This is a genomic window from Paenibacillus sp. FSL K6-1318 (genome assembly GCF_037976905.1).
Lineage (GTDB): Bacteria > Bacillota > Bacilli > Paenibacillales > Paenibacillaceae > Paenibacillus > Paenibacillus amylolyticus_A.
In genome coordinates, this window is the sequence record NZ_CP150270.1 from 2391615 (window position 1) to 2449285 (window position 57671).

The 57671-nt window shown below is 45.8% G+C and carries 60 protein-coding genes (2 of these 60 cut by a window edge); 58 read left to right on the forward strand and 2 right to left on the reverse strand.

What is annotated here, in order from left to right; all coding sequences use genetic code 11:
• The 15 genes from fabG to NYE45_RS10725 all read left to right on the forward strand — a co-directional run.
• Window positions 1–273, forward strand: the 3' portion of a protein-coding gene (gene fabG, locus NYE45_RS10655; RefSeq protein ID WP_017689228.1) for a 3-oxoacyl-[acyl-carrier-protein] reductase. 477 nt of this gene lie to the left of the window's left edge; only the last 273 of its 750 coding nucleotides appear in the window; the start codon falls outside the window, past its left edge; its stop codon occupies window positions 271–273.
• 152 nt (window positions 274–425) lie between these two features.
• Complete coding sequence (gene acpP / locus NYE45_RS10660; RefSeq protein ID WP_024630176.1) at window positions 426–659, forward strand: acyl carrier protein; 234 nt, start codon at window positions 426–428, stop codon at window positions 657–659.
• A gap of 180 nt (window positions 660–839) precedes the next feature.
• On the forward strand, window positions 840–2078 hold the full coding sequence (gene fabF / locus NYE45_RS10665; protein ID WP_062833763.1) for a beta-ketoacyl-ACP synthase II: 1239 nt from the start codon (window positions 840–842) through the stop codon (window positions 2076–2078).
• Between the two features lie 13 nt (window positions 2079–2091).
• Window positions 2092–2796 carry a ribonuclease III gene (rnc, locus tag NYE45_RS10670; RefSeq protein ID WP_036670338.1) on the forward strand — a complete coding sequence of 235 codons (705 nt, stop codon included), beginning with the start codon at window positions 2092–2094 and terminating at the stop codon, window positions 2794–2796.
• 219 nt (window positions 2797–3015) lie between these two features.
• Complete coding sequence (gene smc, locus NYE45_RS10675) at window positions 3016–6585, forward strand: chromosome segregation protein SMC (RefSeq protein WP_340016630.1); 3570 nt, start codon at window positions 3016–3018, stop codon at window positions 6583–6585.
• A gap of 108 nt (window positions 6586–6693) precedes the next feature.
• Window positions 6694–7707 carry a signal recognition particle-docking protein FtsY gene (gene ftsY, locus NYE45_RS10680; RefSeq protein WP_340016631.1) on the forward strand — a complete coding sequence of 338 codons (1014 nt, stop codon included), beginning with the start codon at window positions 6694–6696 and terminating at the stop codon, window positions 7705–7707.
• Window positions 7708–7849: 142 nt separating this feature from the next.
• Window positions 7850–8497, forward strand: a complete 648-nt coding sequence (locus tag NYE45_RS10685; protein ID WP_062833766.1) for a hemolysin III family protein — start codon at window positions 7850–7852, stop codon at window positions 8495–8497.
• Window positions 8498–8758: 261 nt separating this feature from the next.
• Complete coding sequence (gene ylxM / locus NYE45_RS10690) at window positions 8759–9109, forward strand: YlxM family DNA-binding protein (RefSeq protein ID WP_017689221.1); 351 nt, start codon at window positions 8759–8761, stop codon at window positions 9107–9109.
• A gap of 63 nt (window positions 9110–9172) precedes the next feature.
• Complete coding sequence (gene ffh / locus NYE45_RS10695) at window positions 9173–10549, forward strand: signal recognition particle protein (protein ID WP_062833767.1); 1377 nt, start codon at window positions 9173–9175, stop codon at window positions 10547–10549.
• A 52-nt stretch (window positions 10550–10601) separates the two neighbouring features.
• Window positions 10602–10874, forward strand: a complete 273-nt coding sequence (gene rpsP, locus NYE45_RS10700) for a 30S ribosomal protein S16 (protein WP_017689219.1) — start codon at window positions 10602–10604, stop codon at window positions 10872–10874.
• Window positions 10875–10897: 23 nt separating this feature from the next.
• Complete coding sequence (locus tag NYE45_RS10705; RefSeq protein ID WP_017689218.1) at window positions 10898–11128, forward strand: KH domain-containing protein; 231 nt, start codon at window positions 10898–10900, stop codon at window positions 11126–11128.
• Window positions 11129–11467: 339 nt separating this feature from the next.
• Window positions 11468–11980 (forward strand): ribosome maturation factor RimM, encoded by a 513-nt coding sequence (gene rimM, locus NYE45_RS10710; RefSeq protein WP_062833768.1) that lies wholly within the window; start codon window positions 11468–11470, stop codon window positions 11978–11980.
• 1 nt (window position 11981) lies between these two features.
• A complete protein-coding gene (gene trmD, locus NYE45_RS10715; RefSeq protein WP_340016632.1) occupies window positions 11982–12749 on the forward strand; it encodes a tRNA (guanosine(37)-N1)-methyltransferase TrmD in 768 nt (255 codons plus the stop codon).
• A gap of 185 nt (window positions 12750–12934) precedes the next feature.
• Window positions 12935–13309, forward strand: a complete 375-nt coding sequence (locus tag NYE45_RS10720) for a VOC family protein (RefSeq protein ID WP_340016633.1) — start codon at window positions 12935–12937, stop codon at window positions 13307–13309.
• A gap of 156 nt (window positions 13310–13465) precedes the next feature.
• Entirely contained in the window at window positions 13466–14707 is a 1242-nt protein-coding gene (locus NYE45_RS10725; protein ID WP_340016634.1) for a hypothetical protein, read from the forward strand.
• Between the two features lie 9 nt (window positions 14708–14716).
• On the opposite strand, the gene NYE45_RS10730 is transcribed toward NYE45_RS10725, so the two are convergent.
• On the reverse strand, window positions 14717–15682 hold the full coding sequence (locus tag NYE45_RS10730; RefSeq protein ID WP_340016635.1) for a polysaccharide deacetylase family protein: 966 nt from the start codon (window positions 15680–15682) through the stop codon (window positions 14717–14719).
• Window positions 15683–16029: 347 nt separating this feature from the next.
• Here NYE45_RS10730 and rplS point away from each other — a divergent pair, with 347 nt between their 5' ends.
• From rplS to NYE45_RS10785, 11 genes are all read left to right on the forward strand, one after another.
• Window positions 16030–16371, forward strand: a complete 342-nt coding sequence (gene rplS / locus NYE45_RS10735; RefSeq protein WP_024630190.1) for a 50S ribosomal protein L19 — start codon at window positions 16030–16032, stop codon at window positions 16369–16371.
• 357 nt (window positions 16372–16728) lie between these two features.
• Window positions 16729–17349, forward strand: coding sequence for a signal peptidase I (gene lepB / locus NYE45_RS10740; protein ID WP_062833773.1), 621 nt, complete (start codon window positions 16729–16731; stop codon window positions 17347–17349).
• Between the two features lie 30 nt (window positions 17350–17379).
• Complete coding sequence (gene ylqF, locus NYE45_RS10745; protein ID WP_062833774.1) at window positions 17380–18243, forward strand: ribosome biogenesis GTPase YlqF; 864 nt, start codon at window positions 17380–17382, stop codon at window positions 18241–18243.
• A gap of 462 nt (window positions 18244–18705) precedes the next feature.
• Entirely contained in the window at window positions 18706–19407 is a 702-nt protein-coding gene (locus NYE45_RS10750; protein ID WP_340016636.1) for a ribonuclease HII, read from the forward strand.
• Between the two features lie 45 nt (window positions 19408–19452).
• Window positions 19453–20766, forward strand: coding sequence for a hypothetical protein (locus NYE45_RS10755; RefSeq protein WP_340016637.1), 1314 nt, complete (start codon window positions 19453–19455; stop codon window positions 20764–20766).
• Window positions 20750–21493 (forward strand): hypothetical protein, encoded by a 744-nt coding sequence (locus NYE45_RS10760; protein ID WP_340016638.1) that lies wholly within the window; start codon window positions 20750–20752, stop codon window positions 21491–21493. The genes NYE45_RS10755 and NYE45_RS10760 overlap by 17 nt, the downstream gene beginning before the upstream one ends.
• Window positions 21490–21801, forward strand: a complete 312-nt coding sequence (locus NYE45_RS10765) for an EscU/YscU/HrcU family type III secretion system export apparatus switch protein (RefSeq protein WP_315936340.1) — start codon at window positions 21490–21492, stop codon at window positions 21799–21801. Before NYE45_RS10760 ends, NYE45_RS10765 begins: the two co-directional genes overlap by 4 nt.
• Window positions 21795–22193, forward strand: a complete 399-nt coding sequence (locus NYE45_RS10770; protein ID WP_340016639.1) for a YraN family protein — start codon at window positions 21795–21797, stop codon at window positions 22191–22193. Before NYE45_RS10765 ends, NYE45_RS10770 begins: the two co-directional genes overlap by 7 nt.
• A gap of 321 nt (window positions 22194–22514) precedes the next feature.
• Complete coding sequence (locus tag NYE45_RS10775; RefSeq protein WP_340016640.1) at window positions 22515–22676, forward strand: paeninodin family lasso peptide; 162 nt, start codon at window positions 22515–22517, stop codon at window positions 22674–22676.
• A gap of 60 nt (window positions 22677–22736) precedes the next feature.
• Window positions 22737–23933, forward strand: a complete 1197-nt coding sequence (locus NYE45_RS10780) for a carboxypeptidase-like regulatory domain-containing protein (RefSeq protein WP_340016641.1) — start codon at window positions 22737–22739, stop codon at window positions 23931–23933.
• Window positions 23934–24215: 282 nt separating this feature from the next.
• Window positions 24216–24767, forward strand: coding sequence for a nitroreductase (locus tag NYE45_RS10785; protein WP_062833779.1), 552 nt, complete (start codon window positions 24216–24218; stop codon window positions 24765–24767).
• A 234-nt stretch (window positions 24768–25001) separates the two neighbouring features.
• Here NYE45_RS10785 and NYE45_RS10790 read toward each other — a convergent pair whose 3' ends face one another.
• Entirely contained in the window at window positions 25002–26612 is a 1611-nt protein-coding gene (locus NYE45_RS10790; RefSeq protein ID WP_340016642.1) for a YifB family Mg chelatase-like AAA ATPase, read from the reverse strand.
• Between the two features lie 479 nt (window positions 26613–27091).
• On the opposite strand from NYE45_RS10790, the gene NYE45_RS10795 reads away from it, so the two are divergent.
• The 32 genes from NYE45_RS10795 to flhA form a co-directional block, all read left to right on the forward strand.
• Window positions 27092–27547, forward strand: coding sequence for a MarR family transcriptional regulator (locus NYE45_RS10795; RefSeq protein WP_340016643.1), 456 nt, complete (start codon window positions 27092–27094; stop codon window positions 27545–27547).
• Between the two features lie 244 nt (window positions 27548–27791).
• Window positions 27792–28952, forward strand: coding sequence for an ADP-forming succinate--CoA ligase subunit beta (gene sucC / locus NYE45_RS10800; RefSeq protein ID WP_062833782.1), 1161 nt, complete (start codon window positions 27792–27794; stop codon window positions 28950–28952).
• 63 nt (window positions 28953–29015) lie between these two features.
• Window positions 29016–29945, forward strand: coding sequence for a succinate--CoA ligase subunit alpha (sucD, locus tag NYE45_RS10805; protein ID WP_340016644.1), 930 nt, complete (start codon window positions 29016–29018; stop codon window positions 29943–29945).
• Window positions 29946–30189: 244 nt separating this feature from the next.
• Window positions 30190–31320, forward strand: a complete 1131-nt coding sequence (gene dprA, locus NYE45_RS10810) for a DNA-processing protein DprA (RefSeq protein WP_340016645.1) — start codon at window positions 30190–30192, stop codon at window positions 31318–31320.
• A 117-nt stretch (window positions 31321–31437) separates the two neighbouring features.
• Window positions 31438–33537, forward strand: a complete 2100-nt coding sequence (gene topA / locus NYE45_RS10815) for a type I DNA topoisomerase (protein WP_062833784.1) — start codon at window positions 31438–31440, stop codon at window positions 33535–33537.
• A 21-nt stretch (window positions 33538–33558) separates the two neighbouring features.
• Window positions 33559–34896, forward strand: a complete 1338-nt coding sequence (trmFO, locus tag NYE45_RS10820) for an FADH(2)-oxidizing methylenetetrahydrofolate--tRNA-(uracil(54)-C(5))-methyltransferase TrmFO (protein ID WP_340016646.1) — start codon at window positions 33559–33561, stop codon at window positions 34894–34896.
• A 26-nt stretch (window positions 34897–34922) separates the two neighbouring features.
• Entirely contained in the window at window positions 34923–35465 is a 543-nt protein-coding gene (hslV, locus tag NYE45_RS10825; protein WP_062833786.1) for an ATP-dependent protease subunit HslV, read from the forward strand.
• Window positions 35466–35581: 116 nt separating this feature from the next.
• Window positions 35582–36982 (forward strand): ATP-dependent protease ATPase subunit HslU, encoded by a 1401-nt coding sequence (hslU, locus tag NYE45_RS10830; protein ID WP_062833787.1) that lies wholly within the window; start codon window positions 35582–35584, stop codon window positions 36980–36982.
• Between the two features lie 976 nt (window positions 36983–37958).
• Window positions 37959–38366, forward strand: coding sequence for a flagellar basal body rod protein FlgB (gene flgB / locus NYE45_RS10835; protein WP_036670359.1), 408 nt, complete (start codon window positions 37959–37961; stop codon window positions 38364–38366).
• 6 nt (window positions 38367–38372) lie between these two features.
• Window positions 38373–38822 (forward strand): flagellar basal body rod protein FlgC, encoded by a 450-nt coding sequence (flgC, locus tag NYE45_RS10840; protein WP_062833788.1) that lies wholly within the window; start codon window positions 38373–38375, stop codon window positions 38820–38822.
• A gap of 59 nt (window positions 38823–38881) precedes the next feature.
• Window positions 38882–39193: a flagellar hook-basal body complex protein FliE gene (gene fliE, locus NYE45_RS10845; RefSeq protein ID WP_340016647.1), complete on the forward strand. Its 312-nt coding sequence runs from the start codon at window positions 38882–38884 to the stop codon at window positions 39191–39193.
• A 136-nt stretch (window positions 39194–39329) separates the two neighbouring features.
• On the forward strand, window positions 39330–40913 hold the full coding sequence (gene fliF, locus NYE45_RS10850; RefSeq protein WP_340016648.1) for a flagellar basal-body MS-ring/collar protein FliF: 1584 nt from the start codon (window positions 39330–39332) through the stop codon (window positions 40911–40913).
• A gap of 11 nt (window positions 40914–40924) precedes the next feature.
• Window positions 40925–41941 (forward strand): flagellar motor switch protein FliG, encoded by a 1017-nt coding sequence (gene fliG / locus NYE45_RS10855; RefSeq protein WP_047842476.1) that lies wholly within the window; start codon window positions 40925–40927, stop codon window positions 41939–41941.
• On the forward strand, window positions 41934–42797 hold the full coding sequence (locus tag NYE45_RS10860; RefSeq protein WP_340016649.1) for a FliH/SctL family protein: 864 nt from the start codon (window positions 41934–41936) through the stop codon (window positions 42795–42797). Before fliG ends, NYE45_RS10860 begins: the two co-directional genes overlap by 8 nt.
• Window positions 42784–44103, forward strand: coding sequence for a flagellar protein export ATPase FliI (gene fliI / locus NYE45_RS10865; RefSeq protein WP_036609365.1), 1320 nt, complete (start codon window positions 42784–42786; stop codon window positions 44101–44103). The genes NYE45_RS10860 and fliI overlap by 14 nt, the downstream gene beginning before the upstream one ends.
• An 11-nt stretch (window positions 44104–44114) precedes the next feature.
• Window positions 44115–44567, forward strand: coding sequence for a flagellar export protein FliJ (fliJ, locus tag NYE45_RS10870; protein WP_062833792.1), 453 nt, complete (start codon window positions 44115–44117; stop codon window positions 44565–44567).
• A 43-nt stretch (window positions 44568–44610) separates the two neighbouring features.
• Window positions 44611–45552 (forward strand): DUF4088 family protein, encoded by a 942-nt coding sequence (locus NYE45_RS10875; RefSeq protein ID WP_062833793.1) that lies wholly within the window; start codon window positions 44611–44613, stop codon window positions 45550–45552.
• A 40-nt stretch (window positions 45553–45592) separates the two neighbouring features.
• Entirely contained in the window at window positions 45593–46984 is a 1392-nt protein-coding gene (locus NYE45_RS10880) for a flagellar hook-length control protein FliK (RefSeq protein WP_340016651.1), read from the forward strand.
• 19 nt (window positions 46985–47003) lie between these two features.
• On the forward strand, window positions 47004–47561 hold the full coding sequence (locus NYE45_RS10885; RefSeq protein WP_340016652.1) for a flagellar hook capping FlgD N-terminal domain-containing protein: 558 nt from the start codon (window positions 47004–47006) through the stop codon (window positions 47559–47561).
• The gene (locus NYE45_RS10890; RefSeq protein ID WP_145146928.1) at window positions 47558–47941 is read left to right on the forward strand and encodes a TIGR02530 family flagellar biosynthesis protein; all 384 of its coding nucleotides are present in this window, start codon (window positions 47558–47560) and stop codon (window positions 47939–47941) included. Before NYE45_RS10885 ends, NYE45_RS10890 begins: the two co-directional genes overlap by 4 nt.
• Before the next feature lie 82 nt (window positions 47942–48023).
• Window positions 48024–48839 carry a flagellar basal body rod protein FlgG gene (gene flgG, locus NYE45_RS10895; RefSeq protein ID WP_340016653.1) on the forward strand — a complete coding sequence of 272 codons (816 nt, stop codon included), beginning with the start codon at window positions 48024–48026 and terminating at the stop codon, window positions 48837–48839.
• A gap of 66 nt (window positions 48840–48905) precedes the next feature.
• A complete protein-coding gene (locus tag NYE45_RS10900; protein ID WP_024630220.1) occupies window positions 48906–49127 on the forward strand; it encodes a flagellar FlbD family protein in 222 nt (73 codons plus the stop codon).
• Window positions 49127–49588, forward strand: coding sequence for a flagellar basal body-associated FliL family protein (locus NYE45_RS10905; RefSeq protein WP_340016654.1), 462 nt, complete (start codon window positions 49127–49129; stop codon window positions 49586–49588). Before NYE45_RS10900 ends, NYE45_RS10905 begins: the two co-directional genes overlap by 1 nt.
• Window positions 49589–49628: 40 nt before the next feature.
• Window positions 49629–50627 (forward strand): flagellar motor switch protein FliM, encoded by a 999-nt coding sequence (fliM, locus tag NYE45_RS10910; protein WP_076330671.1) that lies wholly within the window; start codon window positions 49629–49631, stop codon window positions 50625–50627.
• Entirely contained in the window at window positions 50617–51882 is a 1266-nt protein-coding gene (gene fliY, locus NYE45_RS10915; RefSeq protein ID WP_340016655.1) for a flagellar motor switch phosphatase FliY, read from the forward strand. The genes fliM and fliY overlap by 11 nt, the downstream gene beginning before the upstream one ends.
• Window positions 51883–51910: 28 nt before the next feature.
• Complete coding sequence (locus NYE45_RS10920) at window positions 51911–52276, forward strand: response regulator (protein WP_017689175.1); 366 nt, start codon at window positions 51911–51913, stop codon at window positions 52274–52276.
• Between the two features lie 11 nt (window positions 52277–52287).
• Window positions 52288–52824, forward strand: coding sequence for a flagellar biosynthetic protein FliO (locus tag NYE45_RS10925; protein WP_340017352.1), 537 nt, complete (start codon window positions 52288–52290; stop codon window positions 52822–52824).
• Window positions 52821–53576, forward strand: a complete 756-nt coding sequence (fliP, locus tag NYE45_RS10930) for a flagellar type III secretion system pore protein FliP (RefSeq protein WP_076330674.1) — start codon at window positions 52821–52823, stop codon at window positions 53574–53576. The genes NYE45_RS10925 and fliP overlap by 4 nt, the downstream gene beginning before the upstream one ends.
• Before the next feature lie 25 nt (window positions 53577–53601).
• On the forward strand, window positions 53602–53871 hold the full coding sequence (gene fliQ, locus NYE45_RS10935; protein WP_076330675.1) for a flagellar biosynthesis protein FliQ: 270 nt from the start codon (window positions 53602–53604) through the stop codon (window positions 53869–53871).
• Window positions 53872–53881: 10 nt separating this feature from the next.
• Entirely contained in the window at window positions 53882–54670 is a 789-nt protein-coding gene (gene fliR, locus NYE45_RS10940) for a flagellar biosynthetic protein FliR (RefSeq protein ID WP_076330676.1), read from the forward strand.
• A complete protein-coding gene (gene flhB, locus NYE45_RS10945; protein ID WP_076330677.1) occupies window positions 54667–55776 on the forward strand; it encodes a flagellar biosynthesis protein FlhB in 1110 nt (369 codons plus the stop codon). Before fliR ends, flhB begins: the two co-directional genes overlap by 4 nt.
• A 25-nt stretch (window positions 55777–55801) precedes the next feature.
• A protein-coding gene (flhA, locus tag NYE45_RS10950) for a flagellar biosynthesis protein FlhA (protein ID WP_340016656.1) crosses the window boundary here: on the forward strand, window positions 55802–57671 show its 5' portion. Its footprint extends 164 nt past the window's final position; 1870 of the gene's 2034 nt are visible here — the first part of the coding sequence; it begins with the start codon at window positions 55802–55804; its stop codon lies off the right edge, out of view.

Here is a 57671-nt window from a genome sequence, read left to right on the forward strand (position 1 = left end):
GCCAAAGCAGGAGTCATTGGTTTGACGAAGGCATCCGCTCGTGAACTGGCTTCTCGCGGAATCACAGTCAACTGTGTTGCGCCAGGTTTCATTGAGACGGATATGACAAAAGAGTTGTCTCAGGAACTGGTGGACGGTATGCTGAGTGGTATTCCGTTGTCCCGTTTGGGTCAGCCGGATGAAATCGCCGGTGTAGTCACGTTCCTGGCTTCACAGGCTTCATCTTATATGACAGGGCAGACGCTGCATGTTGATGGTGGCATGTACATGTAATTCTTCCCGGACTTGAACAATAGTCGGGGAACAGGCGCTGGACGATCCGAAATGCCGGAAAAAGGCCGGGTTCCCCGGCCGGGAGCCGCATATGTCTTCTATGGCATTTTGCCTGCGATTCTCGTATAATACCAAAGAAGGAGGTGAACCGGATGTCCGATGTATTGGAGCGTGTAAAACGCATCGTCGTCGACCGCTTGGGCGCAGACGAAGCTGAAGTTACACTTGAAGCATCTTTCAAAGAAGATTTGGGTGCTGATTCTTTGGATGTAGTGGAATTGGTCATGGAATTGGAAGATGAATTTGATTTGGAAATCTCTGATGAAGATGCAGAAAAAATCACGACCGTAGGTGAAGTTGTAAACTACATACAATCTCATACCTAAAGTCATTTTAGTCCCGCACATGTTTTCGAACAGGCGGGACTTCTCATCATTCATTGGTTTTTCTCATTCCACAAGCAGCTCTACTCAAGCAGATCTTCCGATCTTGGTTGAATAGATGCCTGTTTGCGGATATTCCCACAAAATACTTGCGTAATGCAGTCGATATAGAGGTGAGTCGGTTTGAAACAAAGAGTAGTAATTACCGGAATGGGCGTAATGACATCGCTCGGAAAAGATTTGGAAACGTTCTGGGGCAGTTTAATGGCAGGAAAGTCCGGAATCTCTCAGATTGAGGCGTTCGATGTGAGTGAATATACGACACAGATTGCAGCCGAGATCAAGGATTTCAACCCGGAAGAATACATGGATCGCAAAGATGCTCGCAAAATGGACCGTTTTGTTCAGTTCGCTGTGGCAGCCGGCTTCAAAGCCGTTGAAGACAGTGGTCTGAAAATTAACGAGAATATTGATGCAGAGCGTTTCGGTGTATCCATCGGATCAGGTATTGGTGGATTGGGTACTTGGGAGGACCAACATAATGCATTGCTGCAAAAAGGTCCAAAACGCGTAAGCCCATTCTTCATTCCCATGATGATCTCCAACATGGCTTCAGGTCAGATGTCGATTTCTCTTGGTGCCAAAGGTCCGAACATTAACGTTGTTACCGCTTGTGCAACAGGTACACACTCCATCGGAGATTCCTTCAAGCTGATTGCCAATGGTGATGCAGATGCCATGATCTGTGGTGGTGCGGAAGCAACAATCAGACCAACAGGTCTTGCAGGGTTCTGTGCGATGCGCGCAATGTCTACACGTAATGATGATCCTGCGAAATCAAGCCGTCCTTTTGATACAGAACGTGATGGTTTTGTTATGGGCGAAGGCGCGGGCGTTCTGATTCTGGAATCCCTGGAACATGCTCAAAAACGTGGTGCACGTATTTATGGTGAAGTGATTGGTTATGGTCTGACTGGCGATGCACATCACATGACAGAACCAGATCCGGATGGAGCAGCACGTTGCATGAAGATGGCACTTCGCAATGCGGGCATTGAGCCTGAAGAAGTGGATTACATCAATGCACACGGAACTTCGACGCCTGTAGGCGACAGATCCGAAACGCTTGCGATCAAAAAGGCGTTTGGTGACCATGCGTACAAGCTCGCAGTGAGTTCTACTAAATCCATGACGGGCCACATGCTTGGCGCGGCTGGTGGAGTAGAAGCGGTTATCTGTGGATTGTCACTGACACATCAGACACTGGCTCCAACGATCAACCTGGAAAATCAGGACCCAGAATGTGATCTGGATTATGTACCAAATGTTCCACGTCAAACTAAAGTCAATATTGCCATGTCCAATTCATTTGGATTCGGCGGTCACAATGCCACCATTATTCTCAAAAAATTTGAAGCATAAGGGGCTAGTTCGTTTGAGTGAAGATCTGAAGCAGTTACAACACAAACTTCAAATCAAATTTGACAACAGGCAGCTTTTAAAACAAGCGTTTACCCATGCTTCTTATGTAAACGAACACCGGTTCAGTCAGCATCAGGACAACGAGCGTCTGGAGTTTCTGGGCGATGCCGTGCTGGAACTGACTGTATCGGAATACTTGTATCATTTGTATCCTAACCGTCCGGAAGGTGAATTAACTAAGCTGCGGGCATCCATTGTCTGTGAGCCTTCCCTCGTCAAATTTGCTGAAGCGTTGGGTTTTGGGCAGTATGTACTTCTTGGTAAAGGTGAGGAACTAACTGGAGGACGGACACGGCCGGCTCTGCTGGCAGATGTGTTTGAATCTTTCATTGGTGCATTGTATCTGGATCAGGGGCTTGCGCCTGTTCGGACATTTCTCGACCAGCATGTCTTCCCATTAATCGTTCTGGGCAGCAAGCTGCAAATGAGTGACTACAAAACGGAACTGCAGGAACTTACTCAGCATCACAATATGGGAGCTTTGGAATACCGTATCGTTGAGGAACGGGGACCTGCCCATGAACGTGAGTTTGTCTCGGAGGTCCATATGGGTCAAGAACGGCTTGGCAGAGGTACAGGGCGTTCCAAAAAGGAAGCGGAACAACAGGCTGCATCTGCAGCACTTGATCGTTTGAAGCTTCCGGAAGCCGGAGCTTAACCGATAGCGCATAGACAAACGAAGAGCAAAGAGCAGCCCGCGGGTCCGCCCCGGCGGAAGTAATCGGCCGGACTGCTTTTTGCTCTTTTTTTTGTAAAGAGGTTCAGGAGAAGGTTACCTGATCGTTAACTAAATAAGTTGAATCTTATTTTATTTCAATTTAATTAGGCGCTGGAATGCAATACTTGAAATTTGCAAGAGGAGGTGACGAGAAACCCTATGTTTTTAAAACGGATTGAATTGGGTGGATTCAAGTCATTCGCCGACAAAACGGAGATGGAATTCGTTCGTGGCATTACGGCTGTTGTAGGTCCGAACGGAAGTGGCAAGAGTAATATATCGGACGGAATCCGCTGGGTTCTGGGGGAACAAAGTGCCAAGTCGCTGCGTGGTGGCAAGATGGAAGATATCATTTTTGCAGGCAGTGACGCACGGAAGGCCGTTAATTTCGGCGAAGTTTCGCTAACGCTCGATAACGAGGATCACGCACTTGCATTGGATTTCGGTGAAGTGACGGTGACTCGTCGTGTACATCGCAGTGGAGATAGTGAGTATTTTATCAACAAACAATCTTGTCGTTTGAAGGATATCACGGAGTTGTTTATGGATACCGGCATTGGTAAAGAAGCCTACTCGATTATTGGACAGGGGCGAATCGAAGAGATTCTGAGTACCCGTTCAGAGGATCGCAGGGGCATTTTTGAAGAGGCTTCAGGTATCGTTAAATATAAATCCCGCAAGCGGGATGCTACGCGCAAACTGGATGAGACAGAGCAGAATTTGCTGCGGATTCATGATCTCGTGACCGAGTTGGAAGATCAGATTGGACCGCTTAAGGAACAATCGGAGAAAGCGATCCACTATAAGGAACTTCGTTCACAGCTCAAATCGCAGGAGATCTCGATGTATGTGTACCAGATCGAACAGATTCATGCTTCCTGGAGTAAGGCGAACGAAAGGCTGCAATCGCTAAAACAGGAAGAGGTTGGACTGGCGGCCATTGTCTCTACGCATGATGCCAAGCTGGAAAATGATCGGAATGCGCTGCGTATCCTGGAAACAGAGACAGAGCAACTGCAATCCGCATTATTGCAATTCAGTGAAGCAACGGAGAAAAGTGAAGGGCTTGGTGAACTGCTCAAAGAACGCTCGCACCATCTTCAAACGAATCAGGAGCAGCTCAAAGTAACACTTGCCGCCAGTGAAGAGAGACATTCCGAACGGGAAACCGAGCTCCTTGCACTGCGTGAGAAGTTTGGCAAGCTTGAGCATGAACTGAATGATGTGAGAAATCAGCTGTCGCAGGAAGAGGCCAAACTCATCGGTGTCACAGGTGGCATTAGCCAGCAGCAAGAGGAAAGCCTCAAAGGAAACTTGCTGGAGCTGATGAATCAGATGGCCCAGACACGAAATGAAATTCGTTACGTGGACCAGCAGAAAGAAACGCTGGAGCGCAGAATGAATCGCGCGGCTGAGGAATCGGGCAAATGGGAAGATCAGAAGGAAACACTGGAAAGTCGTAAAGCGGACATTGAGAAAAAGGTTGTTCGTTTGGGCAAAGAAATCAGTGATCTACGTGGTGGTTATATTACGGAAAGTGAACGACTTCAGTCGCTGCAGAAGCTGCTCGAAGAAAGTCGGGGCACAGTCCGTAAATGGGAACAGAAACGTGAAGCTCAGGTCTCCCGCCGCGATACGATGAAAGAGATGCAGGATGATTTTGACGGATTCATGCTCGGTGTCAAGGAGGTTCTCAAGGCTTCACGCAAAGGCACACTAAACGGTGTTCATGGAGCTGTGGCTGAACTCGTTAAAGTTCCCGAGAAGATTGAACTTGCAGTAGAGACAGCGATGGGCGCATCCTTGCAGCATGTGGTCATGGAAAATGAATCAGTTTCCAGACAAGCGATCGCTTTTCTGAAGCAACGTCAATTAGGCCGTGCAACGTTCTTGCCTCTGGATGTCATTCGTCCTCGTGCCATTGGAGCGGCTGAACGTTCCATGATTGAAGGCATGGATGGTTTTGTCGGGATCGGTGCTGATCTCGTACAATTCGAATCCAAGTATGCTTCGATCATTGGCAGCCTACTGGGTAATGTTATCATTGCCGAAACGCTGGAGGTCGCGAATAAAATTGCGGCTCGCTGCCAGTATCGTTTCCGGGTCGTGACGCTTGAAGGCGACGTGGTTAATGCGGGTGGTTCCATGACAGGTGGTAGCCAGCACAAGAAAAATGTGAGTCTGCTCAGTCGGAAACGGCAGCTGGACCAGCTCGACCAGGATATTTTGGATACGGAAAATCAGATCGTGAAGCTGCATCGCAGTGTGGATGATGTAAAAGTTCAACTGGAGCAGTGTCAGGACAAACTGGACGAACTTCGTCAGTCCGGTGACGATACCCGAAATGCAGAACAGCAGGCTTCGATGGAAATGAAGCAGGTAGAGCATGAGCTTCGCCACGTGCTTGAACAGGTTGCTGTTGCCGGGCAGGAGAAGAGCGGATTCACCGAAGAGATCAAAGAGCTGGATACGGCTCGCATCGTCGCTGTGAAGAAGCTGGAGCAGCTTGAAGAGGAAGAAAAAGCGACTCATCGTGCCATTCATGCAGCCGAGTTTGCTCGGAAAGCCAATGAATCCGCGAAGGAAGAATTGCAGAGTCAACTCACCGAATTGAAAGTGCGCGAAGGTAAGCTCGATCAGGAGCGGTTCTCCAATGGGGAACAATTGCGGCGTCTGGAGCGTGAAGTGGAGTCGCTGGTGAAAGATCTTCGTCAGAATCGCACGTTGCTGGCTTCAATGGAAGCAGATCTCAAAAAAACACAGACTGAGAGTGTCAAGCAGATTGAAGATCTGAACCAGTACAAGCTGAAAAAAGCGGAAGCATCCCAAGAGCTGGACTTCAAACGTGCTGCCCGAAGTGAGTTGTCGAAAAAGCTTGAGCTTGCTGAAAGCGAAACGAAGGAACAGCGCACGCAGTTGAAAGCGGTGGAAGAGCAGATGCGACAGACGGAAATCTCCGTCAACCGCTTGGATGTTGAGCTGGAAAATATACTGCGGAAGCTGACGGATGAATACGAACTGGGCTATGAGCTCGCCAAAGAGCGTTATCCTGTGCCGGAAGATGTGGAGCATACACAGGCTGAGGTACAGAAGCTCAAGCGCAGCATATCCGCTCTGGGTGAGGTTAACCTGGGAGCGATTGAGGAGTTCCAGCGGGTCAATGAGCGTTATGAGTTCCTGAGTGAACAGAAGAATGACCTGGTGGAAGCCAAAACGACGTTGTATCAGGTTATTCGGGAAATGGAAGACGAGATGGCGAAGCGATTCAAGATCACGTTTGATGCGATCCGCCGTGAGTTCGGTACCGTGTTTACCAAGCTGTTTGGCGGGGGACGTGCTGACCTTGTTCTGATGGACCCGGAGCGCTTGCTAGAAACGGGAATAGATATTGTGGCTCAGCCACCAGGCAAGAAACTGCAAAACCTGCAACTGTTATCCGGTGGGGAGCGGGCTTTGACGGCGATGGCTCTGTTATTTGCCATCCTGCATGTCAAACCTGTACCATTCTGCGTGCTGGATGAAGTTGAGGCAGCGTTGGACGAAGCCAACGTGGTACGTTTTGCCCAGTACTTGCGTGAATTCTCCGAACAAACACAGTTCATCGTTGTTACCCATCGTAAAGGTACAATGGAAGAAGCGGATGTGTTGTACGGTGTTACCATGGAAGAGGGCGGCGTATCCAAGCTTGTTTCGGTTAAACTGGAAGATGAGGAAGCTGTAATTGCCTGATCTGATCCAAACCTGCGAGACACATGAACTCATTGTAATCATTTAAATTTGATTTAGATTGAGCATCTTTGAAAAACGTTCAGATTATGTACACGATGGAGGGGCTTTATGAGTTTTTTTAAGAAGCTGAGAGACAGCATTGCAAGCAAAACGGAGTCGGTTACCAAACAGTTCAAGGATGGATTGGAAAAGACACGTAAAGGGCTTGTGGAAAAAGTGTCGGATCTCGTTATCCGCCGCAAAAAAATTGATGAAGAGTTCTATGAAGAATTGGAAGAGATTCTGATTGGAGCAGACGTTGGCGTGAATACGGTCATGAACCTGATCGAAGACCTGCGCGTTGAGGTGAAGAAACGCAAAATTGAGGACGCGGCTGAGCTGCAGCCTGTTTTGTCCGAGAAACTGACGGATCTTCTTCGCGGTGAACAGAACAATGAATTGAAAATGAATCCGAATGGCATTACCGTCATTTTGTTCGTTGGCGTTAACGGTGTTGGTAAAACAACAACGATTGGCAAGCTGGCTCATCGCTTTAAACAGCAAGGTAAAAAAGTCATCATGGCAGCCGGAGATACGTTCCGTGCGGGAGCGATCGAACAGCTGGAAGTATGGGGACAACGTGCCGGTGTCGATGTGATCAAGCAGCAGTCCGGTTCTGATCCAGCAGCTGTTATGTATGATGCGGTGCAGGCAGCAAAACAACGGGGCGCAGATGTTCTCCTCTGTGATACAGCAGGTCGTCTGCAAAATAAATCTAACCTGATGGACGAGCTTAACAAGATCTATCGTGTCATTCAGCGTGAAATTCCGGAAGCTCCGCATGAAGTACTGATGGTACTGGATGCAACAACAGGTCAAAATGCCTTGAATCAGGCTAAACTTTTCGGTGAGAAAAGCGGCGTGACTGGTCTGGTACTGACGAAACTGGATGGAACAGCTAAGGGTGGGATCGTTGTTGCGATCCGTCAGGAACTGGACCTGCCAGTGAAACTCGTGGGACTGGGTGAGAAGATTGACGATCTGCAGCCGTTCGATTCGGAGCAATTCGTGCATGCCTTGTTTGCCGGATTGATCCAGGAACAGCCAGCTGAAGGTGCTGAAGAAGAGGAAGCTAATTCCTAGATCTTAATAAATGGAATAAATGAGTAGCGTTAGCCGTATTGCCAGTGATATACGTGATAAGTGTCACGTGTAATGTCACTGGCAATACGTGTATAATGGGAATATAAAAGGCAATGCTGTAGGGTTAGAAAGGACGGTTGAAATGGCCAATACTTATACCTATTCACGCCGTGAAGAAGTCGCCAATGCGGTGACACATGGAATCGGCGCTGCACTCAGTGTAGCTGCACTGGTGCTATTGATTGTATTTTCAAGTATTAAAGGCACGGCTTGGCATGTGGTCAGTTTCACGATCTATGGGATCACTATGTTACTGCTCTATACGAGCTCAACACTCGTGCATGCATGGAAAGATGGAAAAGTGAAAGATTTATTTGAGATTTTCGACCATTCATCCATTTATTTGTTTATTGCCGGATCATATACTCCGCTTTTGTTTATTGCTGTTCGCGGCACACTTGGATGGACCCTGTTCGGTATAATCTGGGGAATCGCATTATTCGGCGTGATCTTTAAGGCGTTTTTTACGAAAAAGTTTCTATTCATGTCTACGATTTTCTATATCGCGATGGGCTGGCTCATCGTTATTGCCTGGCAACCGCTTATGGCTGCCATTCCTACTGGGGGAATCGTGTTGCTGGTTGCTGGAGGTCTAATGTATACACTGGGAACGCTATTTTATGTGTGGCGTGGATTTCCTTACCACCATGCGATTTGGCATCTCTTTGTGCTAGCAGGCAGTATTCTTCATTTCTTCATGGTACTGCTGTACCTGACACCACTTCGCTAGAACACCATAAACGGATGCATCTCCATTGGCTGAGACGCATTCGTTTTTCTTCTACATAGAGGTGGAGCGTGGAGGTACAGATCGGGATTGCTTGTTATGAAAAAGGGTAGAAACTACCTGTATAGCAGCGAAATGGGACGTCATTAGAGCTGTTTTTATTGTGACAAGTATTTTTGCTTGACAACCTGATTTGTTTTAGGTATTATTAGGAACGTTGCAAGAGTGTAAAGTGTTTTTCCTTGACGAAGGGAGTGCCCCGATGTGAGTCAAGAAAACCGGCTTGAGAAGACAAACCGGATTAACTTGCTGTTTGCTTTTTATGAATTGTTACTTACCGAGAAACAGCAGACTTTTCTAAAGTATTACTTTCATGACGATTTTTCACTTGGTGAAATTGCAGCCGAGTTTGAGATCAGCCGCCAGGCGGTATACGAGCATATCAAGCGTGCCGAACAAGTGCTGGAAAATTACGAAAGCAAGCTGGGCTTGCTGGAAAAGCATGAACGGCGTAATCGCAATCTTGAAGATTTGCAAAATGCATTGGAACGCGCAGGCGTCTCCATTGATAACAACAAACAAATACACGATATCGTTGCTCAGCTTAGTGAATGAAACTTTGGTTGAGCGGAACGTATCGGTCTGGAAAACAGTATTAAAGCTTAAGGAGGTGGGATCATGGCATTTGAAGGATTAACGACCCGATTACAGAATGTGTTCAGCAAGCTGCGCGGCAAAGGCAAGGTGTCTGATGAGGATGTAGCCGAAGCTATGCGCGAGGTACGTCTGGCATTGCTCGAAGCGGATGTAAACTTCAAAGTGGTCAAGGAATTCATCGCCAAGGTGAAAGAGAAGGCTGTTGGCAAAGAAGTGATGGAGAGCTTCACGCCAGGAATGGTCATCATCGACATCGTTAACAAGGAACTAACGGATTTGATGGGTGGAAGCCAGGCGAAATTGGCTAAAGCGAACAAACCGCCTACGGTGCTGATGATGGTTGGTTTGCAGGGTGCTGGTAAAACAACCACATCTGGTAAACTGGCTAAAATGCTGCAAAAGCAAAACAGCAGACCATTGCTTGTTGCAGGCGATATTTATCGTCCGGCAGCGATCAAACAGTTGCAAGTACTCGGCGAGCAGATCAAAGCGCCGGTATTCACACTGGGAGATCAGACAAGCCCTGTTGAGATTGCACGTCAAGGTCTTCAACATGCCAAAGATAACGGTAATGATTATGTCATTATCGATACGGCTGGACGTCTGCATGTCGATGAAGAGCTGATGGAAGAGCTTCGCCAGATTCACAGCGTAGTGAATCCGGATGAAGTACTGCTTGTCGTAGACAGCATGACAGGTCAGGATGCGGTTAACGTAGCAGAACACTTTAACCAGCAGCTTAATCTGACCGGGGTTGTCCTGACCAAGCTGGATGGAGATACTCGTGGTGGTGCTGCGCTTTCCGTCAAAGCAGTTACGGGTTGTCCAATCAAGTTTGCTTCCCTTGGAGAGAAACTTGACGCGTTGGAGCCGTTCCACCCGGAACGTATGGCTTCACGGATCCTCGGTATGGGTGATATGTTATCTCTGATTGAGAAAGCACAATTAAACATTGATACCGATAAAGCCAAGGAAATGGAACGGAAGATGCGTAATGCAGAATTCACGTTTGAAGATTTCCTGGAGCAGATGGATCAAGTGAAAAAGCTGGGACCAATCGATCAGATCATGGATATGATCCCCGGCATGGGCAAGATGAAACAAGCCAAGGATCTGAAGGTTGATGATAAACAAATGGGCCGGATCGAAGCGATCGTCTACTCTATGACGACCGAAGAGAAACGGAACCCGGACATGATCAACCATAGCCGCCGGAAGCGTATTGCTACGGGGAGCGGAACATCTCTGGCTGAAGTAAATCGTCTGATCAAGCAGTTTGATGAGATGCGCCGCATGATGAAACAGTTCTCGGATATGATGGGACCTAAAGGCGGTAAAAATAAAGCTATGAAGCAGCTTAAAGGTATGGGTAAAGGAATGAAGTTTCCTTTCCGTTAATTAAGCGAAGCTAAATCATATACAGATTTCATTGAAGGAGGTGAATTTTCAAATGGCAGTTCGTATTCGTCTGAAACGTATGGGTGCTCACAAAGCTCCTTTCTACCGCGTAGTGGTATCGGATTCCCGTTCCCCACGTGACGGTCGTTTTATCGAGGAGATCGGTTACTACAACCCGGTTGAACAACCGGCTGTTGTTAAGATCGATGAAGATAAAGCATTGGCATGGCTTCAAAACGGTGCACAAGCATCTGACACTGTCCGCAACTTGCTTAGCAAAGCGGGCGTGATGAAGAAGTTCCACGAGTCTAAATTATCTAAATAAAGTGCTGATTCGGAGGGTCATCTATGGAAGAATTAGTAAGCATAATTGCTAAGGCTTTGGTCGATCATCCGGAAGATGTGACGGTTCGGACGGTTGAGAAAGACCGGCTTGTCGTTTATGAGTTAACCGTTCATCCTGACGATGTCGGGAAGGTAATTGGTAAACAGGGACGAATCGCAAAATCTCTTCGCACGGTCGTCACATCAGCAGCAGTTAAGATGGATAAACGGGTTACCGTTGATATCATATCTTAAAGATATACGAAAGGGGGTTAGGATGCATGTCCTAGCCCCTTTTCGTGCATGCTGAACTTAATATGTTGGATTAGATATTGAATTAAAATATTTTTGGGTATGAGTGACTTCGGAGCAGTGCAGGGGACGGGATCGATTCTGGAGAAGCGTTAGCGTTCGCCTTAAAGCTTTCTGAAAGAAAGCTACATCGGAAGCATACGCTATCACCTCATTTTCACCTTTTAAAGTAAGTTCGAAAAATGAGGGGGTAACAGCGATCGAAAGAACGAACCGTCGCCGGAACGACCGTACGAGAGTCGAAGTAGCTGTTTAGTTTGATTTAATTTCGTAGGAGGATCTATGGCAGAGTTTATGAATGTAGGTAAAATCGTCAATACGCATGGAATTCGCGGCGAGGTAAGAATCATGCCTTTAACTGATTTCCCGGAAGTGCGTTTCGCGAAAAATGCAGAGCTGTTTTTCTTTACACCAGATAATCATCCAGTCATGGTCAACGTGGAATCTTCACGTTTGCATAAGAATATGTATATTCTTCGTCTGAAAGAGTATGGCAATATTAATGAAGTCGAGAAGTTTAAAGGCGGCATGGCCAAAGTGTTGAAAGAGAACCTGGCTGAACTGGAGGAAGGTGAATACTACTTCCATCAAATCGTTGGGTGTTCTGTCATCACTGAAGAGGGTGAAACGCTTGGCACCATCTCTGAAATTTTGACTCCTGGTGCCAATGATGTATGGGTTGTCAAAACGCCAGCAGGCAAAGAAGTACTGATTCCTGTTATTGATGATGTAGTACTTGATGTGGACATTGAACAGCAGCAAGTGAAGATTCATCTGATGGAAGGACTGCTGTAACATGAAAGTGGATGTATTAACATTATTCCCGGAGATGTTTGACGGCGTATTCGGAGCAAGCATTTTGGGTAAAGCCCAAACGAAGGGGCTGGTGTCCCTCGGTGCAACCAACTTCCGTAATTATGCGACAAATAAACACAATACGGTCGATGATGCTCCTTACGGTGGGGGGGGAGGCATGGTGCTGAAACCAGATCCGATCTTTGCTGCTGTTGAAGATGTGCTGGAGCAACGCGGAGAAGCCGCGGCAACGATGAAAGCTCCACGTATCATTTTAATGTGTCCGCAAGGTGAGACGTTTACACAGAAAAAAGCAGAAGAACTTGTACAGGAAGATCATCTGATTTTTATATGCGGACATTATGAAGGTTACGATGAGCGAATCCGCGAATTTCTCGTGACGGATGAACTATCCATTGGTGATTACGTACTCACTGGTGGGGAGTTGCCTGCTATGGTTGCGATCGACAGCATCGTACGACTTATCCCCGGTGTGCTTGGCAATGAGACAAGCGCAGTAACCGATTCATTCAGCACCGGACTCCTGGAATATCCACATTACACACGCCCACCCGAGTTTAGGGGCATGAGAGTGCCGGATATGCTGTTGTCAGGACATCACCTGAACATTGAGGCGTGGCGTAGAGAACAATCTTTGCTTCGTACGCTAGAGCGTAGACCAGAGATGTTGGAAACGGCCGACTTGACGGACAAAGAGCGAATTTGGTTGAAAAAGATACGCTCAAACCGTGAAAATAACATTGAGTAATATGCATCGTATGAACACGTAAATATATCTTTTTTTAGAGTTCGAAAAGCTAACCTTGATACCACAGGTTGGCTTTTTTTATTTATATTGTAAGAAGAGAGCTGGATTTCGATTGGTCCATCCTATAAAATATAGATATATTTTAAAACTAAGTTTCATTAAGTGAAACAGGAGGGGGTGTATGAATGACTTACAATATGATTGGTCTTGATCATATTCAGCTCGCAGCACCAGAAGGTTGTGAGGCGGAGGCGCGTCATTTTTTCAATAATGTATTGGGATGGACCGAGATTCCCAAACCTGAAGCTCTAAGAAAACGGAGTGGTGTATGGTTCGATTGTGGCAGACACCAAGTGCATATTGGTGTACAAAAAGATTTCATTCCCGCTACAAAAGCTCATCCGGCCTTTCATGTACAACATTTGGATCAGTTGCGTGATCATCTAAATCATAACCATATTCATATTGTCGATGACGAAGCAAGGGTAGATGAAGGTGTACGACGATTCTATATAAATGATCCTTTTGGCAATCGTCTTGAGTTCTTAGAGTGGGTATGAATCATTCGTTTAAAACGGTTCTTGTTGACGTGAGTACTTTCTTGCAGCTTTGAACATTTTTGCATGACCACATAATAGGGTTGTAAAAATAAGGGGTTTTCTTTATGGTGAACTCAGCTGGATTTGAATAACAACGATATGCTGAGGAGGAAGGTTATGAATCATCAGCCTTATGAAATCGCCAGAGTAGATATTAGCCAGGCCGGAGAACGCTGCAAAATGCTTTTGGGAGATCTGAATGGGGACGGCAGACTTGAGATGTTGCTGGTACAGGCAGATGGGGGCATAGACGATCGGTATGTTCCGCATCAGGTCTGCTGCTTGACTGCGTTTGATCTGGAAGGAACATTACTATGGCAGGTGGGAACACCTGATCCGAATGCAGGCGGTCCAGGCTCAGACTATCCCGCTCAGATCGCAGATTGGGATGGTGACGGAAATAATGAAATATTGTGTGTCATGGACAAACAATTTCTCGTGTTGAATGGCGAGACTGGAGAGATCAAAGAAACACATGATCTGCCAGGTGATGAAGCACATGATTGCATTATTCTCGCCAACCTGACGGGTAAGCAGCAGAAAATGGACATTATACTGAAAGACCGCTATAAGACGTTATGGGCACTCGACCATGAATTTAATTTGTTATGGAAGCATGAAGGGAATCCGGGACATTTTCCATGGGTATATGATATTGATGGAGATGGGAAAGATGAAGTGATGGCCGGATATGACATGCTGGATCATGATGGGACGTTGTTATGGTCTTGTCATAATCTCGAGGATCATGCCGACTGTATATGGTTTGGCGACGTTGACGGTGATGGGCAAGTCGAGGTTGTTATTGGTGGCAGCGTCACGGTCATGATGGACCGCTATGGTAATGAGAAATGGCGTTATGAAGATTCAATTGAATCACAGCATATTGCGCTGGGCCATTTTTGTACTGGAATGGAAGGGTTACAGATTGCAGGCTTGGACCGGATTATCCGGGGGGATGAGAACGGTAAGGATGGGATGTTCATGCTGGATCGTGACGGAAAAGAAATATGGAAAGAAAATCGCACGACTCGTGGGTGGTTAACGATTATAGAGCCTGTATGTAACTGGGATGAAGGTGGACTTGATTATATTTTGGCGTATCGCCGAGGTGGAGATGTGTTGCCTTCTTTGGTAGATGGAGACATGAAAACGGTTACTGAATTCCCGAAAGAGGGATATGTGGTGCATGCAGACCTGGTTCAGACGGGGAAAGAACAGATCATCATCTATGACGCAGAGGAAGCAGTGATGTATTCCAGCTCTCCGATGACATTATCACTTACTGATGCAAAAAGAGCCAAGCCACAGCTTAAAAGGCTGTATAGCTCGACTCTGTATCCCGGCGGGGAAGTTTAAATCTAGGTTTCATTGGTCATTCTCGGATGTAGATAATTCGTTCTGTGGACTGGATTCGGGCTGAAGCAAGGACGCCAGGTCAGTACCTGTCGTGACCGTCAAGCGAGGTAGCTTCATGGGAGGATCTCCTGGATGCACAAATCCAGACTTTACGGTAAAGGCCATACGATATCCATGTTGCTGTAACTTGTAGATCATCTGTGTACTGGTATAGCCAAAAGGATAGGCCAGATAAGGTGTGTCTATTCCGGTTTGCTTCATTTGCTGGATATCATCATCCAGAAGACTAGTGTCCAGACCGACAGGAACACTGTTGCCACAGCGGATAAATCCCTTGTGATGCAGGTTATAGGTATGGCTGTTGAATTCAAATACGTCAGTTGCCGCCTGCATCTCTTGCTTGGAGATGAAGCTGTTAATGGCGGGATCAAATTCCGAAGGTTGCTCCTGAATTTTACTGCCTATGACAAACAGCGAGGCGTGGAAATTATATTTTTGAAGCACAGGGTAAGCTAACGTATAATTGTTCTGGTAACCATCATCAAAGGTAATTACAATGGACTTTTGTGGTAGGGAGATCTTCCCGTTGACATATTGTTCAAGCTGATTCAGTGTAATCGTACGGTAGCCTTCATCGTGCAGGTATTTCATATTTTGCTCGAAATCCTCCAGATTAATGATGGATTTATTACCTGTTTCGTGATTGTTCAGTTTGGGCTCTATGTAATGATACATCAGTACAGGCACTTCTGTAGCGGTACCTTGTTCAATCTTGAAGGTGGAACGATCCAGCGTAGATTGGCTAGAGAAGTCAGTATGTGATAGCTGGAATGCTTTGCCTTTGACCATATCCCAGGAGGTACAGGCTTTGTGTGACATGGCATTCGTCGGATGAGTTACGGCATATGCATACAGTGTAATGGAGCATGTGAGGATGGCGAGTACAGCAAGCGTGATCTTTTTCCAATATTTCATGAGTCTTTGGGTTCTCCTTTGAAGTGTCATTAAGTTATATCATAGACGATATTTATGTACGGGAGGTTACATTATTTTTTCCTGTATCAGGTTGGCATGCCGAAGAGAGTGTTCATAAATTGCCATGTGGGAGAATGTATTTAAGAATGAAGTCTACATGTGATGGATGAGTTTCAAAGCGGCAGATTGAACAATAGGCATTTTGTTTAATTTCTCTTGTGTTTTGATATGCTGCGTGATACAATAAGTCTGTTATGTGGAATACGGCGGTCCTCTATGGATAATGAAGGAGACAAGGTGATCTCTGGAAGAAGTATGAACGCCTGTACGGAAGGAGGGAGTCATAGATGAATATCGTTCAAGCGATTACACAAGAACAACTTCGTAAGGATATTCCGAGTTTTCGTCCTGGTGACACTTTGAAAGTGCACGTTAAGGTAATCGAGGGAACTCGTGAGCGTATCCAATTGTTCGAAGGTGTTGTGATTAAACGCCGTGGTGGTGGAATCAGTGAGACTTTTACAGTTCGTAAAATTTCTTACGGTGTAGGTGTGGAAAGAGCTTTCCCGCTTCATTCCCCTAAAATCGATAGAATCGAAGTGGCTCGCCGTGGTAAAGTGCGTCGTGCGAAGCTTTATTATCTTCGTGAACTACGCGGTAAAGCAGCGAGAATTAAAGAAATTCGTTAATATAACGGATACCGGGAAGGGCTTGGAGACAAGCCCTTTTCGTTTTTGTCCGGGAAAAGTTGAACCGGAGGTACACTTCCGAGTAAAATGGTATGGCAACACATGCAGGGAATAGTCCGGGAGGCTTGTAAAATCAGTTATTGAAGTGTGTGTTCAAAAGACCGGTTTCAGTACCGACTTTTTGAACAACCTCTTGAAGGCATTTGAATTGTGGATTAAATGTACTGTAATGCTTGGTCAAAGATTACATAACTGATGTAAATGTTTTGTATCCATCCATTGAGTTATTGGAACGATGCAGAATGCTGGATGTGTGTACTGCTATAAACATGTACTGTGAAGAGAGGAAGATCTTGAATGGAACAAGAAGTTCAACATGACCGGGGAAATCCTGCCGAAGAGAAAGACAGTCGATCCAAAAAAGCTAAAAATGAAATTGTTGAATGGCTTAAAGCCATTGTTATCGCATTAGTTCTCGTCATTCTGATTCGGTGGTTGCTCTTCAAACCGTTTGTTGTGGACGGACCGTCCATGCAGCCGAACTTTGAAACGGGTGAACGGGTGATCGTCAACGAAATCTTATATGATATCAGAGAACCGAAGCGCGGTGAGGTTATCGTCTTCCACGTACCAACCGAAGGTCGAGATTTCATTAAACGTGTTATTGCTGTAGAAGGTGATACGGTGGAGGTTCAGGACGATACCGTGATGGTTAACGGTAAAAAGGTTGATGAAACGTATATTCAAGGAGCCATTGATGCTGCTGAAGCGAATGGTGGAACATATAATGTGAAGGATTTCCCGAATGAGCAGTTCCCTGATGGCAAAGTGCCGGCAGGTCATGTGTTTGTTATGGGAGACAACCGTCCAAATAGTACAGACAGCCGTATGATCGGTTATGTTTCGTTAGAAGATATTATTGGTCGTGCAGATGTGATTTTCTGGCCGATCGGTGAGATCAAGTGGATCAACCACTGAAACTGAAGTAAATAATGAGGTGAAGACAAGGTGACGATACAATGGTTTCCAGGTCATATGACTCGAGCCAGACGCCAGATTCAGGATAAGTTAAAGCTCATCGACGTGGTCATCGAACTATTGGATGCCCGTCTGCCTGTCTCCAGCCGTAATCCGATGATTGACGAAATATTGCTGGACAAACCCCGGATGATTTTGTTGAACAAATCGGATTTGGCAGATGCTAAAGTGACGCAAGAATGGATCGAATATTTCAAAAAAGAAGGAATTACCGCTTTTCCTGTGGATGCCTCGACAGGCACCAACGTTAAAGACATTCCAGTACAGGCGAAGCTTCTTCTGAAAGAAAAAATTGATCGTCAAATTGCCAAAGGAATTAACCCTCGTGCGGTTCGTGGATTGATTGTGGGTATTCCGAATGTTGGTAAATCAACCCTGATTAACCGACTGGCTGGACGGAGTATTGCGTTAACAGGAGATCGTCCTGGTGTCACGAAGGGGCAACAGTGGATCAAGGTAGGCAAAGAAATGGAGCTTTTGGATACTCCGGGTATTCTTTGGCCCAAATTCGAAGATCAGAATGTAGGTTATCGTCTTGCCGTAACAGGTGCGATCAAAGAGGAAATTCTGAATGCAGAGGATATCGCCTTTTTTGGAATCAGCTACCTGATGCGTTATTACTGGGACGCCCTGGAAGAGAGATACGGACTTCAGGAGTTTTCCAAGGATGCGGATGATTCAGACAGTGTTATTGCGATTATGGAACAAGTGGGTCGTGTCCGTGGTTGTGTTGTAAGCGGTGGACGTATTGATCTGGAAAAGGCATCGCGAGCATTTCTGCGAGAACTGCGAGCGGGTAAAATGGGACGGTTCTCCATGGAAGCTCCCTATTAGAAAATGGACTCTACACGATGAAGATCACCATCCTCATCTGTTCATTTCATATATGCACGTGCCGAAAGAAGCGGCCGTTACCGGATTACCGGGAGCGGTCGTTTTTTGTGTATCAAAACTCGGAAGTAGAAACGGAAATGGCGTTAAAAACGATAAAAATGGAAGAGGATTGAAGAAGAGTACGCTTAATGGAATTGCCTGACCTATATATCAGGTGTGTCAAAATCGTGCTATGATAAATGGTGGTGCAATTTAGATTAGACGAGGTCTGATATATTCAATTTAAACCATCAAATACCGATAAATGAAGACATCACTATCTTTATTGTTGTAAACCTCAAGGAAAAGTTTTGCTAAGAGATACAGGTTGTACAGAACAAAGACAGAGAATCTACGTCTATATTATAAAAAGTTGTAAGTGATACGCATGCAGAAGAAGCGTGGGTAGAGGAGATGAGCGTTATGGTTGAAAATAATGAAGAGATCGGGTTGAATCTACTGGATACCCCGGTTGGACCGAAGAAGAAAAAAGAAGCCAGTGAACCTCGAGATCTGTTGCTCTACGAGCGGGAGTGTTGGGACAGTGGGTTTGAACGTATTGCTGGTATTGATGAGGTAGGACGGGGATGCTTGTTTGGGGATGTTGTCGCAGCGGCGGTTATTTTACCGAAGGATCTCATTCTGGAAGGTGTGAATGACTCCAAGAAATTGACGGAGAAAAAACGTGATGCACTATATGACGTCATTATGGAAAAGGCGCTGGCGGTAGGAATCGGGTATGCGGATGCAGAAACGATTGACCGCCTTAATATCAAGCAGGCTGCGAGACTCGCGATGAAACGTGCTGTTGAAGCATTGGGGGAACTTCCAGATTATATGCTGGTGGATGCCGAGAAGGTGGATCTGAATGTACCTCAACTGTCCATTATTAAAGGTGACGCCAATAGTCAATCGATCGCAGCGGCATCTATTATTGCCAAGGTAACGCGAGATCGGCTGTGTAAGGAAGAATGGGATACGTTATATCCGGAATATGGTTTGTCGATACATAAAGGATATGCAACAAAAGTTCATCGGGAGCAAATTATGGCGTTGGGGGCAACCCCGATGCATCGGCGCAGTTTTCTGGGCAATCTGCTTGGAGAGCAGCAATCGTTGTTTTAACAGAGGCTTGAAGGAAGGAGGGGGAGAGATTTGAATATCGGTTCCATGATTAAGGGGTTAATGGGAGATAGTAAGCCCGGCAATGCCAAACCGCTTGAATTAAAGGAAGGTCAGGTGGTTCGTGGCTCCGTCGTTAGTGTATCCGATGATGGGGGAGAAGCGGTTCTGCAGATTCAAGGTGTGCAGGTGCGCGCCAAGTTGGAGACTCCACTCCGTCCGGGTGAGACCACGTTGCTTCAAGTACAGCCTCCAGGTGAAAATGGCATAACGGTAATGAAACCTATGGCGGGAACACTTGCTGAGCTGCCACAAGCTTCGCTGAACAACCTGCTTAAGGATGTAGGACTGCCGGATACGAAAGGAAATCGGGAACTGTTACTTGCCATGCAGCGTAGCGGATTGCCGCTAACGAAGGATAATGTGGCTATGGTCCAAAATATGATGACAGCTAAACCTGCACAGGTACCTGTGGAAGAATGGGTGCAGGCGACGGGAATTGCTTTTCAGCGTGGTCTCCCGGTTACGGCGGAAACGGTAAAAGGATTACATCAGACGGTGTTTGGCCCCCCTCTGCATCAGTTGTTAAGCGGGTTGGCTGATCAGTTGGAAACGATGTTGACTCAAACAACAGGTAAACCGGCATTGCCTGGAGAACAATCGGCTGCCATGAAACCAACTGTTGTGGCTGGTGTGCCTGTATTGCCGAATGCAGCGCAGATGGAAGAAGGGTTGGCTACATCAGGTAATGGCCGTCAGGTAGCTGGAACAGGAACTCCTGTTTTGTCGACGCAACAAGGACAAGCGGCATTGGCAGGAGCTATATCTATGACGGATGGCGGGACAGAGGATGCAGCTAATGCGGTGAAAGGAAACCTGCAGACCGGCGAAGGAGCAGGAAATGCTGAAGCCGCGACGAAGGCAGTTGCCAGCAACGTTGAGACGGCTGGCAAAGGGGGCGCAGGTATTCCGTCTGGAACCGGAATACCTGGAGAGGGCCCGCGCGGGGCTGACGCGGGCCAAGCTGGGAGCCGCCCGGGTACACCAGGGGCGGCAGCAGAATCTGTGGCTGGCCGTGTAAATGCAGGCCAGCCTGAAGCAGGCGCGGCCGGTCGGACTGACGGCCGCGCTGAAACGCCTGCTGCTGCGGGGACTCCGTCCGCAGCAGGCCAGGCGGCGCCAGCAGCGCCTACGGCAGCGCAGCTGGCGCCCAAGCTGCTGGCGCTGCTGGACGCCCTGCGCAGCGCGTCCACTGCCGCACCGGCACAGCCTGGTGCGGCAGCACAGGCCGCCCCTGCATCGCAGGGCGGCCAGGCGGCCGCGGCGCCGGAGGCGTGCCGCGCTGTTGCCAGCCGGCGCTGATGCGCCGCCGGCTGGCGGTAGTGCCGCAGCACCTGCGGGAGCTGCGGCAGTGCCCGCGCCTGTCACCCACGAGGGGGACCCGTGGGTGGGGCGCGTGCTGAAGCTGCTCGGTGCGGAGCACGAGCAGCAGGCCGTTCACGGCGCGGCAGCGCAGCCGCGCGTGGGGGATGCGGCGAGTCCGGCGAATGCGGACACGCTGAAGGGTTTGCTGCTGCAGCTTGCCAGCAGCGAAGGTGCGCCGGCGGCACTCAAGGATGCCGCGGGACAAGCGGTGCAATATCTGACAGGTCAGCAGTTATTGCTGACGACAGATCGCAGCGCTACATTTGCACAGATGCACTGGTTTATTCCGATCACTGGACCGGACGGGGAAGAAACGGCGTCTGTTCAGATTCAATCACGTCGTGGACCTCGTGGAGAGCTGGATGCGTCCAACTGCCGTCTATGGTTTGATTTGGACATGAAAAGTCTTGGGCCAACTCTGGTAGATGTCCATGTGGTTAATAACATTGTCAGTCTGCGTGTATTAAATGATCGGGAAGGGATGGGGCCGCTTCTGGAGAGCGGACGAGAGGTAATCCATCAGGCATTGGACAAGTTGGGCTATCAACTGCTGACCTTCAAGGCGGAACCGTGGCCTGCGGGCCAGGAGCCGGGCGCGGAACGAAAAACGAGGGCCTCGGACTATAGTCCTGAACGATACAAAGGGGTGGACTTGAAGGTATGAAAGACGAGTCGTCACAACCGGACCTGCTCTCCAAAAAGGCGGTTGCCCTAAAATATGTTCCTGGAGAGAGCGAAGCACCTGTTGTTGTAGCCAAGGGGCGCGGCAAAGTGGCAGAAGCCATTCTGGATAAAGCCAGAGAAAACGGTGTGGCTGTTCAGGAGGATGCAGCACTTGTGGAGGTGCTCTCCAAGTTGGATCTGGATGAACAGATTCCAGCTGAACTGTATCAACTGGTCGCGGAGGTGCTAACGTATGTCTACCGTGCAGATCGAATGGCCTCAGGACGTGAGGAACATGAGTCATGGTAGAACGTAGATTGGGCCGGGGGCCGGATCTGAAGCTCACACGACAGCAGAAGGGTCGATTAGGTGAAGAGGCTGCCTGTCAATGGCTGCGAGAGCACAATTATCGGATCATTAGACAGAACTGGCGTTGCCGTAGCGGTGAGATTGACATCATTGCTTCCTACGAGGGCCTGATTGTCTTTGTAGAAGTAAGGAGCAGAAGTGGAGCCACTCAGTACGGTACACCTCAGGAATCGGTGGATATGCGTAAAATGCAGCAGGTGCGCTCAACCGCATCCGTGTATTTGCAAATGACGGGAGAGACGGAACTTCAGATCCGTTTTGATGTAATTGCCGTAATGCTTGATCAAGCAGGAGAGACTGTCTCTGTGAATCATATTGTTAATGCTTTTTAAGAATTACACTAAAAAGTTATTGCTGTATTTATTGATACGAAATGTATCTTTTTAATGTGGGTTGGTCAGTTATTTCGAAGTACAAGTTTAATTATGTCTTATCTTTTCATTTGTTTTAGTTTTGAAATTAGTTAATATAATAAAGTCGTAGTTCCTCTTCATACAGGAGCTGCGGCTTTTTTTGTTTTAACTATGAAATCACCAAACAGAGGATAGAGCATTGATAATAAAATCAGTGTATTTCATAAATTTATAGATACAAAATGTATCATTTGTAATAAACTAAGAAAGTTGAAATTTAAAGAGAGGTTGGTGGGATGTATGAAAGAGCTTCAGAATACTTTGAACAACACAGTAAAACAAGTATGGGAGTGCCCTCGGATGGAAGTGCTGGATATCAGCGAGACCATGGACGGTGGACAGGGGATTTGGCAATATGTTTGGGACGGAGAATTCTGGAAGCTTGAACTTATGGTCAGTTAATTTAAGAGGTTAAAGAGGAATGTTTGATCAATAAAATAAATGGTGAGGTGTAGTGAGAAGATGCAGACAAGTATCAAATGGATAATTCGACTAAGTACACTATCTTTATGTTTCATTTTGTTTGGAATCATGTATTCCGGAGTTTCTTATGCAGCCGATCTATCTAGCCAGGCAACTGTATCAGGTAAAGTTATTGATCGTCAGGGATTACCTGTCAAGGACGCTACTGTCAAGTATTGGCTTAATTATCGTGGGGATACGTCAGAGAAAAGCGTGAAGACGGATGGGAATGGGCGGTATCGTATTATAGAGTCCGTTGAAGACAATACGGACATTACTTTTGTAGTTGAAGCAGAGGGTTATGTGACGTACAGACACTATGGCTCCTACGGATTGTCCGGTGGAGAACAAATACAGCTAGATTTTCGTATTTATGAACCTTCCACAATTGTGGGAACAGTCAAAGATCAGGCAGGCAGACCTGTTCCAGATGCTCGTATAAAAGTAACAAGTGTCTTTGATCGTATAGTGAAAACTGATCAGCATGGTCGATATGCGGTTACAGGAATTGATTACGCTTATAATCCGAACATTGCAATATGGGTAGATGCCGATGATTATATGTTATATGAACAGGATCGCTTGGGTGTGCGGGAGGGAGGAACCTTGAGAGTGGATGTTGTTTTGGCAGAGGCGGCACACGTGCGGGGAAAAGTTGTAGATGAATCGGGCAATCCAGTAAGTGGGGCTAAAGTTAATGCTGGAGGTTCGGCAACAACAGATGCTCAAGGCAACTATTTAATAAAGCGCGTACCAACAGGGGCTAGAATGATAACGGGAGAAGCAGCAGGATATTTAAAAACGAGCCTGAGCGTTACTCTTTTAAAAGGAGATCATAATGCGTTTAATATCGTACTTAAGAAAGATGCAGATATTACACCTCCAGTAACCAAGTACAGATTAGTTCCTATTACAGATACTGTGAACGGGAAAATATACATCAAAGGATTTACATTCAGACTTCAGGCAACAGATGAAGTCAAAGGTTCGGGCGTAAAAACAACGCAATATCGAATCAATGGGGGAGAATGGAAAAACTATGAAGGACCCGTCAAGTTTTATGCCCCTGATGTCAAGGTGGTAGAGTACTATAGTACAGATGTTGCAGGTAACCAGGAGAAGTACAACAAAATGGATTTTGTTAATGGCACATTTGAAGGGAATGGCACGTTTGAAGGGGCGAGTTACGACGATTGATTACTCGTTGATATGATATGTGAATAAATAACATGAGAATAAAAGACGGTTCTGACTTTATGATCCCTCGTGGTGAATCAAGATTCAGAGTCGTCTTTTCTGTTGTAATGACCCTAACGGTACTGACCTTTGCCTCCCCTTTGAATCTCGTGATCAGATGGGTGTATAATCAAGAAGGTAAACTGGTATTTTATTATGTCATAAAGAAATTATATTGAATGTACAAGGCCGCGAATCACTATTGCGGTTGCAAATGATTTTATAAACAGGGAGGTACGGCCGATGAGTAAAGCTACGAAAACAACAAATGAAGTCAGAAATGCGATTCAAAACCGTCGTACGGTGAAAAAGTTTAAGAAAGAAGCTGTCCCTACACAGCAAATCATAGAGTTGTTGGATACGGCAGTTTGGGCTCCTAATCATAAATTGCGTGAACCTTGGAGATTTTTGTTGTTTACCGGGAATGGGCGCAAAAAGCTGGCTGAGGCCATTGATGCAGAAATGGGAGAAGACAACAAATTCTCAGCCAATATTACGCAAGTTCCAGCCGTTATGCTTGTTGTTCTGGAGGAAGATCCAAGACAGAATATCTGGGACGAAGACTTCGCTGCGGTCAGTGCGTTAGTACAGAACTTTATGCTTGCAGCCTGGAGTGAAGACATTGGTACGTTCTGGGTGACCAAGCCATTCTTGTACGCTCCCAAATTCCGCAAACCTCTTGGCATAGAGGCGGGTGAGAAGATTATAGGTATGATCTATATGGGATATCCCGATGTTATTCCTTCTGCCAAAGAACGCACACCAGCCAAGGACAAACTGACTCTTTTTGAATAATGAACTATTGTCATACGTAGCTACAGCCAAGTCCCTATCAGTTTTAGGAAAATTTACGTACAAGTCCCTTTCTTCATGAAAAAGAAGGGCTTGTACGTTTTTTTGTCATGTTGGCGTATCCGCATTGTAGACCCTGCATAAGAAACCCTTTTTGATTTTCCTCCGCTGTCTACAGGTTCATGTCCATTTCACTGCCTTTGGGTAAATCGGCCTGTTCTTTCCTCCATATGATTCTCAAAATAAATTAAGATCCAGTTGACGATACTGTATGGCTTCAGCCACATGAGCCGTCATAATTTCACCATCATGGTCCAGATCGGCAATCGTCTGTGCCATCTTGATAATGCGATCATGTGCACGCATGCTCAAGTTCAACGTTTGCAGCGTTTGCTCTAACAGTTGCTCTGCCTCTTGGGGGAGATGGATCGTTCGTCGCAAAAACGTGCCCGAAAGCTGACTATTCCAACGGACTGAACTTTGGGCATAACGTGCAGCCTGAATTTGATGAGCGTGGATCACTTTTGCCTGCATTTCTTCAGAGGAAGGGGAAGCAGCTGATTTACGCCACTCGCCTGGTGGAGGAACCTCGACCTGAAGATCAATGCGGTCCAGCAATGGTCCTGAAATTTTGGCGCGGTACGCGGCAACACGAGCGGGACTGCATATACAGCGCTGCTCCTCCGAATGAGCGGACAAATATCCGCAGGGGCAGGGATTCATGGAACATGCGAGCATAAACTGGGCGGGAAATGTGAATGCTGCACGCGCCCGGCTAATCGTCACTGTGCGATCCTCTAACGGCTGCCTTAATACCTCCAGCACTTGACGTTGGAACTCAGGTAATTCATCCAGAAACAATATACCCCGGTGGGCTAGGCTAACTTCACCGGGTTTCGGGATACCACCGCCTCCAATCAGACCGGAGGTGGATATCGTGTGATGTGGGGAGCGAAAAGGTCTGTCTGCAATCAGGCCTTGAGGCGTTTCTTTCAACTTGCCTGCGGCACTTAATACTTTGGTGACTTCCAATGCTTCATCTTCTGACAACGGAGGAAGGATGGAAGGCAGACGTTTGATTAACATCGTTTTGCCCGTGCCTGGCGGCCCAACGAGCAATATGTTATGCATGCCTGCTGCAGCAATCATAAGCGCGCGTTTTACATGGTGCTGCCCCAGAACATCGCTATAGTCATCTGCACATAATGACGTTTGTCTACGCCTTCTGTCGGCCACCCCTTGAGTCTTATCTGTTATAGGAGTAGCGAGGTGAGAATAATTTTTTAACACGACCGGTCCTGCATTGGCTTTAATTGGCACTCCAACCGAACTCGCAGATTGATCTAAGTTTTCCGGGGTGATATCTTGCAAATGGCGAATGCCAAACACTTGAATACCTCGAATCAACGACGCTTCCTCCACGTTATCTGAAGGGAGGAGCACGGACGTAAAGCCCTGTCGTTTGGCCAGATCCACCATGGATAAAATCCCGGGCACGGACCTGATCGAACCGTCCAATGCCAGCTCGCCAACCACTAATGTCCGTTCCTGTGGAGGAAGTACTAGCTGACCGCTTGTCATAAGTAAACCAATAGCAATGGCCAGATCAAAGGAAGATCCTTCCTTGCGCAGATCAGCGGGGGCCAGATTGATTGTAATCCGCTGTAACGGATACTGATATCCACAGTTTTTAATCGCTGCACGAACACGTTCAACGGCCTCACGAATGGCTGAATCTGGTAACCCGATGATGGACGTCTGTGGCAGACCATTGGATAAATCGGTTTCCACCTCGATCAGAACGCCATCAATTCCGTACAAACACGCACTATGCAATTTTCCGTACATAACAAAGAAACACCTCACTCGATTCTTGACTCCGCATAACACGGGCCAGTCTACGAATTAAGGTGCTTCCTCAGCTTCTACTAAGCATTTTATATAAAAGGAATCATGGAGTCAACCTGTCATATCATCGCTGTAGTCATTGTTCCTGATCCCTGAATTTTAGTGCTGGATAGAAATTATTACATAGCATTGGTGAAAAATGCTTTAAGTATGAACTTGCATTATAGTTATCAAATTTGGCCTGAGAAAGGGTGAATCTGTTCGATGGGCTCTTCTATCATTGTTGTTAAATCATGAGTATATACTGTGGTTATCTATTCATATTTATATTTTACACAATCTAATTTAACATAATTAAATTGAAAGGTAAAATCATTTGTGCTCAATTATTCTGTTTTTTTTCTAATTTGTGATAAGATAGATTTATAGTTCCTTTGTATAAAGGAATAGAATGCACAATAGGCAGGTGAGAAAGACATATGCAGTCGGACAGTTTGAAGCTGGATAACCAATTATGCTTTGCCATATATGCTTGTTCACGTGAGATTACGAAGATGTACCAGCCCTATCTGGAGGTGCTCGGCGTAACGTATTCCCAGTACTTGGTGTTGATGGTGTTGTGGGAACGTGAGGAATGTACGGTTAAGGAGATCGGGGAGGCGCTATATCTCGACTCGGGAACGTTGACACCACTTCTCAAACGTTTGCAGTCGGCAGGACTTATTAATCGCGAACGCTCGGCTCAGGATGAACGAAAAGTATTAATTACACTAACCGACTCCGGCCGTGAGCTTCGTAATAAGGCATTGTCCATACCTGCATCCATTCAGGGAGACGCGTGTTTGAACAGCACGGAGTTTGAAGCTTTGCTGGGTCAGTTCAAAGGATTACTGGAAAAAGTCCACGAAACCAACACGAACGCAACCAAAAAATAAAATGTAGCTTTGCATCGAGGAAACCTTGGCTTTTAGCTGAGGTTTTTTTCCATATATACCCAAACATTCACAATATGGGATCATACTCATATCAAAATACTGTCTATTAACCATTACTTTTTTAAGGAAAGCGTTTTAAAAACGTGTTACAATGAATTGGGTTTAAGTGAAAATAGTCAACATTTTTCTTTTGTTAGTCTACCAACCCGCCTTGTTGCAGTCACGTTGATAGGAGGATTCGAGAATGAATATCCATGAATATCAAGGAAAAGAAGTACTGAAACAGTATGGAGTCACCGTTCCAAACGGAAAGGTTGCTTATACAGTCGATGAAGCGGTTGCGGCCGCAGAGGCATTGGGCAGTCCGGTGACTGTTGTTAAAGCGCAAATTCACGCAGGTGGCCGGGGTAAAGCCGGCGGCGTAAAAGTGGCGAAGAGCACGGATGAAGTTCGTGCCTATGCTTCCGAAATTCTGGGTAAAGTATTGGTGACACACCAGACTGGACCAGAAGGTAAAGAAGTAAAACGTCTTCTGATTGAAGAAGGATGCGATATCCGCAAAGAGTATTATGTGGGTGTTGTTGTGGACCGTGCCACAGGCCGTGTAGTTATGATGGCTTCCGAAGAAGGCGGTACTGAGATTGAAGAAGTAGCTGAAGCTACACCTGAGAAAATTTTCAAAGAAATCATTGACCCAGCTATTGGATTGCAAGTGTTCCAAGCGCGTAAACTGGCTTACAGCATCCAGATTCCGAATGAACTGGTGAACAAAGCCGTGAAGTTTATGCTTGCGTTGTACACCGCTTTTGTCGAAAAAGATTGCTCTATTGCCGAGATCAATCCTCTCGTTGTTACCGGAGATGGAAACGTTATCGCGCTGGATGCGAAATTAAACTTTGACTCCAACGCCCTGTTCCGTCACAAAGACATTTTGGAACTGCGTGACCTGGATGAAGAGGATGAAAAAGAAATCGAAGCTTCCAAATACGACCTCAGCTACATAGCACTTGATGGCAACATCGGCTGTATGGTCAATGGTGCGGGACTTGCGATGGCAACGATGGACATTATTAAATATTACGGTGGGGACCCCGCGAACTTCCTTGACGTTGGGGGCGGTGCAACAACAGAGAAGGTGACTGAAGCATTTAAGATCATTTTGTCCGATGCCAAAGTAGCTGGAATCTTTGTTAACATCTTCGGTGGCATCATGCGCTGTGATGTTATCGCCAACGGTGTTGTTGAAGCCGCGAAGCAACTTGGCCTGACCAAACCGCTGGTTGTTCGTCTTGAAGGAACTAACGTGGAGCTTGGCAAACGTATTCTGGGCGAATCTGGCCTGAATATTGTTCCTGCCGATTCCATGGCCGATGGTGCACAGAAAATTGTTGCCCTCGTAAAATAAGTTCATTCCTTAGTACCGGAGCTGTCCGGGAATTGAAAAATAACCGTAAGGATGTGAAGCAACGTGAGTATTTTGATCGATAAAAATACAAAAGTCATTACGCAAGGCATTACGGGTTCAACGGGAATGTTCCACACGAAGGGCGCATTGGACTACGGAACCCAGATGGTAGGCGGAGTTACACCGGGTAAAGGCGGAACTAATGTGGAGATCACGCTGGAAGACGGTACAGTAGCCAGTCTGCCGGTGTTCAACACTGTGCAGGAAGCGAAGGAAGCTACAGGCGCAACAGCGAGCGTCATTTACGTTCCTCCGGCATTTGCGGCAGATTCCATTATGGAAGCTGTTGACGCAGAGCTGGACCTTGTGATCTGTATTACGGAAGGTATTCCGGTTCTTGACATGATCAAAGTTGACCGTTTCATGGAAGGTAAAGATACCGTCCTGATCGGACCGAACTGTCCAGGTGTTATTACACCAGGCGAATGTAAAATCGGTATCATGCCTGGTTATATCCACATGGCAGGGCACGTTGGCGTTGTTTCCCGTAGCGGAACACTCACGTATGAAGCCGTTCATCAACTGACGACGCGTGGCATTGGACAATCTTCTGCTGTAGGAATCGGGGGAGACCCTGTAAAAGGCTCCGAGTTCATTGATATTCTGAAACGGTTCAATGAAGATCCACAGACTCATGCGGTCATCATGATTGGTGAGATTGGTGGTACAGCTGAAGAGGATGCGGCAGATTGGGTACGTGAAAACATGACCAAACCGGTTGTTGGCTTTATCGGTGGCGTAACAGCGCCTCCAGGCAAACGGATGGGCCATGCTGGCGCTATTATCTCTGGCGGTAAAGGTACAGCCAAAGAGAAGATTGCGAAGCTGGAATCTTGTGGTATCAAAGTAGCACCAACGCCTGCTGAGATGGGCTCAACTTTGGTGAGTGTACTTGAAGAGCGTGGTATTTTGAATTTGTGCACGACACATTAATTCTTTTTCGTTATAATAGAAGAAACGGCTCGGAAATGATTTGTTTCTGGTAGACCGACTATTATGGATACGGAAAAGGTAAGCAACCTTTTGTCCTTAAACAGGGCGAAGGGTTGCTTTTTTGCGTTTTTTTACGGGAAAAGGGAGAGAAGTTACTCCTCATCTGCGTAAACGCTTGCATTCCGTGATCACATAACACACAATATGAGGGAAGAATCTCTTCCCGCTTCGGGAGGTTTATGGTATGGAAGAACGCTGGATCTTGTTTGGGTTGCATGAGATGGAGGGTATTGGCAAGAAAACAATCTCAAAACTAATTCTGGGACAACATCAATGGTCCGATCTTTTGAATTATGAGGAAGGTGACTGGACTAGTGCAGGCTTGCGCAAAGATCAGGCTGCCCGTTTGGCTAGTCAATTTAATTACGACTGGATTGAGCGTAAAAGAGAACGCGTTTACAATCAGGGGATAGAGGTTATTACTTATCTGGATCAGAATTATCCTATATTAATGAAGGAAACCGTTCAGCCTCCATGGGTAATGTATGGTCGAGGGGATATAAGTTTGCTACACAACCCATCCATTGCGATGGTCGGAACTCGTATGCCAACCGTGTATGGACGCAAAGTTGGTGAGAAGCTGGCAGAACAATTATGCAATGCAGGACTAACGATCGTAAGCGGGCTTGCCCGCGGTATTGATAGTGTATGTCATGAGGCCGTATTACGTGCTAAAGGAAAAACGATTGCCGTATTCGGAACCGGGATTGATAATATATATCCACCCGAAAACACAAGTCTTGCCGAGCGAATCGCGGAGACGGGGCTGCTTTTGTCGGAATATCCACCAGGTACGAGAGCGCGTCAAGGATTATTTCCGGAACGGAATCGAATCATTGCCGGTCTGACGCTGGGGACATTAGTCGTTGAGGCTGACATTCGCAGTGGTTCACTCATCACAGCAGATGCTGCTCTTGAAGCAGGCCGGGATGTATTTGCAGTTCCTGGACCCATCACATCGCCGAAGAGTCGGGGCGCTCACAATCTAATTCGTCAAGGAGCCAAATTGGTCACATGTGCAGCAGATGTTTTGGAAGAGTATCGTTTGGACTTGCCAAATGCAGAACAACTTCCTTACAATAGAGGACGTTCGGCAGAAACACCTGAGCCTTCCGGGCAAGGGATATTCGCTGAGGTTAAGCTCTCTCCAGATGAACAACGTGTGATTTATCTGTTGGAAAAGGAGGAGCAATCGTTGGATCAACTGGTTGAACAGCTAGGTTGGGATTTTGGACATTTGCATTCAGTTCTGTTATCTTTAATCATAAAAAAGCAGATTAGCCAATTACCAGGCACCAAATATGCGAGGGTATGACGATGCTACAACCTATGTAGCGTGTGGAAATATATAATTAGCTGAAGTTATTAACCTATGCATAAGCTTACAGAAACAGTTACATGACAGTTTCATGACTGAGAGGAGGATGAACCTATGGCGGATGCACTCGTAATCGTGGAGTCGCCCTCAAAGGCGAAGACGATAGGCAAATATTTAGGCAGCAAGTTCATCGTGAAAGCTTCGATGGGACATGTTCGCGATTTGCCAAAGAGTCAGATCGGCGTTGAGGTGGAGAATGATTTTAATCCGAAATATATTACGATCCGCGGCAAAGGTTCAATTTTGAAAGAACTGAAGGATGCACGAAAGAAAGTGAAAAAAGTGTATCTCGCAGCTGACCCGGATCGCGAAGGCGAGGCTATCGCATGGCATTTGGCCCATGCCCTTGAACTGGACGATACGGCAGATTGCCGGGTTGTATTTAATGAAATTACAAAACAGGCGGTCAAAGATGCGTTCAAAACCCCGCGTAAAATCAATATGGATTTGGTTAACGCGCAGCAGGCAAGACGTATTCTGGACCGGCTCGTTGGATATAAAATTAGTCCATTATTATGGAAAAAAGTTAAAAAAGGTTTGTCCGCAGGCCGGGTTCAGTCCGTGGCTGTTAAAATCATTTTAGATCGTGAAAATGAAATTGATGATTTTGAGCCGGAAGAATACTGGAGCATTACCGCCAAACTGACAGCAGACGGCAATCCGTTTGAAGCCAAGTTTCATAAACTGAACGGGGCCAAAACAGAGCTCGGCAGTGAAGCGGAAGTGCAAGCCATCCTGAAACAGATCGAAGGTGCAGACTTTACGATCAAGGAAGTCAAAGAGAAGGAACGGAGTCGGAACCCTTCCGCCCCGTTTACCACGAGTTCTTTGCAACAGGAAGCAGCACGTAAATTGAATTTCAGAGCTTCCAAGACGATGTCGGTCGCCCAACAACTATATGAAGGTGTAGACCTTGGAAAAGAAGGCACAGTAGGTCTCATCACGTATATGCGTACGGACTCCACACGGATTGCGGCATCTGCACAAGAAGAAGCCAAAGAATATATCGTTGGTAAGTATGGGGAGCCATTTGCACCAGAAACACCACGAAATTATTCCAAAAAAGCTGCTAATGCTCAGGATGCGCATGAAGCAATTCGTCCAACTTCAATTCTGCGTGATCCGGATTCAATCAAGTCATTTATGAGTCGTGATCAGTTCCGGTTGTATAAACTGGTTTGGGAACGTTTTGTAGCGAGCCAGATGTCTTCGGCTATCCTGGATACACTCTCTGTAGATATTGCTGCGGGGGATACGATTTTCCGTGCAGCAGGTTCGAAGGTGCGATTCCAAGGGTTCATGAAGGTGTATGTTGAAGGAAATGACGATGGTACAACCGAAGAGGATCGTCTGCTGCCTCCGTTGAAAAGTGGAGATGTGCTTGAGAAACAGGAAATTGAGCCAAAACAGCATTTTACACAACCACCACCACGATATACGGAGGCAAGGTTGGTTAAGACGCTTGAGGAATTGGGAATAGGGCGTCCGAGTACATATGCGCCAACACTGGAGACCATTCAGAAGCGCGGATATGTTGCGATTGAGGAAAAGAAATTCATGCCAACGGAGCTTGGCGAACTGGTCATCGAACAGATGGAAGAGTTTTTCCCGGAAATCCTGAATGTAGAGTTTACCGCGAACATGGAAGGTGATCTTGACCATGTGGAGGAAGGTTCCGAGGATTGGGTCAAAGTACTTGCTGAATTCTACGAATCTTTTGAGAAACGGCTTGAGTTTGCGGAAGAAGAAATGAAAGAAATCGAGATCGAAGACGAAGTATCGGATGAGATCTGTGAGAAGTGCGGCAAACCACTTGTTTATAAACTCGGACGTTTTGGCAAGTTTCTTGCTTGCTCTGGCTTCCCTGATTGCCGGAATACCAAACCGATTATCAAAGACATTGGCGTAACTTGTCCGAAGTGTAAGGAAGGCCATGTTGTTGAGCGTCGTAGCAAAAAGGGACGTATCTTCTACGGTTGTGACAAGTATCCTGAATGTGATTTTGTCTCATGGGACAGACCTTCAGCCAAACCATGTCCAAGTTGTGGATCGCTAATGATTGAAAAGCGGAACAAAAAGGGTGCCCGATTGCAGTGTACATCATGTGATCATCAGGAGCCGGTGGATGAACCGGATGACGAATCAGCGGATTAGTATATATGGGGGTAAATGATTTTGACGAATGAACAACAAGTAACCGTAATTGGTGCCGGGCTGGCAGGAACAGAAGCTGCCTGGCAGATCGCAAGTCGCGGCGTGCGCGTGAAATTATACGAGATGAGACCTGTGGTGAAAACGCCAGCTCATCATACAGATAAATTTGCAGAACTGGTGTGCAGTAACTCGCTGCGTGCGAATGGATTGACGAATGCAGTTGGCGTGTTGAAGGAAGAAATGAGAATGCTCAATTCTCTCGTATTGTCTGCGGCAGACAAGCATGCCGTTCCAGCAGGTGGAGCACTTGCTGTGGATCGTGATGGATTCTCAGGTGAGATTACGTCTACGTTGCATCAGCATCCACTCATCGAAGTGGTGAATGAAGAACTAACTTCCCTGCCGGAAGATGGCATCGTTGTTGTTGCAACGGGTCCCCTGACTTCACCGGCACTGTCTGAGCAAATCAAGGCACTTATGGGTGAGGAATATTTCTACTTCTATGATGCAGCAGCACCGATCATTGAAAAAGATTCAATTGATATGAACAAGGTGTACCTGGCCTCCCGTTATGATAAGGGTGAAGCGGCATATCTGAACTGTCCGATGACAGAAGAAGAGTTTGATGTCTTCTATGAAGCTCTCATTACTGCTGAGGTCGCTCAATTGAAAGAGTTTGAGAAAGAAATCTACTTTGAAGGCTGTATGCCAATCGAAGTGATGATGAAACGTGGAAAACAGACGGCTTTGTTTGGTCCTATGAAACCAGTAGGTCTGGTTAACCCGCACACGGGAGAGCTGCCACATGCGGTTGTTCAGCTTAGACAGGATAATGCAGCGGGAACGTTGTATAACCTGGTGGGCTTCCAGACACATCTGAAATGGGGAGAACAAAAACGTGTCTTCTCTCTCATACCTGGGCTTGAAAATGCAGAGTTTGTCCGTTATGGTGTAATGCACCGTAATACATTTATTAATTCTCCTAAACTGCTTCTTCCGACGTATCAGTTTAAAGAGCGTCCAAACCTGTTCTTTGCAGGTCAGATGACAGGTGTAGAAGGATATGTGGAGTCTGCTGCATCAGGGCTTATTGCCGGCATGAACGCAGCCAAAGCAGCTCTTGGACAGGAACTCGTAGTATTGCCGGTAGAAACAACGCTTGGCAGCATGGCTCAGTATATTACAACAGCTGACTTCAAGCACTTCCAGCCAATGAATGCAAACTTTGGTTTGTTGCCGAAGCTGGAAACGAAAATCCGTAACAAAAAGGAAAAAAATGAAGCTCTTGCACAGCGTGCCCTGGATGGTATCAACAGTTTTGCTGCGGCAGAAGGTCTAACCGTTCCGGAACGCGTATAAATTATTCGTGGGAGGAGGCTGATATCATGGATATGTCATTTCATGCTACAACGATCTGTGCTGTTCGTCATAATGGCAAGGCAGCAATCGCTGGTGATGGTCAGGTGACCATGGGCCAAAGCGTTGTGATGAAGAATACAGCCAAGAAGGTAAGACGATTGTACCGTGGACAGGTTGTTGCCGGGTTCGCTGGTTCTGTGGCGGATGCCATCACCCTGTTTGAGAAATTCGAAGGCAAGCTGGAGGAGCACCATGGTAACCTGCAGCGGGCTGCCGTAGAGCTTGCCAAGGATTGGCGTCAGGATCGAATCTTGCGTAAGCTTGAGGCATTGTTGATTGTAATGGACAAAACAGGTATGCTGCTCATTTCAGGTGGCGGCGAAATTATTGAGCCCGATGATGATGTTATTGCCATCGGATCAGGCGGGAACTTTGCCTTATCTGCTGCGCGTGCGTTGAAACGTCACGCTGTGAACCTGGAAGCGAAGGACATTGCGCGCGAATCGCTTCAGATTGCCTCTGAGCTTTGTGTGTACACGAACAGTAATATTATTGTAGAAGAGTTATAAGCCAAAGAAATCTCCCGTAGTGGAGCATGATTCTGTAATCTGCTCCAGGACGTCTAGGGGATTCTTTGTCCTTGTGAGGTAAGATAAATTCAGCATACTGGTAGGAGGGAAGCAATATGAATACTCAAGCGCTAACACCGAGACAGATTGTTGCAGAGCTTGACAAGTATATTGTAGGTCAAAAGAAAGCCAAAAAATCGGTAGCGGTAGCGCTTCGTAATCGTTATCGGCGTAGCCTTTTGCCTGAGCACACTCAGGATGACATTGTACCTAAAAATATCCTGATGATTGGACCTACCGGTGTGGGTAAAACGGAAATCGCCCGTCGCCTTGCTAAACTGGTGGGTGCGCCATTTGTAAAAGTGGAAGCTACCAAGTTCACCGAAGTGGGTTACGTTGGACGTGATGTTGAATCAATGGTGCGTGATCTGATTGAAACATCACTGCGGATGGTGAAACTGGAGCGGACTGAAAAAGTGAAGGACAAGGCTGAGGAAGCTGCCAATGAACGAATTGTACATATTTTGGCTCCCTCACAGTCGAAGTCCAAGAATCAGCGTAATCCCTTTGAAATGATCTTTGGCAATAATGGTAACAACGTTCAGGAACAGGATGAGCCAGAGCCGGATACGGGAGTTGCGGAGCGTCGACGCAAAATCAAGTTTGATCTGTTGTCCGGCAAGTTGGAGGATGACATCATTGAAATTGATGTAGAGGACACCGCTCCTAACATGATGGACATGTTTGCTGGTCAGGGTAATGATCAGATGGGTATGAACATGCAAGAGATGTTTGGCAGCTTGTTGCCTCGTCGTACGAAAAAACGTAAGCTCGCCATTAAAGAAGCGCGTAAAGTGTTGATCCAGGAAGAAGCAGGCAAATTGATTGATATGGATGATGTTACCCAAGAGTCCATTCGCCGGGCAGAGCAGACAGGTATCATTTTCATTGATGAAATCGACAAGGTCGCGAGTCAAGGACGCGGCAGCGGTCCGGATGTATCCCGTGAGGGAGTTCAACGGGACATTCTGCCTATCGTCGAAGGCTCAACGGTAATGACGAAGTATGGCCCTGTCAAAACGGATTATATTCTGTTTATGGCAGCTGGCGCATTCCACGTCGCTAAACCCTCTGATCTGATTCCCGAGCTTCAGGGACGCTTCCCGATTCGTGTGGAACTGAGCAGTCTTACACTGGAGGAGTTTGTATCCATTCTGACTGAGCCGCAAAATGCATTGACGAAGCAGTATGTTGATTTGCTGCGCACCGAAAATATTGAGATTGAGTTCTCGGATGATGCCATTCGTGAAATTGCCAAATTGGCTGAATCCGTCAATCAAAATACAGAAAATATAGGTGCCCGCCGCTTGCATACGATCTTGGAAAAGCTTTTGGAGGATTTATCCTTTGAGGCCCCTGAGCTTACATTGGAGCGTATGGTGATTACTCCGGAGTATGTACGTGAGAAATTGAATGACATTGCACTTGATCGTGATTTAAGTCAGTATATCCTGTAACATAGGTTTACCAATGTAGTTGTTAAAATGATTGTATCAATGAACGGCATGCACTGGAGAGAGTACTTACGGGATCGACGAAGGTCATTATTCCTTTATCGAATCGCAAGCTCTTCTTACCGGAGGCATGTCGTTTATTTTTGTTTATATCTACAGTATTACGATGCTATAACCGATAAAAGATGTGAGGTTGTTATAAGGATCGACAAAACCTAGGACTTGTGCCGCATGTATACCATGTTAAACCCTATCGGAGTGGTGGTTATTCTCTGTTTTTATATCCAGTGATTCCCATTATAAGAAGTTTCCTTATTCCAAGTCTGGTCATCGGTTTAGTTGCAAGAGTGGTAAATCTTGCGTAAATGCGCAAAAACAGAAATTGTAGAAAAGGTTGAAGCAAGCAATTGTTTTCTAGACATTAAAATATAAAGACCCTGCTTAATTGTTAAGAAAGTGTTGGGATGAAAAGACGTGAAATCTTAATTCGTGAAAGATAACTTGTCAATTGATTAATATACAGCTTAGTATGTATACCTACCATATAGTCTCTAAACCCTTAGTGTAACGGTAAAAAATTCTAACATTATCGAGTATGAAATATTCGGAAATCTACATAATTACGGGCGTTATACAGTCATGTCGAGACGCTAAAGGTTTTTTTTATTTTAAGAATGTTTAAGAACAATCAGGGAGAGTATTAACATACTTTTGATTTGGGCCTGAACATTTACGAAAAAATTCATAATTTGCAGAAAATACACAAAAAGGCCCGTCTTTCAGAAAAGATAGGGCTTTTTTCTTATTGTAATATATCCCAAACTCGAAGAAACTTATGTTATACGACAACATCAGAGTTAATTCTACTTAAGTCCTAGAAAACCGTGTAAAAGCGAATGTTTTTGTCGAAAAAACATAAGAATTTTCAAGGAAAAAGATTCAATCTTTTTCCATAACTTCTAAAGAGAGGAGGGAGATTGTGAATCTTTTAAACGATATTAGCTTTAAAAGATTGCAAGGTGCACTCGATGCGTCCAACATCAGACAACGAACGATTGCTGACAACATCGCGAATGCCGATACCCCGTATTTCAAGCGCTCGGACGTTTCTTTTGAAGAGATGTTGCAGGGGCAAATGAATGGAGATATGCCTGTTCTTAAAGGTAAAGTAACTGATGCAAGGCATTTTGTCATAGGTCCTTCCTCTTCCGTTCCAACGCCAGTAGTTAATATGGACCAGTCAACGTCCATGAATAACAACGAAAACAATGTCGATATAGACAGAGAAATGAGTCTTCTGGCGGAGAATCAGTTGCGTTACAACGCTTATATCCAGCAAGTGAACGAACAAATTAAAATCATGCGCGTTGGCGTGGAAGGGAGATAACCTAAATTGAACATTAGTAATAGTTTTAGTATCAGTGCATCAGCGCTGACGGCTCAACGCTTGCGGATGGACGTTATATCTTCCAACATTGCGAACGCAGAGACGACGCGCGCGAGCGTATCCAATGGTGAGGCGGTTCCTTACAAACGAAAAATGGTGGTGCTTGAACCAAATAAAACGTCTTTTGGTACCATGTTACAAAATCAGATGCGAGGCAACGGTTCAGGAGATGGCGTCAGAGTCACTGAGATTCGCGAAGATCAGTCACCACTCAAGCCTGTCTACGATCCTTCTCATCCAGATGCCAACGCAGAAGGATATGTATTTATGCCTAACGTGGATATTGCGAAAGAAATGGTCGACATGATCTCAGCTTCGCGTTCCTATGAGGCAAACGTAACAGCATTGAATTCAACTAAAGCGATGATTACTAAAGCTTTGGAGATTGGAAGATAATCTGCTTTGAACTGAAAACAAGAAATATATAAACCAGTCATGAAGGGGAGGGACCATTAATGATTCAGAACAACATGTTTAGCACACAGGGGATACAGCCGCTACAGATGAAGAGCGCAACCGAAAGCAAGCCTTCTACACCAGCCGAAACCATTCAGAGCTTCGGTACATACTTACAGAACGCATTAGGCTCTGTCGCTGCACAGGAGACTCAATCGCATGAAATGTCGAATCAATTTTTAGTAGGGAATGCGAATGTGGATCAAGTGATGATCGCTTCAGAACAGGCCCTGTTAAGCCTACAACTCACCACTCAAGTCCGAAACAAAGTGGTCGAAGCATACCAGGAAATTATGCGAACGCAATTATAAAATAATCTACTTGCGCTCAGGCAATAGCGCTGATCATTACAACAAGCAGCTGCGATGCTGCTCCTGATCGTAGACCTATGGAACGGCTAGGGCTGCGTAAGGACAGACTAAGCAAAGTTTCGGATGGGGTGACAGAGTGAATGAGAGAATCGCCCAGTACAGGGATAAGGCATCCCAGTATTGGAATAGTTTTAGCAAAAAGCAAAAAGTATTATTTATATCCACCTTCCTGTTTCTGATTTTGGCTGCAGTTGTACTCACGATGCAATTGTCCAAGACCGAATATGAAGTTGCGTTCACAGACTTGAATGCAAGTGATTCAGCAGGCGTTATCAGTTATCTAGATTCATCTAGTATTCCATACAAATTAAGTTCGGATGGCAAGACGATATCCGTGCCAAGCACGAGTGTTGCGATTGCAAAAGTGAATGTCGGATCTCAAGGGATTATTCAGAATGGTTCATTGGGATATAAGTCATTCGAGGAATCATCATCCCCGATCGGGATGACGGATAAAGAGTTTGATGTAAAGTACAACAATGCTTTAAATGGAGAAGTTGAACAGTTGCTTCAACGGATGCAAGGGATACAGGACGCCAAAGTGCTGGTCAATATGCCGAAAGATAACATCTTTGCTGGTTTAGAAGAACAGGATAAAGCATCAGCGTCGGTAGCTCTCCAATTTAAACCAGGTTATCACCCAAATCAGGCAGCGGTAGATGGATACTTTAACTTGGTTAAGACCGCAATTCCTAATCTGCCTATTGAGAACATTACGATTACCAATACGGATGAAGCAGAACTGATTCCAACTGCCCGAGGTGGTAGTGGCGGGTTGTCTTCTGAAGTTCAAGAAAACATGGCATTACAGAAGAAGTTTGAAAACGATGTTCGTAATAACGTGAAGCAATTTCTTTCTCAAATTGTAGGCGAAGACAAGGTCAATGTTTTAGTAGTCTCCAGGCTTAATTTTGACAAAGAAACACGTAAAGAAAATCTGGTTCAACCTGTAGATGTAGAGAATATGAAAGGCATCGAGATCAGTGTGCAGGAGATTCAGAAGAGCTATACTGGTGCAAGCAACCCAACTGGTGGCGTTGCTGGTACAGGGCAAGAGGAAGTTCCAGGTTATCCATCATCTGATGCGACAGGGAACTCCACCTCGGAAGAATCATCAAGCACTATAAACTACGATGTTAATCGCATTGCCAAGGATATTATTTCCAGTCCTTACACTGTAAAAGATTTAACCATTAACGTTGCAGTTGAACCACCAAATGGAGAAACAGAATTACAGGGACCCGTTCAGGACGCAATTGAGAACATTTTGGTTAACATTGTTCGCGCTTCATTGGCAGACTCAGGTACCGTAATAAGTGACGCCGATCTGACAAAGAAAGTTTCAGTCATGTCACAAGGGTTCCAGACTGCCTCCGCAGACAATACGGGCTTCCAGCTATCCTCAACGATGATGTGGGGCGGAGGCGCACTTATAGCAGCATTGATCGCAGCGGTTGTTATTTTGTTAGTACGCCGTCGCCGCAAACAAAACGAAGAAGAAGAAGAAGAGATTCCTCTTCCAATAGCAACAGAGTTCCCGTCCATTACGCTGGACAGTGTAACGAACGAAAGTCAGGTGCGCAAACAATTGGAGAGTTTGGCCAAGAAAAAGCCAGACGAATTCGTCAATCTGCTGCGTACATGGCTGGCTGACGAATAGAGGTGAACGCATTGGCAAAGGCAAGCAGTCAAGGGCTGACTGGCAGACAAAAAGCAGCAATATTGTTGATTACATTAGGTCCGGAAGTTTCGGCACAGATATTCAAACATCTGCGTGATGAGGAAATCGAGCAACTCACGTTGGAGATTGCCAACGTTCGCAAAGTTGATTCTTCCGAAAAGGACATGATCATGGCCGAGTTTCACCAGATCTGTCTGGCGCAGGAATATATCTCTCAGGGCGGTATCAATTATGCGAGAGAAATCTTGGAGAAAGCTTTGGGTTCTTCCAAAGCACTTGAAGTTATTAATCGTTTGACAGCTACGTTGCAGGTCAGACCGTTTGACTTTGCACGCAAAGCAGATCCCAATCAGATTTTGAACTTTATTCAGAATGAAAGTCCGCAAACGATCGCGCTGGTTCTGTCTTATCTTCAGTTCGAACAGGCTGCAGCGATTCTGTCATCTTTGCCGCAAGAGAAGCAGGCAGATGTCGCTCGCCGCGTTGCAGTTATGGACAGTACTTCGCCAGAAGTTATCTCTCAAGTGGAGCGGGTTCTGGAACAAAAGCTATCTTCTACCGTGACGCAGGATTACACGAATGCGGGTGGTATCGAATCAATCGTTCAGATTCTGAACGGAGTGGATCGTGGTACAGAGCGTACCATTTTGGACTCTCTCGAAATTCAGGATCCAGAGCTTGCTGAGGAGATCAAAAAACGCATGTTTGTATTCGAAGATATCGTCAATGTGGATGATCGTTCGATTCAGCGTATTATTCGAGATATCGACAACGCAGATCTACAACTCGCACTCAAAGTGGCAAGCGAAGAAGTTCGGGATGCCGTGTTCCGGAATATGTCGAAACGGATGTCCGAGACATTCAAAGAAGAGATGGAGTTCATGGGACCTGTGCGGTTGCGTGATGTTGAGGAAGCTCAAACACGCATTGTAGGAACGATACGCAGATTGGAAGAAGCCGGTGAGATCATTATCGCACGCGGTGGAGGAGATGATATCATTGTCTAATTTGATTAAATCTTTCCAGTATGTACCTGTTGATGACCGCAAAAGACTTGAAAATCATCATCATTATGGTGGTACTGAGGAGTCTGAAACGGAGTTAAATGGTGAAAGTGCTGAAGGTTCTGAAGCAGAAACGCTTCAAGCACGCGTGGACGAAGAAACACAACGTCTTACCGCAGAGATGCTGGAAGATGCCAAGGAGTTTGCAGAAAAGCAAGTACGTGAAGCTTCAGAAGAAGCAGAGCGCATGCTTCAAGAAGCCCGTGAACAGATCGATACCTGGTGGCAGGAACAAAGACAACAGGATGAACATCTGACCGAAGCACTTCGTTCACAAGGTTTCCAACAGGGTTTTGAAGAAGGCAAAGTACAGGCTGAACTGGATCTCCAGGTGCAGATCGAAAAGATGATGAAGGAAGCTCAGGAAGTGCTTCAGGAGGCTTATGTAGCAAAAGATCAGATTATTCAGGAAGCCGAACCATTTCTTGTTGATCTCGCTTGCGGGATTGCTGAGAAAGTCATTGATAAACAACTTACCGTTGAACCCGATCACACCTTGGAACTGATTCGTCAGAGTTTGTCACGTAAACGGGAACAGGGCTTGATCACACTGTGTGTGGCTCCTGATCAATTTACATTTGTGCAGGCAGCTCGTGAAGAATTGTCTCTGTCCATTGATTCTCAGGCAGAATTGCAGATTTTGCCCGATTCGACGGTCAAAGATAAGGGATGTGTCATCCGTTCTTCGTTTGGAAGTGTAGATGCGAGAATTGACACACAACTTGCTGAGATAAAGAAAGAACTGGTCCGCATAGCACTTGAGGATGAGGAGCGAAAAAATCAACATGAAGGTTCTTAGTTCACAGCGATATATGGAACATTTGCGGCAATTTGATCCCGTGCGCATTAACGGCAAGGTTACTCAGGTCATTGGTCTTATGGTTGAGTCCGAAGGGCCGGATGCAAGTATCGGTGATGTATGTTACATCTACCCTGGTAAGTCGGCCAAGCCTCTCCAGGCTGAAGTCGTTGGGTTTCGTGATAACAAAGTGCTGCTTATGCCACTGGGTGAACTGCAATCCATAGGTCCTGGTTGCGATGTAGTGGGTACGGGTAAACCACTCGGCGTTCAGGTAGGCTCTGAATTGCTCGGTAAAGTCCTGGACGGACTTGGACAACCGCTCGACGGTTCCCTCCTTCCATCCAGAATGCCGATGTACTCTACATCCAATACACCGGTCAATCCAATGGATCGTCCACGTGTACTTGAAACGATGGGTGTTGGTGTAAGAGCTATCGATGGATTGTTGACCGTAGGTAAGGGACAGCGTGTAGGTATATTTGCCGGTTCAGGTGTTGGTAAGAGTACATTGATGGGCATGATTGCCCGTAATACAGCGGCGGATGTCAATGTTATCGCGCTTGTAGGTGAGCGTGGACGTGAGGTACGCGATTTTATTGAACGGGATTTGGGTCCGGAAGGACTGGAACGCTCCGTAGTCATTGTTGCAACATCAGATCAACCTGCCCTGATTCGGATCAAGGGAGCGGTTATTGCAACCACCATTGCAGAGTATTTCCGGGACCGTGGAATGAATGTGATGCTGATGATGGACTCGGTTACCCGATATGCGATGGCTCAAAGGGAAGTTGGTTTGGCCGTAGGTGAACCTCCGGCAATGAGAGGATATACTCCATCGGTATTTGCAAGTTTGCCCAAACTGCTTGAACGGGCGGGTACAGGGCCTACGGGCTCGATTACAGCCTTTTACACTGTTCTGGTTGATGGGGATGACATGAACGAACCGATCGCGGATGCGGTGAGGGGTATCTTGGATGGCCACATTGTGTTAAACCGGTCCATTGCGAATAAAGGTCATTTTCCTGCGATCGATGTGTTGGCCAGCATAAGTCGTGTCATGAAGGATATTGCCCCGGAAGAGCAGCTGGAAGCCGTCAATAATATGAAACGTTTGATGGCTGTCTACAAAGAGTCAGAAGATTTGATCAATATTGGAGCTTACCAGCGGGGATCAAATGCAGCGATAGACGAATCGATAGATCAGATTGATAGCATATGGAACTTTACAAAGCAGAAAGTCGACGAGAAAGTCACCTTAAGTGAAGTGCAGGAACGTTTGATTCTTGAATTTGCAAGGAGATGAATGGGTAAACGATGAAATTTCGATATCATTTCCAGAAAGTTGTTGACCTGAAGAGTAATGAGAAAACACAGGCAGAGTGGATGTTATCCACAGCGATCGGTAAACTTCAGACGGAAGAAGAGCATCTGATACAACTTCTGAACGATAGAAGTAATCTGGTGGGGATAATCCAATCTGCTACGGAAAATACAGCGTCTGTAAACAGTCTGCAGGAAATGCAGCGTTATGTACATCACCTTGACGAGTGCATTTCACGCAAAAACAGTGATGTTAAACATGCTCAGGTCAATGTGCAACGGAATCAGACCTTTCTAAACGGTAAGATGATTGACGAAAAAGTATGGCTTGGAGCGAGAGACAAGGCGAAAATCAAATTTCAGCAGGAGATGCTCCTCCGGGAACAGAACGATCTGGACGAGATGGCTACTGTACGCTTCGCTGCCAAAGCCGGACGCGCGAATTGATGTGAGCCGGACGCGAAGTTGTCTCGCGAAGGAGGAATGAACGATGGCTGTTAAAGACGATAGCGACATGGAAAAAGAGTCGGGAGGCGGTTGGGAAAAATTTCTCATGATTTCAATCCCAATTGTATTCACCGTAGTATTGCTAGGCGTATTGCTTACGCTTTTTAATGTAGATATTCGTAACAATTTGTTTGAATTTGCCAACAAAATTCCGGTAGTTAAGGAATGGGTACCTGATCCTGTGCTGGATCCTGAGAAAGAGAAGCTGGAGAAGAGCGAGCAGCAAGTTGAAAGTGCTGAAGCGACAATCGAAAAGCTGAAGTCCCAAGTAACCGCCAAAGAAACAGAGCTCAAGGCAGCACAGGAAGCGACAACAACTGAAGCGAAGAAAGCGACGGACCTTCAGAAGAAGTTGGATGATGCAGAAAAAGCTGCTGAAACCGCTACGGCGGCAACACCGGAAACGGAATCCGATTATCAAAAGCAAATAAAAGATTTAGCTAAAATGTATGCTGATATGAGCCCAAGCAAAGCTGCACCGATTTTGCAAAATATGACGAATGAGGAAATGGTACTTTTGTTGAATGCCATGCAATCATCTGCTCGGACCAAGGTGCTTGAAAAGATGGACCCGAAAACAGCCGCCGATGTCACCATGATGATGAAGGATGCCAAACCGTCCGGAGATCTGGCACTGGATGCACTGCAATCCAGATTGAAGAAAGAAACCGAAGCAACATCAACTGCAGCAACAACGACGAGCAAAAACCTGGATAAAAACCAGCTGAGTCAAACATTTGCTTCGATGTCTGCTTCAAGTGGTGCCAAGCTTCTATTGGAAACATACAAGTTAAGTCCTGATAAAACATTGACGATCCTGAATTCAGTAGACGATGCGACACGCTCTCAATTGCTTGAAAACATGTCTTCTGAGGATTCGGTAGAAACTGCAAAGATTTTGAACAGATTAATGGGTAACAAGTAGTTCTGATTAAACTGATGGAACCGAGAGGAGGTGAAAATAAATGTCGATCGTGTATCAAATGACATCCACAGCATCTGCAAAAACCGCAGGAACTGGTCAGACGACTGGAGCACAATCAAAAGGTTCAGCTGCAGGTGCTGTTAGTGGTGAATTTCTGCAAACTCTTGCACAGTCATTATCCGGAGGATCTACAGAAGGTGATAGCTCAAGCGCTACTGGAAGCTTAACAGCTAATCCATTGGTATTTTCCTTTGCCTCAAGTGAAGACGGGGAAGCGACCTCAATCACAGATATACTGAATTCGTTGTTCGCGGATTTGGAATCTCTTGACGAAGCTTTGGAAAATGATCCAACGCTACTTGCAGGCTTGCAGACTCTAATTCAACAGATGTATACACAACTAAATGATGCTTCTGGTACTAATGCAGAAGGTTCTGACGAGTCTTCGGATGGAGCTGGCAGTGCCAATACAGTACCTGCAATTGAACTCTCACAGCATCCGGCAGCAGTACGTTTTGTTTTGCAGGATATGCTTACACAATTAGTAGCTGCGATGAATGAACCAGAGAGTACTGTTGCGAAGAACGCTCCCGAATTCAAGCATCTGCTACAATCTCTGCAGAGTCAGCTTCAAGAGACTGGAGTGGATACCACTAGCAACAAAGGATGGACTGAACTGAAATCCATACTGGATACATTGGCTGCAGTTAAGGATCAGGCTGTACAAGTGGCTCCAACGACTTCACTTCAAGCGACCAAACAGGATTCAGTTGTACCACAAGTTCTTGTTGCGGCAGCGGCTAATTCTGGAATTCAGGTGAAAGGTGACACGGAGGCGACATCTGCTTTAAATGCAGGTGCAGAAGTGGATCACTCAACCATCATTACTGCAGGAGAGCTATCGTTGCGTACATCAGGTACAACAGCAGGAAAACCGGCTGAACCTGTAATGCAAACATCACAGTTTGCCAAAGAAATGACACAGTTTGTTGTCAGCAAGCTGGATATTGTACAGCAAAAAGGATTTTCCGAGGCGACCATCTCACTTCGTCCTGAGCATCTAGGAAAGCTGGATGTACAGATTACTTTGCAAAACGGGCAATTGGTTGCACGGTTTATGACAGAACATACGATGGCCAAAGACATGCTTGAACAACAAATGATGCAGCTCCGTTCTTCACTCCAAGCTCAGGGGATTCAAGTAGAACGACTTGAGGTTACGCAGAACAGTTCAATCGGATCACAGATGTATCAGGATGGAGGCCGTCAGCCGGGAAGTAACTCTCAGCAACAGCGTCGTTCACGTGAGCGTGAGGAACAATCGGATGATGCTATAGCTACAGCAGGTATTCAAGAAGAATTGCGTAATTGGCGTAGCGAGCAAGTCGAAGGAAACGAATTACAAAGAGATACGTTTAGTGCAAAGGCTTAAACAGAAATGAGGTGAGCAAATGGCTAATGAAATTGTTTCAACCAATAATACCTGGCCGAACTATTCGGCAGCTAATAAAGCAACCACAAGCGCTGCAACAAAAGAATTGGGCAAAGATCAGTTTCTAAAAATCCTGATTACCCAGCTGCAAAACCAAGACCCGATGCAGCCGATGGAGGATAAGGAATTTATCGCTCAAATGGCACAGTTCAGTTCAGTGGAACAATTGGTCAATATTTCGACTCAACTTAAAACATTGAACCAGTCACTTGGTGCTGTATCCGGCATGATTGGCATGGAGGTAAGTTGGCTTTCTTCTAATAAAGAGGATAATGGAACTCTTCGACAGGGTATCGTGGATTCCATCATTGTAAGAGATAGCGTTCAATACGCGAAAGTGGGCAATGACGAGATTAAGCTGGATGAGATTATTCAGGTGAATTATCCAAAACAGGTAGAAGAGAATCAAACTCCGGTAGAGAACGTTCAGAATGTAACTCCTGAATCGAACGAGAGCCAGGAAGCTGAATCAGCTGTTGAAACGGGTGATACAGAAGATAGCGGTAAGACGATATGAGTGATCGCATAACGGTTGGACAATTATATGCAGGCCCGATTACTCCGAATATGCTTCAAAGACCCAAAACGGGAGAAGCCTCGGCTGTACCCGAAAAGCCTTTTGCGAAGGTCCTGGAAGATAATCTTCTAAAGTTGAGCAATCATGCTGCCAAGCGATTGGAACAGCGTGGTATTGAACTTAAAACGGAGCAAATGGAACAGATTGGTTCTGCTTTGGACAAAGCTGCTGCCAAGGGAGCCAAAGAGTCATTGATTTTGATGCAGGATATGGCTTTTATCGTCAATGTCAAAAATCGTACAGTGGTTACCGCTATGGATAGTGAAAGCATGAAGGATAATGTGTTCACTCAAATTGATAGTGCCGTAATCATTTCTTGACCGGCTGGCCCTTCTCGGGAGCCGGAATGCCGCTGACCGACTGATGCGGTAACCAAATGAAGACTGGGAGGATTTTTAAAAAATGTTGAAATCAATGTACTCAGGCGTTTCCGGGATGCGGGGTTTCCAAACAAAACTCGACGTAATTGGTAACAATATTGCGAACGTAAACACGGTTGGCTTCAAAGGCAGTCGGGTTATGTTCAAGGATATTATGAGCCAAACTACGGCAGGGGTAACTGCCCCTGGCGATGCATCTGGTGGTGTCAATGCGAAACAAATCGGTCTTGGTGTAACAGTAGGTTCAATTGATACGCTACATCTGGCAGGTAGCCCCATGACAACCAATAATCCAACAGATCTTCGGATTAATGGAGATGGATTCTTCCTTGTACGTTTGAGTGAAGATCAGGAAGTACCTTACCTGACTCGGGCGGGTGATTTCCATGTGGATGCTGCGCGTAACCTTTTGACATCGGATGGATTGTTTGTTCTGGATAACGGTGGTGGAAATATTACTATTCCAGACGACGTCGTTTCCTTCACCATTGGTCAGGATGGAACGATTAACCAGACCATGGCAGACGGAACCATCGAAGCGGGTCCGCAGATTGGAATAGGTAAAGTTGTCAATCCTGAAGGTCTTGAGAAAATTGGGGGCAACTTGTACCGTATGACAGCGAACGCGAATCCGGATGGGGTACTTGAACCATTGACAGCGAACAGTGCTGAGGACGGAACAGGAGCAATCATTGCTGGACAGCTCGAAATGTCTAATGTGGATCTGACTGGAGAGTTTACTGAAATGATCGTAGCTCAGCGTGGATTCCAGGCAAACTCACGGATCATTACAACGTCGGATGAAATACTTCAGGAAGTTGTTAACCTGAAACGTTAATAGCTGATGGTGATTTTTAAAATGTGGAGGAGCTTGCTCCTCCCACTCTGATCGAGGGGGCTTAGCATGATTTCGGTTACGCGGTTAAATGGTTCTCCCATGTGGTTAAATGCGCTGATGGTTGAGATTGTGGAAGAGACGCCGGACACGTATATTACTCTGGTAACTGGAAAGAGACTGATTGTGCTTGAGAAAGCCGATGAAGTTATTTCCAAAATTAAAGATTACAACCGTGAAATCGGGGTTCAGGCAGCCACTATCAAAGTGCAGCAAACGGAGGAATCCTGATGAAAAAGATGATGCCCTGGCTTGCAACAATGTTGCTGGCAATAACACTCATTGTGGTGGTTGTGTTTGTATTTATGCAAGGACAGAATGGGACTAAGAATGACACACATACTGCTGCAGCTTCTGAAGCCAAGAGGATGACTGCGGATGAGATTGTAGAAGTTTCCTCAGAGCTTGGAGAAATTAAAACCAACTTGGCTGATACAGATCATGTTGTAGTTGTCAGCTTCTCATTCAAGTTGTCAGACAAAACAGCCAAAGAAGATTTTGAGAAAATTAAAGAAATTACAGTGAAGCCTATTATCATTCAGACATTTGCGGATACCAAGTCTGAGGAGCTGGCTACAGCGAAGGGCCGAGTACAATTTAATGAGAGATTAACTGGACTCATTAATGAAGCTTTACCTGAAGGTAAGTTGAGCAGCACTAGTTTTTCAGCTTTTGTGATGGCGCCGATGTAAATGAACAGAACACGCTGTAGACCTGTAAGGGGGTGAGAACATGGTGGATGTATTATCACAAAATGAGATTGACGCCCTATTAGCAGCCCTTTCTTCTGGTGAAATGGACGCAGAAGAATTGAAGAAGGAAGAAACTCAGAAGAAAATTAGATCGTATGATTTTAAGCGGGCAGTACGTTTTTCCAAAGACCATATTCGAAGCTTGACTCGTATTCACGAAAACTTTGCACGCTTTCTCACCACTTATTTTTCAGCCCAGCTGCGGACGTTCGTTCAAATCAATGTCGTTCAGGTCGAACAGTTGCCTTATGATGAGTTTATCCGTTCTATTCCTAAGATGACGATATTGAACATTTTTGAAGCGGAGCCACTACAGGGAAGAATGGTGATGGAAGTTCATCCGAACGTGGGATATGCGATGTTGGATCGCCTGCTTGGTGGAACCGGAAGTGCTCCGACCAAGATCGCATCGATGACGGAGATTGAGACGACTATCATGGAGCGGATATTCAGCCGTGCATTTGAAAGTTTGCAGGAAGCATGGAAGACCGTGTTGGATATTTCCCCAAGGATGGAAGCGCTGGAGACCAATCCGCAATTTATGCAGATTGTATCTCCCAATGAGACCATTGCTCTGATCTCGCTCAGTACCAAAATTGGTGACACGACAGGCATGATCAATCTATGTATTCCGCATGTCGTTCTTGAACCTATTATGTCACGGTTGTCAACTCATCAGTGGTTTGTTTCAGAGAAGAAAACGAGAGCGCCGGAAGAATATGAAGCTCTAAGAGAACGTGTGAACAAAGCCAAATTACCCATCGTTGCGGAATTGGGAGAATCCAGAATTTCAATTGCAGAATTTTTGGGCCTGTCCGTTGGGGATGTCATTACGTTGAACAAACCAGTTGATGAGGGACTTTCCATTAAAGTGGGTGACAAACTGAAATACATGGGCAGTCCGGGAACAATCAAAGACCGTGTGGCTGTGCAAATAGACGAGATTGTCACCGAAGGAGTTGAAGAATTTGACGAGTAAGGATTATTTATCCCAAGAAGAAATCGATGCTTTGCTCAGGCAATCGGAATCGATAAACAGTTCGGAACCTGCTGAGAAGACGGTTGATGATTTTTTGACCGAGCTGGAGCAGGATGCCTTGGGGGAGATTGGCAACATCACATTTGGTAGCGCGGCAACAGCTTTGTCCACGCTATTGGGCCTAAAAGTAGATATTACAACACCTAAGGTTTCCATCATTAGTCGAACACAGTTTGAAGAAGCTTTTCCTAAACCGCATGTTGCCGTTCATGTGAATTACGTGGATGGATTCGAAGGCATTAACTCGCTTGTCATCAAGAAGAGAGATGCTCAAGTCATCGCTGATTTGATGTTGGGTGGCGAAGGAAATCCGGCAGATGAAGAACTGAATGAAATCCATATTAGTGCCGTACAGGAAGCGATGAACCAAATGATGGGTTCCTCTGCTACTTCTATGTCCACGATCTTTAACCGTTTTGTGAATATTTCCCCACCGGGAATCGATATTCTCAATTTGGAGAGTGGTGAGGGCGTAAGTAACCTTCCAGAAGATGAGACGCTGATTCAAGTTTCATTTCGTCTGTTAATCGGAGATCTGATTGATTCCAATCTGATGCAGTTGCTTCCAGTACATTTTGCCAAAAACATGGTAGACATGCTAATTGGAGGCGCTCAGGAGTCAACTGCAAGCGCACCGGTGGCATCAACACCTGAACCTGCACCAGCAGCTGTACCAGCAACGCCACCACCCGTTGCGGAGCAACCACCCGTTCAGCACCAACAGGCTCCACAACAGCCTGCTCAGGACTACAACGGGTATGGACAAGCTCCAATGGGCATGCCGCAAGGAATGCCGCCACAGCAGCCGTATGGCATGCCGCCGCAGCAACCTTATGGTGCACCTCAACATTACGGTGGAATGCCAAATAGGAATGTTAACGTACAGCCAGTTCAATTCGCCAATTTGCAAAATGGGGCGTATGGTCAGGTAGACGAAAACAATTTGAATTTATTGATGGACATTCCCCTTAAAGTCACCGTAGAATTAGGAAGGACCCAGAAGCAAATTAAAGATATTTTGGAACTGTCACAGGGTTCGATTGTCGAACTGGATAAGTTAGCCGGTGAACCTGTCGATATTTTGGTGAATAACAAACTGATCGCCAAGGGAGAAGTTGTTGTTATTGACGAAAACTTTGGTGTTCGTGTTATAGATATCGTTAGCCAATGGGACCGAATTCAGAAATTACAATAAGCACAATTTAGGGAGGACTTGAATCAAGATGGCAAACCGAATTTTAGTCGTAGACGACGCTGCATTTATGAGAATGATGATCCGGGACATTTTGTCCAAAAATGGATATGAGGTTGTTGGTGAGGCACAGGATGGCTCACAAGCAATTGAGAAATTTAAAGAGCTTCGTCCGGATCTGATCACAATGGATATCACGATGCCTGAGATGGATGGAATTGCAGCTTTAAAAGAAATCAAGAAGATTGATGCTAACGCAAAAGTGATTATGTGCTCTGCGATGGGTCAACAAGCGATGGTAATCGACGCTATTCAAGCAGGTGCCAAAGATTTCATCGTTAAACCTTTCCAATCTGACCGGGTTATCGAAGCAATTAGCAAGACACTGGGCGTTTAAGAGACATGATGATGGCTCAGGGTGATTTTCCAGAAGGAGCTGGCGCGGGAGCCAATTATTATTTACAGCTTGTATGGGTGATTGTTGTCCTGGCCGTCATCCTGGTCCTTATTGTTTATCTGATCCGGTTTTTAAACAAACGGAATCAGCAAATGTTCCGGGACGGCACAATTCGTACTCTGGGCGGGGTTGGACTGGGACAAAACAAGTCGCTGCAAATTATAGAAATTGGTGGGAGTGTATATCTGCTTGGTGTAGGTGAAGACATCCAGTTGATAGATAAGGTCTCGGATCTGGAAGAGGCGCAAAGAATCATTGACTCATTCGAACGAGATGCTGCTGCACAACAAGGGAATCTCTCGCCTCTCATCGCCAAACTCACAAAACGCTTCCGTAAAGATGAACCGCCGCGGGAAATGGAACTAGAGGACACAACTTCTTTTCACGAAATGTTTGAATCCAAACTTCGGCAGATGCCTAACCGTAAAGAGAAGATGGAGAAGCTCCTGGATAAAGACAATACTACAGATCGGTCGAGGGATTCATGAAGAAAAAGATTTGGTTAGCGTGTTGTTTAATGGGACTTATCAGTCTGGCATCTGTCACGGTTGCCTTTGCCGAACCGATCCCGAATATTGATATTCAAATCGGAAACGGTGACGGAGGCACACCAAGCACGAGTTCACTGTCCATTATTCTGTTAATTACGGTGCTTAGCATTGCACCAGCAATGCTTGTACTGATGACCAGTTTTACTCGAATTGTCATTGTACTCGGTTTTGTACGTACATCTCTGGGTACACAACAAATGCCGCCCAATCAGGTGCTGGTAGGTTTGGCGCTATTTCTGACACTTTTCATTATGTCGCCGACGTTGTCTTCCATAAATCAGGTAGCGCTTCAGCCCTATCTCCAGGGAGACCTTACGCAAACCGAGGCACTTGAAAAAGCAGCGGATCCCATAAAGAAATTTATGTTTACTCACACCAGAGAAAAAGATCTGTTGCTATTTATGAAGTACAATCAGACGGAACAGCCAAATACCTACCAGGATATTCCGATTACTGTTATGGTGCCGGCATATGTAATCAGTGAGTTGAAGACAGCATTCCAGATGGGGTTTATGATTTTCATTCCGTTTCTGGTTATAGACATTGTTGTCGCGAGTACACTCATGGCAATGGGGATGATGATGCTTCCGCCAGTCATGATCTCATTACCTTTCAAAATACTGCTCTTTGTCCTTGTGGACGGGTGGTATCTGGTAGTCAAGTCACTGTTGCTGAGTTTTAATACTTGAGCCGGAAAGTTAAAGGAGGACGGTCATGACTTCGGAATTTATTATCGGTCTGGCCGGGAAAGCGGTATACACGTCATTGCTGGCCAGCGCACCCATGCTTATACTAGCTCTGGTTGTAGGACTTGCAATCAGTATTTTTCAGGCCACCACTCAAATACAGGAACAAACATTAGCTTTTGTGCCCAAGATTGTTGCCGTGCTTCTGGCAGTGCTTTTGTTTGGACCTTGGATCTTGAATATATTGGTCGATTTCACGTACAACATTCTCGATAATCTATACAGATACATAGGGTAGGCTTTAGCAGATGGAGACATTATTGCAAAGTTTCCCTGTCGCTCTGCTTATGTTTTGTCGAATCACATCATTTTTTGTAACTGCACCGATTTTTTCGGCTCGAAATGTACCTGCTTCAATCAAAATTGGGTTGTCTGCTTTTGTCACATTGACTGTATATTTGATATATGGGATAAACCAGACCGTACCTACAGATCTGAGTTATATTTTGCTCATCATCAGAGAGATTTTGATTGGTTTGCTCTTGGGGTTTGTTGCGTACCTATTGATGACGGCTGTACAGACAGCAGGTGCTTTCATTGATATTCAAATCGGTTTTGGTATTGCGAACGTGTATGATCCGATGACAGGCGCTTCAGCACCGCTCACAGGTAACTTCAAATATGCTTTCGCAGTACTCTTATTTCTAACCATGAATGGTCATCATTATCTGCTGGATGCCCTCATATACAGTTATCGCTGGATCCCGTTGTCAAATGCATTTTTTCTAAGGTTGGCCGATGGGAGTATTGCTGAATTTTTGATTCGTACGTTAGGAGAATCATTCATGCTTGCTTTTCAGATGGCGGCACCAATGGTAGTTGCTTTGTTTTTGACGGATGTAGGATTAGGATTTTTGGCAAAAACGGCTCCTCAATTTAATGTGTTTGCTGTCGGAATGCCGCTTAAAGTGCTCGTCGGGCTTGCTATTTTGCTTTTGCTGGTTCCCAGCTTCGCCTTTGTATTTGGTCAATTGTTCGAAGTAATGTTCAGATCCATGGAAAAATTGCTTGGGACCATTGGGCAAAGGCCGGGATGAGTGAAACGGAGGACAAGATTCGAATGAAACTTCAACTCGACCTCCAGTTATTTTCAGGGGAAAAGACGGAGAAAGCTACCCCGAAAAAGAGACAGGATACACGTAAAAAGGGACAAGTTGTCAAAAGCATGGAGATATCCGGGGCCTCAATCCTCTTGTTCACCTTTTTAATCATGATGGTTTTCAGTGATTTCTACAAGGAGCGTACGGTTAGACTCTTCACGGATATCTTCATCAATCGCTTGAGCATGGAAGTCACCGATGAAAATGTAATGTCGCTCATGATGCGATACGGTGTAGAAGTAATGTTGCTGCTTGCTCCTGTTCTGCTGGGTGTGGCATTAGTTGCTTTGATCGTTAACTACATGCAGGTAGGTTTTCTACTTGTAGGTGAAGGCCTGAAGCCGAAACTGGAGAAATTGAATCCCATCAAGGGATTCAAAAATATTTTTTCTCTTCGTTCTTTAGTTGAATTTGCTAAGTCCATTTTGAAGATGACCATCATCGGCTATCTTGTGTTTAGCACGATTACAAGTTACCAGTCCGATATTGCATCGCTTTCTCATTTTTCAATGGATGCTATTTTACATTTTGCTGCTTCAATCACTTTAAGTCTTGGAGTCAAAATTGCCGTAGCTTTGTTGGTACTTGCTATATTTGATTACATGTACCAGAAGTATGATTATGAGAAGAATATTCGCATGTCCAAGCAAGATATCAAGGACGAGTATAAGAAAATGGAAGGTGACCCGCTGATCAAAGGTAAAATCCGGGAACGCCAGCGTCGTATGGCTATGCAACGAATGATGCAGGAAGTACCGAATGCAGATGTAATCATTACGAACCCGACCCACTTTGCGGTTGCGCTAAAGTATGAAGGTTCCGAGATGGAGGCACCGCAGATTATTGCCAAAGGTCAGGATTATGTCGCCTTGCGTATAAAGGAAATTGCCAAAGAGCACGGTGTTATTACGATGGAAAACAAGCCGCTGGCACGGGCATTGTTCCAGAGAGCCGAGATTGGTGACGCCATACCGGCCGATTTGTTTCAAGCGGTAGCTGAAGTGCTGGCTTATGTATATAAACTAAAGGGCAGAACGAAATAAAAGGGGATCGGAGGCCGTACATTCATTGAAAACAAAAGATTTAGCTGTCCTTGCGGGTATTATCGGCATTGTGTTGATGATGATTCTCCCGATCCCAATCTGGTTATTGGATATGTTGCTCGTCGTCAATATTTCAATTGCACTAATGATACTCCTTGTTGCCATGAACAGCAAAGAAGCGTTGCAGTTTTCCATTTTTCCAGCTTTGCTGCTGATCACTACACTATTCCGACTGGCACTGAACATTTCGACAACCAAGCTAATCCTTGGTGAAGGGGATGCTGGAGCCGTTGTTGCTACCTTTGGTAGCTGGATTGCTGGAGGGCAAATTGCGATTGGATTTATCGTGTTTTTGATCTTGGTTGTCGTTCAGTTTATCGTTATTACCAAGGGTTCGGAGCGTGTAGCTGAAGTTGCTGCCCGATTTACCCTCGATGCGATGCCTGGTAAACAAATGAGTATCGATGCGGATCTGAATGCGGGTCTGATCAACGAGCAACAAGCTCGTGAGCGTCGTTCCAAAATTGAACGCGAAGCCGATTTTTATGGAGCAATGGATGGAGCAAGTAAGTTCGTAAAAGGAGACGCCATTGCAAGTATTATCATCCTCCTGATCAATTTGATTGGTGGATTCATCATCGGGATGACTGTGCATGGTCTTGATTTTGCTGAGTCACTTGCCACGTATTCCGTTTTAACTATAGGAGATGGATTAGTTAGCCAGATTCCTGCCCTTCTTATTTCAACGGCAGCAGGTCTCATCGTTACAAGAGCATCATCCGAAGGAAACTTGGCGGAGGATATTACGGGGCAACTGTTTACATATCCAATACTCATTTATATTGTAGCTTTCGTTATTGCCATGCTTGGTTTCTTCACACCGATTCATGTTATTACCACGCTTCCGTTGGCAGGCGTGCTGGCATTTGCCGCTTGGCGCATGCAGAATAATTTGAATTTGAAACAGGAAGCGGAAGAACAGCTGGAAGAAGAGCAGCAGATTGAAGAGGTCAGAAGTCCTGAAAGTGTAATTAACCTGCTTCAGGTTGACCCTATTGAGTTTGAATTTGGTTATGGTTTAATCCCGCTGGCTGATAATCAGCAGGGTGGGGACTTATTGGATCGGATTATTATGATTCGGAGGCAGTGTGCTCTTGAACTGGGGTTGGTTGTTCCGGTCATACGGATACGAGATAACATCCAGCTCAGACCCAATGAGTATGTTATCAAAATTAAGGGTAACGTGGTTGGCGGCGGAGAACTGTTGTTGAATCACTACCTTGCCATGAGTCCTGGTTATGATGAGGAGTCTGTGACAGGTATTGAAACAACAGAGCCGGCTTTTGGACTTCCCGCACTATGGATTGATGAAGTAACCAAAGACAGAGCTGAACTTGCAGGGTATACGGTCGTAGATCCGCCATCTGTTGTGGCGACACATCTGACGGAACTGATTAAGAAACATGCGCATGAGTTACTTGGAAGACAAGAAACGAAAGCGCTTGTGGATAATCTCAGAGAGAACTATTCTGCGCTGGTAGATGAACTGATTCCTTCAGTCCTCTCCATTGGTGATGTGCAGAAAGTGCTTGCCAAGTTATTGCGTGAGAAAATATCTATTCGTGATATGGTTACCATCTTCGAGACACTGGCTGACTATGGTACGTATACGAAGGATCCTGATGTTCTGACTGAATACGTTAGACAATCCCTCTCACGTCAGATTACTCAGCAGTTTTCACAGAAAGGTGAGACACTTCGAGTGATCACGGTTGGACCTGGTCTTGAGAAAAAAATTGCTGAAAGTGTGCAACAATCGGATCAAGGTAGCTATCTTGCGTTAGACCCTGTATCTACACAAAGTGTGTATCAGAAGCTGAGTGAACAAGTTAACC

Excerpts from the sequence above, each read along its gene's own strand:
- acpP (WP_024630176.1), top strand. The coding sequence starts at position 426 with ATGTCCGATGTATTGGAGCGTGTAAAACGCATCGTCGTCGACCGCTTG.
- smc (WP_340016630.1), top strand. The coding sequence starts at position 3,016 with ATGTTTTTAAAACGGATTGAATTGGGTGGATTCAAGTCATTCGCCGAC.
- ftsY (WP_340016631.1), top strand. The coding sequence starts at position 6,694 with ATGAGTTTTTTTAAGAAGCTGAGAGACAGCATTGCAAGCAAAACGGAG.
- NYE45_RS10685 (WP_062833766.1), top strand. The coding sequence starts at position 7,850 with ATGGCCAATACTTATACCTATTCACGCCGTGAAGAAGTCGCCAATGCG.
- ffh (WP_062833767.1), top strand. The coding sequence starts at position 9,173 with ATGGCATTTGAAGGATTAACGACCCGATTACAGAATGTGTTCAGCAAG.
- rpsP (WP_017689219.1), top strand. The coding sequence starts at position 10,602 with ATGGCAGTTCGTATTCGTCTGAAACGTATGGGTGCTCACAAAGCTCCT.
- NYE45_RS10705 (WP_017689218.1), top strand. The coding sequence starts at position 10,898 with ATGGAAGAATTAGTAAGCATAATTGCTAAGGCTTTGGTCGATCATCCG.
- rimM (WP_062833768.1), top strand. The coding sequence starts at position 11,468 with ATGGCAGAGTTTATGAATGTAGGTAAAATCGTCAATACGCATGGAATT.
- trmD (WP_340016632.1), top strand. The coding sequence starts at position 11,982 with ATGAAAGTGGATGTATTAACATTATTCCCGGAGATGTTTGACGGCGTA.
- NYE45_RS10720 (WP_340016633.1), top strand. The coding sequence starts at position 12,935 with ATGACTTACAATATGATTGGTCTTGATCATATTCAGCTCGCAGCACCA.
- NYE45_RS10725 (WP_340016634.1), top strand. The coding sequence starts at position 13,466 with ATGAATCATCAGCCTTATGAAATCGCCAGAGTAGATATTAGCCAGGCC.
- NYE45_RS10730 (WP_340016635.1), bottom strand. The coding sequence starts at position 15,682 with ATGAAATATTGGAAAAAGATCACGCTTGCTGTACTCGCCATCCTCACA.
- rplS (WP_024630190.1), top strand. The coding sequence starts at position 16,030 with ATGAATATCGTTCAAGCGATTACACAAGAACAACTTCGTAAGGATATT.
- lepB (WP_062833773.1), top strand. The coding sequence starts at position 16,729 with ATGGAACAAGAAGTTCAACATGACCGGGGAAATCCTGCCGAAGAGAAA.
- NYE45_RS10750 (WP_340016636.1), top strand. The coding sequence starts at position 18,706 with ATGGTTGAAAATAATGAAGAGATCGGGTTGAATCTACTGGATACCCCG.
- NYE45_RS10755 (WP_340016637.1), top strand. The coding sequence starts at position 19,453 with ATGATTAAGGGGTTAATGGGAGATAGTAAGCCCGGCAATGCCAAACCG.
- NYE45_RS10765 (WP_315936340.1), top strand. The coding sequence starts at position 21,490 with ATGAAAGACGAGTCGTCACAACCGGACCTGCTCTCCAAAAAGGCGGTT.
- NYE45_RS10770 (WP_340016639.1), top strand. The coding sequence starts at position 21,795 with ATGGTAGAACGTAGATTGGGCCGGGGGCCGGATCTGAAGCTCACACGA.
- NYE45_RS10775 (WP_340016640.1), top strand. The coding sequence starts at position 22,515 with ATGAAAGAGCTTCAGAATACTTTGAACAACACAGTAAAACAAGTATGG.
- NYE45_RS10780 (WP_340016641.1), top strand. The coding sequence starts at position 22,737 with ATGCAGACAAGTATCAAATGGATAATTCGACTAAGTACACTATCTTTA.
- NYE45_RS10785 (WP_062833779.1), top strand. The coding sequence starts at position 24,216 with ATGAGTAAAGCTACGAAAACAACAAATGAAGTCAGAAATGCGATTCAA.
- NYE45_RS10790 (WP_340016642.1), bottom strand. The coding sequence starts at position 26,612 with ATGTACGGAAAATTGCATAGTGCGTGTTTGTACGGAATTGATGGCGTT.
- NYE45_RS10795 (WP_340016643.1), top strand. The coding sequence starts at position 27,092 with ATGCAGTCGGACAGTTTGAAGCTGGATAACCAATTATGCTTTGCCATA.
- sucC (WP_062833782.1), top strand. The coding sequence starts at position 27,792 with ATGAATATCCATGAATATCAAGGAAAAGAAGTACTGAAACAGTATGGA.
- dprA (WP_340016645.1), top strand. The coding sequence starts at position 30,190 with ATGGAAGAACGCTGGATCTTGTTTGGGTTGCATGAGATGGAGGGTATT.
- topA (WP_062833784.1), top strand. The coding sequence starts at position 31,438 with ATGGCGGATGCACTCGTAATCGTGGAGTCGCCCTCAAAGGCGAAGACG.
- hslV (WP_062833786.1), top strand. The coding sequence starts at position 34,923 with ATGGATATGTCATTTCATGCTACAACGATCTGTGCTGTTCGTCATAAT.
- hslU (WP_062833787.1), top strand. The coding sequence starts at position 35,582 with ATGAATACTCAAGCGCTAACACCGAGACAGATTGTTGCAGAGCTTGAC.
- fliE (WP_340016647.1), top strand. The coding sequence starts at position 38,882 with ATGATTCAGAACAACATGTTTAGCACACAGGGGATACAGCCGCTACAG.
- fliI (WP_036609365.1), top strand. The coding sequence starts at position 42,784 with ATGAAGGTTCTTAGTTCACAGCGATATATGGAACATTTGCGGCAATTT.
- fliJ (WP_062833792.1), top strand. The coding sequence starts at position 44,115 with ATGAAATTTCGATATCATTTCCAGAAAGTTGTTGACCTGAAGAGTAAT.
- NYE45_RS10875 (WP_062833793.1), top strand. The coding sequence starts at position 44,611 with ATGGCTGTTAAAGACGATAGCGACATGGAAAAAGAGTCGGGAGGCGGT.
- NYE45_RS10880 (WP_340016651.1), top strand. The coding sequence starts at position 45,593 with ATGTCGATCGTGTATCAAATGACATCCACAGCATCTGCAAAAACCGCA.
- NYE45_RS10885 (WP_340016652.1), top strand. The coding sequence starts at position 47,004 with ATGGCTAATGAAATTGTTTCAACCAATAATACCTGGCCGAACTATTCG.
- NYE45_RS10890 (WP_145146928.1), top strand. The coding sequence starts at position 47,558 with ATGAGTGATCGCATAACGGTTGGACAATTATATGCAGGCCCGATTACT.
- flgG (WP_340016653.1), top strand. The coding sequence starts at position 48,024 with ATGTTGAAATCAATGTACTCAGGCGTTTCCGGGATGCGGGGTTTCCAA.
- NYE45_RS10900 (WP_024630220.1), top strand. The coding sequence starts at position 48,906 with ATGATTTCGGTTACGCGGTTAAATGGTTCTCCCATGTGGTTAAATGCG.
- NYE45_RS10905 (WP_340016654.1), top strand. The coding sequence starts at position 49,127 with ATGAAAAAGATGATGCCCTGGCTTGCAACAATGTTGCTGGCAATAACA.
- fliM (WP_076330671.1), top strand. The coding sequence starts at position 49,629 with ATGGTGGATGTATTATCACAAAATGAGATTGACGCCCTATTAGCAGCC.
- NYE45_RS10920 (WP_017689175.1), top strand. The coding sequence starts at position 51,911 with ATGGCAAACCGAATTTTAGTCGTAGACGACGCTGCATTTATGAGAATG.
- NYE45_RS10925 (WP_340017352.1), top strand. The coding sequence starts at position 52,288 with ATGGCTCAGGGTGATTTTCCAGAAGGAGCTGGCGCGGGAGCCAATTAT.
- fliP (WP_076330674.1), top strand. The coding sequence starts at position 52,821 with ATGAAGAAAAAGATTTGGTTAGCGTGTTGTTTAATGGGACTTATCAGT.
- fliQ (WP_076330675.1), top strand. The coding sequence starts at position 53,602 with ATGACTTCGGAATTTATTATCGGTCTGGCCGGGAAAGCGGTATACACG.
- fliR (WP_076330676.1), top strand. The coding sequence starts at position 53,882 with ATGGAGACATTATTGCAAAGTTTCCCTGTCGCTCTGCTTATGTTTTGT.
- flhB (WP_076330677.1), top strand. The coding sequence starts at position 54,667 with ATGAGTGAAACGGAGGACAAGATTCGAATGAAACTTCAACTCGACCTC.